This is a genomic window from Kosmotoga sp. DU53 (assembly GCF_001639905.1).
GTDB classification, from domain to species: Bacteria; Thermotogota; Thermotogae; order Petrotogales; family Kosmotogaceae; genus Kosmotoga; species Kosmotoga olearia.
This window is the reverse complement of the sequence record NZ_JGCK01000040.1, coordinates 1-48,169: the sequence shown is the minus strand read 5'-3', so window position 1 is coordinate 48,169 and position 48,169 is coordinate 1. Positions and strand designations below refer to the sequence as shown.

General features: G+C 40.7%; 49 protein-coding genes and 2 pseudogenes. 28 read left to right on the top strand and 23 right to left on the bottom strand.

Annotation, left to right across the window (positions count from 1 at the left end; translation table 11 throughout):
* From DU53_RS05810 to DU53_RS05780, 7 genes and pseudogenes are all read right to left on the bottom strand, one after another.
* Window positions 1-340, bottom strand: a pseudogene (locus DU53_RS05810) (transposase); the annotation flags it as partial.
* Between the two features lie 518 nt (window positions 341-858).
* A pseudogene (gene proC, locus DU53_RS05805) lies at window positions 859-1,683 on the bottom strand (pyrroline-5-carboxylate reductase); the annotation flags it as partial.
* 25 nt (window positions 1,684-1,708) lie between these two features.
* Window positions 1,709-2,431 carry an ABC transporter ATP-binding protein gene (locus tag DU53_RS05800; protein WP_015868466.1) on the bottom strand — a complete coding sequence of 241 codons (723 nt, stop codon included), beginning with the start codon at window positions 2,429-2,431 and terminating at the stop codon, window positions 1,709-1,711.
* Complete coding sequence (locus DU53_RS05795) at window positions 2,418-3,257, bottom strand: ABC transporter ATP-binding protein (protein WP_063727964.1); 840 nt, start codon at window positions 3,255-3,257, stop codon at window positions 2,418-2,420. Before DU53_RS05795 ends, DU53_RS05800 begins: the two co-directional genes overlap by 14 nt.
* Window positions 3,250-4,317, bottom strand: a complete 1,068-nt coding sequence (locus DU53_RS05790; protein ID WP_063727962.1) for a branched-chain amino acid ABC transporter permease — start codon at window positions 4,315-4,317, stop codon at window positions 3,250-3,252. Before DU53_RS05790 ends, DU53_RS05795 begins: the two co-directional genes overlap by 8 nt.
* Window positions 4,317-5,258, bottom strand: coding sequence for a branched-chain amino acid ABC transporter permease (locus DU53_RS05785; protein ID WP_041288675.1), 942 nt, complete (start codon window positions 5,256-5,258; stop codon window positions 4,317-4,319). The genes DU53_RS05790 and DU53_RS05785 overlap by 1 nt, the downstream gene beginning before the upstream one ends.
* A 104-nt stretch (window positions 5,259-5,362) precedes the next feature.
* A complete protein-coding gene (locus DU53_RS05780) occupies window positions 5,363-6,466 on the bottom strand; it encodes an ABC transporter substrate-binding protein (RefSeq protein WP_015868462.1) in 1,104 nt (367 codons plus the stop codon).
* 458 nt (window positions 6,467-6,924) lie between these two features.
* On the opposite strand from DU53_RS05780, the gene DU53_RS05775 reads away from it, so the two are divergent.
* Entirely contained in the window at window positions 6,925-8,010 is a 1,086-nt protein-coding gene (locus tag DU53_RS05775; protein WP_063727960.1) for a lysylphosphatidylglycerol synthase transmembrane domain-containing protein, read from the top strand.
* A 74-nt stretch (window positions 8,011-8,084) separates the two neighbouring features.
* On the opposite strand, the gene DU53_RS05770 is transcribed toward DU53_RS05775, so the two are convergent.
* The 4 genes from DU53_RS05770 to DU53_RS05755 all read right to left on the bottom strand — a co-directional run bounded on the left by DU53_RS05770 (window position 8,085) and on the right by DU53_RS05755 (window position 12,355).
* Window positions 8,085-9,545 carry a C1 family peptidase gene (locus DU53_RS05770; RefSeq protein WP_063727958.1) on the bottom strand — a complete coding sequence of 487 codons (1,461 nt, stop codon included), beginning with the start codon at window positions 9,543-9,545 and terminating at the stop codon, window positions 8,085-8,087.
* Between the two features lie 13 nt (window positions 9,546-9,558).
* A complete protein-coding gene (locus DU53_RS05765) occupies window positions 9,559-11,154 on the bottom strand; it encodes a hypothetical protein (protein WP_063727956.1) in 1,596 nt (531 codons plus the stop codon).
* Window positions 11,155-11,245: 91 nt separating this feature from the next.
* On the bottom strand, window positions 11,246-11,995 hold the full coding sequence (locus DU53_RS05760) for a DUF4350 domain-containing protein (RefSeq protein WP_063727954.1): 750 nt from the start codon (window positions 11,993-11,995) through the stop codon (window positions 11,246-11,248).
* Window positions 11,996-12,034: 39 nt separating this feature from the next.
* Window positions 12,035-12,355 (bottom strand): DUF4258 domain-containing protein, encoded by a 321-nt coding sequence (locus DU53_RS05755; protein WP_063727952.1) that lies wholly within the window; start codon window positions 12,353-12,355, stop codon window positions 12,035-12,037.
* 27 nt (window positions 12,356-12,382) lie between these two features.
* Here DU53_RS05755 and DU53_RS05750 point away from each other — a divergent pair, with 27 nt between their 5' ends.
* The 7 genes from DU53_RS05750 (at window position 12,383) to DU53_RS05720 (ending at window position 18,792) form a co-directional block, all read left to right on the top strand.
* The gene (locus DU53_RS05750; protein WP_063727951.1) at window positions 12,383-14,014 is read left to right on the top strand and encodes a hypothetical protein; all 1,632 of its coding nucleotides are present in this window, start codon (window positions 12,383-12,385) and stop codon (window positions 14,012-14,014) included.
* A gap of 67 nt (window positions 14,015-14,081) precedes the next feature.
* On the top strand, window positions 14,082-15,170 hold the full coding sequence (locus tag DU53_RS05745; protein ID WP_015868454.1) for an AAA family ATPase: 1,089 nt from the start codon (window positions 14,082-14,084) through the stop codon (window positions 15,168-15,170).
* Between the two features lies 1 nt (window position 15,171).
* Complete coding sequence (locus DU53_RS05740) at window positions 15,172-16,365, top strand: VWA-like domain-containing protein (RefSeq protein WP_015868453.1); 1,194 nt, start codon at window positions 15,172-15,174, stop codon at window positions 16,363-16,365.
* Window positions 16,362-17,225, top strand: coding sequence for a DUF4895 domain-containing protein (locus DU53_RS05735; RefSeq protein ID WP_015868452.1), 864 nt, complete (start codon window positions 16,362-16,364; stop codon window positions 17,223-17,225). The genes DU53_RS05740 and DU53_RS05735 overlap by 4 nt, the downstream gene beginning before the upstream one ends.
* A 13-nt stretch (window positions 17,226-17,238) precedes the next feature.
* Window positions 17,239-17,715 carry a hypothetical protein gene (locus DU53_RS05730; protein ID WP_015868451.1) on the top strand — a complete coding sequence of 159 codons (477 nt, stop codon included), beginning with the start codon at window positions 17,239-17,241 and terminating at the stop codon, window positions 17,713-17,715.
* A 40-nt stretch (window positions 17,716-17,755) separates the two neighbouring features.
* Window positions 17,756-17,986 carry a hypothetical protein gene (locus DU53_RS05725; RefSeq protein ID WP_015868450.1) on the top strand — a complete coding sequence of 77 codons (231 nt, stop codon included), beginning with the start codon at window positions 17,756-17,758 and terminating at the stop codon, window positions 17,984-17,986.
* A 113-nt stretch (window positions 17,987-18,099) separates the two neighbouring features.
* Window positions 18,100-18,792, top strand: coding sequence for a hypothetical protein (locus DU53_RS05720; RefSeq protein ID WP_015868449.1), 693 nt, complete (start codon window positions 18,100-18,102; stop codon window positions 18,790-18,792).
* 65 nt (window positions 18,793-18,857) lie between these two features.
* On the opposite strand, the gene DU53_RS05715 is transcribed toward DU53_RS05720, so the two are convergent.
* From DU53_RS05715 to DU53_RS05690, 6 genes are all read right to left on the bottom strand, one after another.
* Complete coding sequence (locus DU53_RS05715) at window positions 18,858-20,618, bottom strand: aldehyde ferredoxin oxidoreductase N-terminal domain-containing protein (protein ID WP_015868448.1); 1,761 nt, start codon at window positions 20,616-20,618, stop codon at window positions 18,858-18,860.
* Complete coding sequence (locus DU53_RS05710; RefSeq protein WP_015868447.1) at window positions 20,615-21,025, bottom strand: 4Fe-4S dicluster domain-containing protein; 411 nt, start codon at window positions 21,023-21,025, stop codon at window positions 20,615-20,617. The genes DU53_RS05715 and DU53_RS05710 overlap by 4 nt, the downstream gene beginning before the upstream one ends.
* Window positions 21,026-21,075: 50 nt before the next feature.
* Window positions 21,076-21,579, bottom strand: coding sequence for a GNAT family N-acetyltransferase (locus tag DU53_RS05705; protein ID WP_015868446.1), 504 nt, complete (start codon window positions 21,577-21,579; stop codon window positions 21,076-21,078).
* 147 nt (window positions 21,580-21,726) lie between these two features.
* Complete coding sequence (locus DU53_RS05700) at window positions 21,727-22,014, bottom strand: metal-sensing transcriptional repressor (RefSeq protein WP_015868445.1); 288 nt, start codon at window positions 22,012-22,014, stop codon at window positions 21,727-21,729.
* A gap of 32 nt (window positions 22,015-22,046) precedes the next feature.
* Complete coding sequence (locus tag DU53_RS05695) at window positions 22,047-22,253, bottom strand: heavy-metal-associated domain-containing protein (protein WP_015868444.1); 207 nt, start codon at window positions 22,251-22,253, stop codon at window positions 22,047-22,049.
* A gap of 35 nt (window positions 22,254-22,288) precedes the next feature.
* Window positions 22,289-24,724, bottom strand: coding sequence for a heavy metal translocating P-type ATPase (locus tag DU53_RS05690; RefSeq protein ID WP_015868443.1), 2,436 nt, complete (start codon window positions 24,722-24,724; stop codon window positions 22,289-22,291).
* Between the two features lie 237 nt (window positions 24,725-24,961).
* Here DU53_RS05690 and DU53_RS05685 point away from each other — a divergent pair, with 237 nt between their 5' ends.
* The 3 genes from DU53_RS05685 (at window position 24,962) to DU53_RS05675 (ending at window position 27,866) form a co-directional block, all read left to right on the top strand.
* Window positions 24,962-25,414 (top strand): flavin reductase family protein, encoded by a 453-nt coding sequence (locus DU53_RS05685; RefSeq protein ID WP_063727949.1) that lies wholly within the window; start codon window positions 24,962-24,964, stop codon window positions 25,412-25,414.
* A 12-nt stretch (window positions 25,415-25,426) separates the two neighbouring features.
* Window positions 25,427-26,491, top strand: a complete 1,065-nt coding sequence (locus tag DU53_RS05680; protein WP_063727947.1) for a DUF362 domain-containing protein — start codon at window positions 25,427-25,429, stop codon at window positions 26,489-26,491.
* 79 nt (window positions 26,492-26,570) lie between these two features.
* A complete protein-coding gene (locus DU53_RS05675; protein ID WP_063727945.1) occupies window positions 26,571-27,866 on the top strand; it encodes a PhoPQ-activated protein PqaA family protein in 1,296 nt (431 codons plus the stop codon).
* A 391-nt stretch (window positions 27,867-28,257) separates the two neighbouring features.
* Here DU53_RS05675 and DU53_RS05670 read toward each other — a convergent pair whose 3' ends face one another.
* Both DU53_RS05670 and DU53_RS05665 read right to left on the bottom strand, forming a co-directional pair.
* Window positions 28,258-28,995, bottom strand: coding sequence for a radical SAM protein (locus DU53_RS05670; protein WP_063727943.1), 738 nt, complete (start codon window positions 28,993-28,995; stop codon window positions 28,258-28,260).
* Between the two features lie 108 nt (window positions 28,996-29,103).
* On the bottom strand, window positions 29,104-30,783 hold the full coding sequence (locus tag DU53_RS05665; protein WP_063727942.1) for an SWIM zinc finger domain-containing protein: 1,680 nt from the start codon (window positions 30,781-30,783) through the stop codon (window positions 29,104-29,106).
* A 307-nt stretch (window positions 30,784-31,090) separates the two neighbouring features.
* On the opposite strand from DU53_RS05665, the gene DU53_RS05660 reads away from it, so the two are divergent.
* From DU53_RS05660 to DU53_RS05620, 10 genes are all read left to right on the top strand, one after another.
* Complete coding sequence (locus DU53_RS05660; protein ID WP_063727940.1) at window positions 31,091-31,849, top strand: carbon-nitrogen hydrolase family protein; 759 nt, start codon at window positions 31,091-31,093, stop codon at window positions 31,847-31,849.
* A gap of 3 nt (window positions 31,850-31,852) precedes the next feature.
* Window positions 31,853-32,275, top strand: a complete 423-nt coding sequence (locus tag DU53_RS05655; protein WP_063727938.1) for a hypothetical protein — start codon at window positions 31,853-31,855, stop codon at window positions 32,273-32,275.
* A 35-nt stretch (window positions 32,276-32,310) separates the two neighbouring features.
* Window positions 32,311-32,757, top strand: a complete 447-nt coding sequence (locus DU53_RS05650) for a PD-(D/E)XK nuclease family protein (protein ID WP_161484757.1) — start codon at window positions 32,311-32,313, stop codon at window positions 32,755-32,757.
* A 417-nt stretch (window positions 32,758-33,174) separates the two neighbouring features.
* On the top strand, window positions 33,175-33,984 hold the full coding sequence (locus DU53_RS05645; RefSeq protein ID WP_015868435.1) for a DeoR/GlpR family DNA-binding transcription regulator: 810 nt from the start codon (window positions 33,175-33,177) through the stop codon (window positions 33,982-33,984).
* Window positions 33,985-34,023: 39 nt separating this feature from the next.
* A complete protein-coding gene (locus DU53_RS05640) occupies window positions 34,024-35,286 on the top strand; it encodes a sugar ABC transporter substrate-binding protein (protein ID WP_015868434.1) in 1,263 nt (420 codons plus the stop codon).
* Window positions 35,287-35,370: 84 nt separating this feature from the next.
* Entirely contained in the window at window positions 35,371-36,270 is a 900-nt protein-coding gene (locus DU53_RS05635) for a carbohydrate ABC transporter permease (RefSeq protein ID WP_063727935.1), read from the top strand.
* Window position 36,271: 1 nt separating this feature from the next.
* Window positions 36,272-36,841 carry a carbohydrate ABC transporter permease gene (locus tag DU53_RS05630; protein ID WP_201030008.1) on the top strand — a complete coding sequence of 190 codons (570 nt, stop codon included), beginning with the start codon at window positions 36,272-36,274 and terminating at the stop codon, window positions 36,839-36,841.
* Window positions 36,747-37,127, top strand: a complete 381-nt coding sequence (locus DU53_RS12490; RefSeq protein WP_201030009.1) for a carbohydrate ABC transporter permease — start codon at window positions 36,747-36,749, stop codon at window positions 37,125-37,127. Before DU53_RS05630 ends, DU53_RS12490 begins: the two co-directional genes overlap by 95 nt.
* A 17-nt stretch (window positions 37,128-37,144) precedes the next feature.
* Window positions 37,145-38,077, top strand: coding sequence for a carbohydrate kinase family protein (locus DU53_RS05625; RefSeq protein WP_063727933.1), 933 nt, complete (start codon window positions 37,145-37,147; stop codon window positions 38,075-38,077).
* Window positions 38,074-39,516 (top strand): glycosyltransferase, encoded by a 1,443-nt coding sequence (locus DU53_RS05620; protein ID WP_063727931.1) that lies wholly within the window; start codon window positions 38,074-38,076, stop codon window positions 39,514-39,516. Before DU53_RS05625 ends, DU53_RS05620 begins: the two co-directional genes overlap by 4 nt.
* A 145-nt stretch (window positions 39,517-39,661) precedes the next feature.
* Here DU53_RS05620 and cutA read toward each other — a convergent pair whose 3' ends face one another.
* The 3 genes from cutA to DU53_RS05610 are packed head-to-tail and all read right to left on the bottom strand — an operon-like array spanning window position 39,662 to window position 41,509.
* A complete protein-coding gene (gene cutA, locus DU53_RS05615) occupies window positions 39,662-39,985 on the bottom strand; it encodes a divalent cation tolerance protein CutA (protein WP_015868429.1) in 324 nt (107 codons plus the stop codon).
* A 53-nt stretch (window positions 39,986-40,038) separates the two neighbouring features.
* Complete coding sequence (locus DU53_RS13340) at window positions 40,039-40,254, bottom strand: zinc ribbon domain-containing protein (RefSeq protein WP_082853841.1); 216 nt, start codon at window positions 40,252-40,254, stop codon at window positions 40,039-40,041.
* Between the two features lie 52 nt (window positions 40,255-40,306).
* A complete protein-coding gene (locus DU53_RS05610) occupies window positions 40,307-41,509 on the bottom strand; it encodes an MFS transporter (protein WP_063727929.1) in 1,203 nt (400 codons plus the stop codon).
* A 191-nt stretch (window positions 41,510-41,700) separates the two neighbouring features.
* On the opposite strand from DU53_RS05610, the gene DU53_RS05605 reads away from it, so the two are divergent.
* The gene (locus tag DU53_RS05605) at window positions 41,701-42,471 is read left to right on the top strand and encodes an SDR family oxidoreductase (RefSeq protein ID WP_063727927.1); all 771 of its coding nucleotides are present in this window, start codon (window positions 41,701-41,703) and stop codon (window positions 42,469-42,471) included.
* A 407-nt stretch (window positions 42,472-42,878) separates the two neighbouring features.
* On the opposite strand, the gene DU53_RS05600 is transcribed toward DU53_RS05605, so the two are convergent.
* Window positions 42,879-44,459, bottom strand: a complete 1,581-nt coding sequence (locus DU53_RS05600; RefSeq protein WP_015868426.1) for a hypothetical protein — start codon at window positions 44,457-44,459, stop codon at window positions 42,879-42,881.
* A gap of 158 nt (window positions 44,460-44,617) precedes the next feature.
* On the opposite strand from DU53_RS05600, the gene DU53_RS05595 reads away from it, so the two are divergent.
* From DU53_RS05595 to DU53_RS05575, 6 genes are all read left to right on the top strand, one after another.
* On the top strand, window positions 44,618-44,839 hold the full coding sequence (locus tag DU53_RS05595) for a hypothetical protein (protein ID WP_015868425.1): 222 nt from the start codon (window positions 44,618-44,620) through the stop codon (window positions 44,837-44,839).
* A gap of 20 nt (window positions 44,840-44,859) precedes the next feature.
* A complete protein-coding gene (locus DU53_RS05590) occupies window positions 44,860-45,603 on the top strand; it encodes a hypothetical protein (RefSeq protein ID WP_015868424.1) in 744 nt (247 codons plus the stop codon).
* 11 nt (window positions 45,604-45,614) lie between these two features.
* Window positions 45,615-45,896 (top strand): hypothetical protein, encoded by a 282-nt coding sequence (locus DU53_RS12280; RefSeq protein ID WP_161484756.1) that lies wholly within the window; start codon window positions 45,615-45,617, stop codon window positions 45,894-45,896.
* A 1-nt stretch (window position 45,897) separates the two neighbouring features.
* Window positions 45,898-46,827 carry a hypothetical protein gene (locus DU53_RS05585; RefSeq protein ID WP_235599727.1) on the top strand — a complete coding sequence of 310 codons (930 nt, stop codon included), beginning with the start codon at window positions 45,898-45,900 and terminating at the stop codon, window positions 46,825-46,827.
* 46 nt (window positions 46,828-46,873) lie between these two features.
* Window positions 46,874-47,962: a PQQ-binding-like beta-propeller repeat protein gene (locus DU53_RS05580; RefSeq protein WP_063727924.1), complete on the top strand. Its 1,089-nt coding sequence runs from the start codon at window positions 46,874-46,876 to the stop codon at window positions 47,960-47,962.
* A 32-nt stretch (window positions 47,963-47,994) separates the two neighbouring features.
* The coding region (locus DU53_RS05575; RefSeq protein WP_153020825.1) for a transposase at window positions 47,995-48,169 on the top strand (175 nt) is incomplete at its 3' end.

The window sequence follows — 48,169 nt, the reverse complement described above, 5'->3', positions numbered from 1 at the left end:
CTTTATCCTGCGAGTAGAAACACCCTGAAGATATGATTCGACAATAGCGTTCTTTAATGCTTTCTCTACTCTTGAGTATTTATCAAAGACCCTGGTTTCGAAGGGGAATTCTCTGAATTGGGGTTTCTTCAACTCCAATTTTCCTAATCTGGTGTTCAAACTTCTTTTTCTTATAACCGTTGCGGTGTGCTCTTCTGTTTTTTGTTCTCTCGTAGTAGTCTGCTCCAGCCTGTATCCGGGCTTCATATTCCATAACCGTATTCAAAAACCAGGTTAGAAGATTTCTCATTCCTTCTTCATTTTCTGTGAGAAATTGGAGTATAATATCTTTGATTTCCATGGGCCCTGTATCCCTCCTTTGTATGGTTTATGTGTTCTTCCTATTCTAGGATACAGGGCTTTTTTTATTTTTACAGCATTTATTTTATACTGCCAAATAAAAAGTTGTATGCTTCAAGCATACATAATGTTTTTTAGACAAATAAACCTTAATACTTCCCAGTTAAAATAAGAAAAGAAGTAGTTCATCGTTTTTATATGTTAAAAAATACGAAATAGACTCCTAAATTGAGAACAAACCATGGATGACACGACTTAATGTCACACCAAAATTTTACCATACTATTGAACTAAGAATATCTACTCAAGTATGCTTTTATTACAAGAGCGAGTTTTACCGTTCATTCCTAAGAATCTTTTCCTATTAACCTAAATTTTGTAGTTACGGAAGTATATTCGAAACACTTGCCTGAAATCTTGGTGCCCTTATCTTCTTATTAAACAGAAGACAAGGGCACCATGAAAATAGCGAAAGGATATTAGAAATTATACAGGAAATAGTCCGAAGAATGAAAAAAATTATGTATTATCTACACCTGAAGCCTTCTTACTTATATCGATAGCTCGAGAGTAGGTGTCAAAAAGGACTTTCATAATCGTACCTCTGAGCCCTTCACGTTCCAGAGAATAAATCCCTTCAATCGTTGTTCCTCCGGGAGAAGTCACTATGTGCCTGAACTCACCAGGATGGTTCCCTTTCACTTTTAACAGCTCTACCGAGCCGAGAATCATATCAAGAATCAGTGCTCTAGAAGTATCATACGAAAGCCCCATTTTCAGCCCAACGTCAATCAATGCCTCTATAATAACAAAAATGAACGCCGGGCCGCTACCACTCAACGCCGTAACAGCCGGAAAATCTTTCTCGTTTACGGTAATAACTGTACCAAGAGGGTCCAAAAGTTTAAGAATGAGTTCCCTTCTGGCTTTCTCAAAGGAATCAGAAAAATAAAGCGCGATTACACCTTTTCCTATATCTATTGGGATATTTGGCATAATTCTGGCGACGTTTTTTGCATCCAACGCTTTCTGAATCGTCGACACGGAAATTCCCGTCATCGTGCTCACAACCGCTTTTTCCGAAAAGTCTATGCTTGCTATCTGTGATAGCAAGTTATCTGCGTCTTGAGGTTTGACGGCAAGAAATATCACATCCGACTGTTCACAAACTTTCTCTGGGTCGTCAGAGATTTTAACTTTATCATTATCGGCAAAATCCCTGAGTTTTTCGGGGAAACGGTCGCACAGAAAAAGCATTCCCACGTCCATTGAAAATCTATTATGAATCTTTCTGGCAAGGATACTTCCAATGTTTCCTACACCAATGATGCCTATACGCATATCTTCAACCCTCTCAAGTGTTTTAAGCTCAAATTCCTAAATAAGCGTTTTTAACCTCTTCGTTAGCTAAAAGCTCTTTTGAAGGGCCTTCAAGCGTTATCCTTCCTGTTTCGAGAACGTAGCCATAATGAGAAACCTTGAGTGCTCCAGCTGCGTTCTGTTCAATTAGGAGAATTGTTCCGCCATCTTCGTTTATCTTTTTTATGACTTCAAAAACCTCCATTACCAGCATGGGAGCAAGGCCAAGAGATGGTTCATCCATCATGAGGAGCTTTGGTTTTGACATCAAAGCCCTGCTTATGGCCAACATTTGCTGTTCACCGCCTGAAAGCGTTCCACCAAGCTGGTTTATACGTTCTTTCAAACGGGGAAATAAGTCGAATACCCATTGCATACTTTTCTGGACTTCATCTTTGTCTTTTCTGTTGTAGGCTCCCATGAGGAGATTTTCCCGTACCGTCAGGTTTGGGAATATTCTCCTGCCTTCAGGAACTAACGAAATTCCTCTGTGGTTAATTTCGTGAGGTGGAAGATTGGTTATATCTTCGCCGTTAAAAGTAATTTTTCCAGATGCAGCTTTCACTAAGCCACTAATAGCCGAAAGCGTGGTTGTTTTTCCCGCACCATTTGCACCGATCAATGTAACTATTTTCCCTTGGGGAACGTTGAGGCTTATACCTTTCAAAGCTTTTATTGCTCCATAGTTTACCCTGAGATCTTCTATTGTCAATAAGAAATCACGTTCCGACATTCTGCCATTCCTCCCCGAGATAAGCCTCTATTACTTTCGGATTCTTCTGAACCTCTTCGGGTGTTCCGTTTGCGATGAGTTTTCCGTAATCCATGACTAAAATACGTTCACACAATCCCATGACGACTTTCATATCATGTTCTATAAGGAAAATAGTAACACCAAATTCGTCCCGGATTTTCCGGATCATATTCATCAAATCATGACTTTCGGATGGATTCATTCCGGCGGCAGGCTCGTCCAGCAAGAGAAGTTTTGCATCAGTTGCTAAAGCCCTTGCAATTTCCAAAAGCCGTTGTGCACCGTATGGAAGAGAACTCGCTTTTTCGTTTGCAAATTCCGCCAATCCCATCCGTTCTAAGAGCTCCATTGATTTTTTCATTATGCTTTTTTCTTTGTCTAGATAACCCAATCTCAAAACAGCTTTCCAGAACCACATCCCACCAGCACCGTAAGGTTCCCTACCTGCTTGCCGCAACAATTTTTCAGCATCTGTCGTAGCAAGCTCGTGATGCTGGGCCACCATAACATTTTCCAGAACGGTCATTTCTTCAAACAACCTTATGTTCTGGAACGTTCTTGCAATACCAAGATGTGTGATCTGGTGAGGCTTAAAAGGTGTGATATCCACACCATTAAAGATTATTCGCCCTTCTGTTGGAATATAAACACCTGTTATCACATTGAACACAGTTGTTTTTCCTGCACCATTGGGGCCAATCAAGCCAAGAATTTCTCCTTCTTCAATGTAATTATCGAAATCATTTACGGCAACAAGCCCACCAAACTTCATGGTTACGTGATCAAGTTCTAAAAGTTTACTCATTGGCTTCACCCTTTTTTCTAAAGATCCAGTTGTACAGATTGTTCCATGTCAACTCATTTTTTCCCATTATGCCACGTGGCCAGAAGATCATCACGATTACGAAGAGAGCCGAAAGTACCAGCATTCTCATGCCAGGAATACCGGAGAATTCGAATGAGAAAATCCTTATAGATTCCTCTAGGAATCTCAGCCACTCGGTCAGGAAAGCGAAAAGAGCTGCGCCAATGATGGCACCACTTATACTGCCAAGACCGCCTATAACTATCATTATCAAAGCGTTGAAAGTCAGTAGGACTCCTATCGTGGTTGTTCTGGGATCAATTGTGGATAGCCAGTGGGCATAAAGAGAACCCGCAATACCGGCAAAAAATCCTCCTACAACAAAGGCCATTAACTGATGCCTGAAAACGTTTATCCCCATCGATTCAGCCGCGACACGGTCTTCACGTATGGCCTTCAATGCCCTACCATAACTGCTGTTAACCAAACTGGCTATGAATAACACCGTTGCAAACAACCAACCCCAGGCCCACCATACATTGGTGTAGGTGGGAATACCTTTAAGCCCGAGAGCTCCGTTCGTCACGGATCTCAGATTGAGTGCCAGAATCCTTATTATTTCGCTGAATCCTAAAGTTGTGATTGCAAGATAATCTCCTGACAACCTAAGAGACGGCCATCCAATTAAGAAAGCAAAACCAGCAGCTACAAGTCCGCCGATCAACGTTGCCGGAAGAAATGGGATTTGTATCGAATTGAATGGCCAGATGAGCTTATCTAGAATGAAAGTCATTTCTTTTTGTTGTACGGACATGGTCAACAGCGCAGAAGTGTAGGCACCGATGGCCATAAATCCGGCATGTCCCAGTGAAAAAATACCTGTGATTCCATTGATTAAAGTCAGGCTAACCGCCATTATTCCGTATATACCAATGAGAGAGATAATCCTTACATAATAGGTGTTAAGATTCCCGTCGGCCAGGTAAAGCAAAAGAGCGATGAAAAGCAAAAATGTTATCGTCAGTATTAAGTTAACTCTCTTAGATAATCTCACTGACATCACACCTTTACGATAATTTTCTTACCCAGTAAACCATTGGGTTTCAAAGAAAGAATAATGATGAGTATGAAAAAAGCGAACGCATCTCTATAACCAGCCAGGCTCGGGAAGATCCCCACCAACATTATCTCTGTTAACCCCAATAGCAATCCACCAATTACAGCTCCCTGAATGGAGCCAATACCACCGAAAACGGCTGCAATGAAAGCTTTCAATCCTGGCATAAAGCCCATATACGGCCAGATCTGCGGGTATCGGCTAGCCCAGAGCAGTCCTCCTATTGCCGCTAATGCTGAGCCAAAAGCAAAAGTAAATCCAATAACATTATCTACATTTATTCCCATGAGAGCTGTTGTAGGAATATCAACTGAAACTGCTCTCATTGCCATTCCTATTTTTGTCCTGTAAATTATCCACCACAGAATTACCAGTATTATTCCTGTTATGATCAATGTGACCAGAGAAACCAGAGGAAAACGCAATCCTCCCATTATGACCTTTCTTCCGTACTTGATTTCTTCATGGCCACCTATAATTATCATTTTGTTCAGAAAATTCGGATAGATATTGCGGAAAGATTTAGGAATACCGGAAAATACAACTACCGCCAGACTTTCAAGAAAAAACGATACACCAATTGCTGTTATAAGTGCTGAAACACGAGGTGCATTTCTTATAGGTTTATATGCAACTCTGTCAATAGCAAATCCCAACAGAGCCGCTCCAAGAATCGCCAAAGCAAATGAAAGCCACCATGGAAGCTTTCCGATAGTAACGAAATAGAAAGCGAAATAAACAGACATCATGAAAACATCGCCATGGGCGAAGTTTATCAACCTTAAAATACCATAAACCATAGTATAGCCGATCGCTATAAGTGCATACAGTGAACCCAGACTCAAACCGTTAACAAAATTCTGCAATAATGTCCTCCAATCCAAAAAGTCCACCTCCGAACATCACAGAAGAAAGATGAAGTGAAAAGAAAAGAAAAGAAAAACGGGAAAAGAGAGGGAAGAATGTGCATTCCCTCTCTTAAATCATGTTATGGATTTATAGTGGTCTCGTACTTGAATTTGCCGTCTTCTATTTTTACTATTGCCACAGATTTTACCGCATCCCCGTTGGAATCGATGTTGATGATTCCGGTAGCTCCCGGGAAGTTCTTCGTTTTTCTTATTTCTTCCGCGATAGCATCTTTATCGAGAGATCCAGCCCTGATTATGGCATCCCTTATAACCATGTACGCATCAAAACCAAGAGCACTGAGAGCTGCCGGTTCTTTTCCATACTTTTCTCTGAACTTTTCTAAGAAGAGCTTGGCATTTTCTGTAACAGCTGGACTATCTGGATGGTAATGGGTCGTGAAGTAAAGACCATTGACAGCATCTCCACCGATGGAGATGGTTTCGGGAGCATCTGCACCGTCACCGGTTACGAGCGGACCGTAGAAACCCAGTTGCCTTGCCTGAATAGCTATAAGTGCAATCTCCTGATAGTACCCGGGAATGAAGAAAGCATCGGCACCTCTCATAAGAGCGTCATACACCTGCGCAGAGAAATCCTGGTCTCCAGTTTTGTAGTATTCAAAGAAAACAGTGCCTCCCAGTTCAAGGAAGGTCTTTTTGAAGAAGTTTGCCAGACCAACAGCATAGTCCTGCTCAACATCCATGAAGATCGCGACATTTCTCGCATCAAGGTTTTCAAAGGCGAGTTTAGCCGCAGCCCAACCCTGGAATGGATCGATAAAACACACACGAGAAACATACTTTTTCCCTGAGGTCACAAGAGGATTGGTCGAAGAAGGTGAAACCATCGGAGTACGTTTTTCTTCAGCAACAGCCCCTCCAGCCAGAGTGTGAGAACTCGCAATTTCCCCAAGAATTGCCAGCACTTTTTCGTGTTCAATTGCACGCCTTACGGCGTTGGCAGCTTCAACCTTGTCACTACGATTGTCAAGCAACACAAGTTCTATTTCCTGTCCAAGAGCGGTAGGAAACAATTCACGAGCAATCTCTACTCCTTCCCAGACCATTCTTCCAAAAGCGGCAATCCCGCCTGTCATCGGCAAGACAACCCCTATCTTGATCGCCCCAAGCGATATAATCCCCATGGATAAAATCAACAATACTACAACTAGTCTTCTCACAACAACACCTCCCCAATAGATAGTGGCTAATCTTTGCCGTATTTTAGCTGAAAGTATACCATAGGGAGGCTTTAAATTAAAATAATCAGAGCATTTCAAAATTTACCTAACGCCCATTAATAAAACTAAAAAGAAATGCTCTATTATCTAATTTCTTTTATAGTAACTAACCAATTACTAAAACTAATTACTTTAGCGTGCATCTCACCCACTTTGTACAATTTCTATCAACAGAATCGAGAGCGTGTCAAACGTTTACAAAACCAATATTCACTCAATGACGTTGATTATCCCATATTATCCAAAAATCCCTTGCCATTATTTAAAATCGGGTATTGAATGAAAAATCGTTTTCAAAATATTCGGTGGTAATGACTTCACGTACTGGAAACACTAAAAAGCGAAAAATAGTTGGCATGTTATAATTTCAAAGCAAAAAAATGCCAAAAGGAGCCTGTATGAAAGAAAAGGGAGTTAAACGGCAAGCCTCATCAAAGAATATAGTCTACGCGATTCTTATAAGTGTTATCGTTATTTTAGCTATATTGGCTCTTACAGGAGAAGAACTGGATCTTTCTCTTTTCCTGAAGCTTCCGTTTCAGTGGATCCTTGGCGCACTTCTGTTGTATTTGATAGCATTGTCTATAAACGCCCTCAGAACCCTTCTGCTTCTCAGAGCCTTTGGAATAAAATTCAAATATTCATATGCTTTCACTAACAATCTCCTCATGCAGTACTTCAACAACATAACTCCCTTCGCTGCTGGTGGGCAGCCATTCCAGATATACGATTTAACCAAAAAAGGCATAGACGTTACAACAGCCGCGGCTGTAATCGTCTCACGTTATGTTATGACAAATATAGCCATACTTACACTGGCGATCTTCTTTCTTCCTAAATACTGGAGAAGTTTTTTGAATATACCAGGAATTGGAATTCTTGCTTTTCTGGGTGCTTTTTTTACCTTTGCCCTTTTGGTGTTGTTGACTACTCTCTCTTATTCCCGGAAACTTCTCACAAGACTCGTAGATCTTCTTGTAAAACCAAAGTTTTTACGTAAGTTATTTGCGAAGTGGCTGAACTGCGAACCCGACGAAGTTCGCGAGAGACTGCTAAAAAACTTTGAGGAATTTAACTATTACATGCATTTCATCTGGCGCAAAGGACCTCATTACATGTTCGTGGATGTTGGGCTTGCTATTCTTTTCAGCATGGTTTTCAAATTCATCCTTTATTTTCTCATCATCGGGCTTTCAAAAACCTCCGGAAAACCCGTAACGGCTTCTTTCCTTGATGTTTGGGGTGTTCAGGAATTGCTGTTCCTTGTTGCCTTCTACGTACCGACTCCCGGGGCAAGCGGCGCCCTCGAAGCAGGCCTCTTCTTTATGTTGAAAGATGCTATTCCCAAAGATCTTATAGCTATAAGCGTTACCCTCTGGAGGTTGTTAACTTATCATTTTATGATCGTGTTAGGATCTCTAACATTTTTCATTCAGCAAGTCAGGAGGAAAAAAAGTCGTTCAACCTCTAATAACACAGAATAACCGATTGGTTTAAATTAGTATAGATAAAAACCCGGGACAAAAATCCCGGGTTTTTGTTTTGATTGAGATTGTTATCAGTGAATGTCATTCCAGATCATAAGGAACCTTGTAACATCTTCCTGATCAACATAACCATCCTTTGGAACTGATATGTCATATGTAGAACTATATGTATACAGATTTTCTATAAGAAGCTGGTAATCTGCCTCATCAACTACTCCGTCACCGTTGAAATCGATGTCTTCGTTAAGAGCATATGCCTCTTCGAAAAGAGGGACCCTCATAGAACGATATTCAATCATCCACGGAGTTATGATGGTGTAATCTTTGTACTCTGCAGCCAGATTATAAAGCTCCTCGGAAACCATTGGAACCACGTAGTAACCGTTCCAGCCCCAGTTAGCTGCCCAACTGTTTTTTATCACCCAGAACTCGGTTGCTTGCCAGGTTATCCCACTGTAAGGATCGTTCACCTCAACGCATGTCGCGTCAGGCGATACCCAGCCAAGTTCTTTCACACCCTCCATATCAAGCCATCCAACAAGCGTAACAGCATGGCCGCCGGTAAAACCGATTATTTCATCAAAACCTGGAACAGGCATATATATTCCTTCAGAATAGTAAGAGAAGCTATATGGTACCAGATAGGAAACACTCAACGCACCAAACTTAACGAGAGCCTCTTTAATAGCATTGATATAAGTGGTGTATGGGGTGCCCATCCAGGCCAGTTCGTCTCCGGGCCAGATTTCAATGCTCTTGGTGCTCCTGATCAGGTTGCCCTTCCATTCAGAATTGCTTGGGTTCCACTGAATCCAGGGTTTCAGATCATAAGCGCTGTACGGCAGATCGGTTTCAAGAGGAATTCCATATCGAATATTGTTATAGAACGAGAAAAAGGTATTACCACCTGCATCATAATTGGAGTCCTGAATTATCGGATCTGATTCATTGTAAAGGGATTCAATGAAAACATCCCAGTCTAAGTCATGATAGGCAACGAATTGTTCGGAAAGATCGTAGTCATCAAGAGCGAAATCCCGGGGATCTACCGCAACCCCGCCTGAAAGACCATCCTTTTGAACCATGAGGGCACTTTCGAAAGAAGCCACGGTTGAAAAGGCCCAGCAGGTTCCGTGATACCCCTGGTCTCTAATGGGGGTGTGTATCTGTATGAAAGATGTTGCAGGAATGGTAACGTCACCAACAGGAAAATAAAGGAATCCGGTTGACAACAACTGGGAATACTTTGTTGTGAGTGCGTTGTTGAAATAGTAATTGCGCAGATCGGTTTTTAATTTATCTGGTAGTTCACGATATCCATTCCATTTCTCAAACAAAGCGTTCAGATCGGTTATCCCCAGTTCTTCGTACTTTTCAAGATTTCCAGGAAGTCCTGCATACCAGGAAAAACCAAGGTTTTCAATTCGATCTTTGATTTCAACAAGCTTTTCATTTGCCGCATCCAGAAGTGGGCCTGCAGCCAGGAGTGATACCATCAACAATACGGCGATCACAATCAAAATTTTCTTCATTCAAATCACCCCCTCACATTTCCCCGGCAGCCGGTATAAGCTCACCGTAGAATCGGGTATCAAATACAACACCATCTATGGTGCGGTTCATTGTATCACGGATATACCAGGTGTTATCGAACCCAATTGGAATAACGCTACCGGCAAGATCAGGTGGAATCTCGAAGGTTATCGTTGCGAGCACATCTCCAGCGGCGCCAACTTCATCGGGACCATCAACGAATCCTCTGTAGATTGTCACACTTCCACCATTATCCTTCCAGCCTGAAAGATCCTTTTTGCCCTCCATAAAATTCGGAAGATCCACGTTGGTAACAGCAATTCCCATTCCATACATATCGTAAACCAGAGAAACTTGTAGATACATTAGATCATTGTTGAAGGTTGTATCAGGACCGTATCCGTCGTGCTCATACTGTGCAGCGTATTTTTTAACGTTTGGCGCAACGATTGATACGGTCATTGTTCCGGAAGAATCTGTCGATGGAGCTGTAACGGACTCAACGTGATAATAGATTTCAGGCTTGTTATCGCTGTCGTATCTCTCATCGAGTTTGAAGGTTATATAACCCCAGCCTTGATTTCCAAACTTGTCGAAAACCAGGAAGTACATGGCATATACTTCACCAAGTTTGAACAGGTTCTCGCCGTAGACAGGACCATCAGCAAAGTCAAAGGTCATCCATTCGTCGTTAATCCATATATCGGTATCTTCTGGATTCCAGGGATACCAGTACTGATCATCAGAAGAAAGAACTTCTTCCCAGCTGTCATATACGCCATCTTCATCTCCATCCCTCAAATTTAACCTCACGCGTGTGTTTGTCGCATTCCCGCTTTCATCAGTAGAAATCTCCATCCTATAGAACCTTACATACACCGCTGAAAGTGGTTCGTTCGGATACCAGGAAATGTGAGCGTATCTTCCATATGGTTTGGCATCACCGACATTACCAAACGTTAGATACTGCAGGTTCCTATCTGAACCAACTATTGCCAGAGACGGTCCGGTAAGGTCTACGCTGAAGGTAAATTCCGATGGGTATCCGGTTGCTTCTGCTGGTTTTACGGAAAGGGTGTAGGTACCATCAGGTAAGTCTTCAAAAGTAACAGACGTGGCTGTTGTTTCTACAACTTCACCACCATTTAGTGAGTACTGGTACGTGTGTGTTAAGCCATCGGTTGGTCTCCATTCGATGGTTACTGCACCGGGACCGTATTCGGTAGTCTCTGTGAGAAAAACTACAGAGTTGGATACCACGGTAATTGGTTGATGATTGGATTCAACTATTGCGGGTTTCTTAGTAAGCCCGAGCTTTGATTTCGTGACATAGGTAGCCTCAACATAAACATCGTATTCTCCTGAAACAAGCACCGTGGCATAACTTGTTTCTGTAAGTTCTATTGACACGTCTCCAATGTGTAAAACATAATCGACAGAAACAAGTTCTTCAGGTGTGTTGAAGTTCCATGAAAGTTCAACCTCTGCGCCCGCCGTGAGCGTGGTGTTGTTTGCTACAAGATTCAGTACCGCAAATGCTGGTTTCATACAGGAAGCGAGAAACAAGACCAGAACAATCAGTGTTGCAAACAAAAGTACCTTTCTCATGAAATCCCCCCTTACATATAAAAATATGGGTATCATAATATAATTATACACTCTCGTTGACCTGATTTTTTTACAATAAACTATTTATCATTTACTGACTTAACCATCTGACAATGTTTACAGCCAGAACGCTGTGATCATAGTCTTCCCAATTATCGTGGAGATTGTCTCCAGGATCGCCAACTCCGTCATCAAAGGGTGAGCTGTCTCCAATTGCCACAAATTTGCCGCTTCCGTAATATCCATAAACCACGTAAGGTTTCCCGGCAGCCCTAATAGCAACATAAACCTTTGAACCGGTAATGGTTATCGTACTACCAGCCCACATTCCTACCTGTCTTACACCGTAAGTAATCGGTGTTTCTTTAATATCTTCGATAGGGTCTTCGCTGATGGTGTTTCCATCAAATCGAAATCCAAAGTCACCAACGAACTCATTGAAAATCTCAACTGGATCCCAACCGTCATTATTTCTGTCGGCTCCGCCATGGTTACCTATGAAAAAAACACTTCCACCGTTTTCAACGTATCTTTTCAGCGCACTTATTTCATCATAGCCAAATCGAATATTGGGCTCAGGAATAACAATAACATCATAACGTGCAAGCATGGTGTAATCAAGAGGATCATTTGTACTTTCGACCGAATATCCCTTTTCCCTGAGCGCATCGGCAAATTCAGAATATCCACCGTCGATAACCCAATCTGCATTCCCGGCAGTTTGGGCATGACCTTCGTCAAAGAGAACCCTATTCCCGTTGATAAAGAGAAAGTTAATCACATTACAGGATGTAAGAAGCAAAACCAAAACCAGTAACACAGGCAAAAGAACTTTCTTCATAAACAACCTCCTATCATAGGTTTAATGATCTAACGCTTTTTATTTCTTCTCTTCCCAAAAAACCGTAAGTACATAAAGTGATGTCCCGCTTTTGGTAATTATAACGGTCAAATTCCCGTTTGTCACTTTTATCCTTCCACCCGTTTCAATCTCAGCATGGGCGTTTTTATCCTTCAGAAGTTTTATTACCTCCTCAGGATCGATTTCTCTTTCTTTTATTCGTTTCAACGCGTGGGGAGAGAACGTTATATCGAACGTATTCAAATCGACAAGGTTAGTTTCTTCATCCGGCTCTTGAACGTTTTTTATTAAAAGAGCCACCATTAAAGTGATTCCAAAGAGCAAAATTATAATCCACATATGCTGTCCCTCAGGTAAAATTAATACATGAAAACTTTTCTTTCTCTTATAAAGTGGAGATCAAAGGAAAATTTCCATATGCTGTCCCGCTACGGAATAAAAGGACTCGCAGTAATTATAACAACTTTTGTCCTTTTAATTTTCCTTGCGATTCCCTTTGTCTTTTACTTGACAGAGATATTTGTGCCAAGCTTTCAGAAAATTGCCGGTCTGTCTGGGCAACTCGAGGAGCTCGTCGGAATTGATTTTGAGCGCATGATCATTTCATTTTTATCATCGATTATATTCATCATCATGCTGGGAAGCGAGCTCCCCGTTACTATATCGAATCTGTTTTTTTCGGAACGTCTTCAGTTTCTCATGATGACGCCCGTAAAAGCAACAACGATTTTCAAGGTGCAGTTGCTGGAAGTTCTTATAACTGGCGGTCTACCAATCTTACTATTTGTTCCGGTGTTCTTGAGCGCTCTTTATGGGCTTGGGTTTGTTGGAACTCATTTCTGGATCTCCATCCTGCTTCTCCTGATATTTATCTTCTTCATCCTCGTAATAACCACGATGATATCATTCGGGATCGTTTTCTTAGCCAGGGGACGTTTCATGAAGGTGATATCAACCCTCATGACGGGAATCACCCTCCTTGCCTTCGTTTTCACTTTGAGATTGATGGACTTTTCGGCAATAGATATTGCTAAACCCCTGGAGGTTGCAGAAAAATTGAAGAAATTCCAGACACTCGTCACGCAAAAGCACCTACCATGGTCTCCCTTTGTGAACGCATTAACCGGGGGATTAAAAGAACGGATACTGTTCCTCGTATACACCGGATTTGTATTTGGAGCTTTAGAACTTTTGAACATCGTACTATACAGAAGGACGTTGAATCGTTTATGGTCAAACTCTCAAGGGAAAAATATCGCCAGAGGATTCAGAGGATTGTACATGCCTTTGACTTTCTTGGCATTTCTCAGAAAGGATCTACTTTTAATCCTTAGGGAGCCAAAGCTAGCTTTTGCCTTTTTGTATCCAACCTTTTTCATTCCAGCGATAGTTCTGACAAATCCTTCTTTGTTGAAGGGCGGAGGAATACTCCAACTTTTGAGCCTGCTGATCTTTCTCATATGCAACTACACAACGATCTCCTCAACGGCCATTTTTGCCTTCGAAAGGCAAGTTGGCGATTACAATGCAGCACTACCGCGGAAGGGCGTAAAACCTGTTCTGGCAAAAGCATTGATTATAACCTTTATTTATTCGCTGATAATGTTCGGTATCAATCAGTACCTTATGATCAAAATCCCAAACATAAGCAACTTTCTAAGACTATTCACACCTTTCATGATTCCAACAATCTTCGTTCTCACCCTCGTTGGAGGAACACTTGAGAAACACCACGGTACAGGTGAAAGCAAAAATGTATTCAAAGCTCTTACCATAACAGGAGCCATTGTTTCTTTTCTGTTCAGCAGTGTCATACCTCTTTTTACATCCCTTCCTTTAACTTTATATGTTACGGATGGTCTGGGAACCTTTCTCAAATTCTTGAGGATTCCAGAAACACCTCAAATGAAGATCTTCTTTGGGGTGCTTATTCCCGTTACCCTGTGGGTAACAAGCGCATGGTGGTCGTTAAAAATCTTGTGCTATAATGAGGATTAGAGCACTGTTTTGCAGTAAAATTAAGCTAGTTTTTAGAAGTACATTGGCAATTCCTGGAGGGATAGATTTGAGAGTCGAAGAGGTAAAATATCTGAGCAAAAAGATAATGGAGGCCGGAGAAATACCTCTCGTATGGGGGCACTTCGGTGTCGGAAAAACAGATCTTGCAAGGGAGATAGCGGAGGAAACTGGTAGAGAGCTCATAATACTTGTTATCTCACAAATGGAGCCTGGAGACCTGATAGGTCTTCCTGCACGAGATGAAAATAAAACTGTTTTCCTCAAACCTGATTGGTGGCCGGAAAATGGAAATGTCATTCTTATGATAGATGAAATAAACAGGGCACATAGATCTATAAGAAACGCTATCATGCAGCTTCTTATAGATAGAAGGATACACAATCATCTCCTTCCGGAGGGTTGCTGGATAATGGCAGCGGCAAACCCGCCAGATGAAGAATACGACCAGGTCGAATTGATAACCGACCCTGCCTTCATGTCTCGCTTTTTCCATCTTGAAATCACACCTACACCGACGGAATGGATAGAATGGGCAAAAAAGGTTGGAGTTCCGAATGAAATCAATGAGTTCATAAAGGAATATCCTGAATTTTTATCAAGGGATACAATAGTCTCCATGAGGCTGGAGCTTCGTCCCAGTCCAAGAAGCTGGTATAAACTCGGCAGGGTTTTAAAAACCTTTAGCTCTGAAGATCTCAAGAAATACGGTTACGTACTTGCAGCCGGAATTCTCGGCCCAGAAGCAGCGAGAACGTTCATCGATCAGATAAGTGGAAAACAGCTGCTACCCAAAGCAGAAGAGATTCTTCTTGAGTTAGACGAACCATTGCTAAATCGATTGTCTTCTCTGGATATTTCAGGTGTAAGCGCGATGGTATCGAGACTGACGAAGTTCCTATCTGAACTCGATGATAAAGCGGTTCAGGAATACTTTGAACGTGTACCAAGGATAGCTTCTAACCTCCTCAAGTTGAGCAAGGTTATTCCGAGAGATTCTTTCTTCGCCATAATAAGGCACATCGCTTATCAACTCGAAAACGAAAAGGGTTTAAAAAGAGTCTTTTTTGAGAATTTACTGGAAGAACTGGCAACAGATTCCGATGTCCTCAACTATCTTGAAAAGAGGGAGAATTGATTTGTTTAGAAGGGATATCGTCGAAGAAGCGGTCATAGAGCTGGGAAGAAGAAGTCCCTTTTACAACTATTTGTTTTTATTTATAGAAAGAGTTCGGAGTTCCACCGTCAGGACATTCAAGCTCAGGGTTTCATCGAGAGGTAATCTACAACTTCTGTACAATCCGGAAGTACTAAGAGACAAACCGTTAGAACTTGTTGTTGCCTTGCTTGAACATGAGGCCCTTCATATAGTCAACGGCCACATTTTGATACCGGTAAAGGAAAAAAGAGACAGACTACTCTGGGACTTATGCATGGACGCAGCTATAAATCAATTCATACCCGTTCTCGACGCTTTCAGCCTTCCCCTTGATGAACTTTTGATGGAAGGGTGCGGAACAGATAATGAGAGAATGTTCATTGCTCCACCGGCATTTCTACCAAACCAAACCGCTGAATATTACCACGATTGGGCAGTAGAATTCATGAAAAAGAATAAAACGATAGACCTCGAGCTCATAGAGACCAACCTTGAAAAAACCGATTCTCACGAGGACTTCGGAAACTTCGAGCTCCCAAAAGAATTCGTTCAGGAATTGTTGAATAACGTTGTTGCGGAAACCTACAGAAAGGCAAAAGACGGTCTTCCTGAAGGCCTGGAGCATGTTGTAACTTTATTCCTCGATAGGCCAATACTCGATTGGCGAACGATGATCAGACGATTCTTTGGTTCATCGGTACACGTTGGAAGATATCGAACCCCTTTGAGACCAAATAGAAGATACGACGATCAACCGGGGTGGCGAAACGATTACGCGGCAAAAATTGTTGTCGTTCTCGATACCAGCGGAAGCATAATTGAAGACGAATTCAATGCCTTTTTCAGTGAAATAGATATTGTCACAAGATTGACGGATTCGCGGATCTGGCTTGTTCAGGTAGATGAAACCGTGCAATCTGTAATGAAATACGGTAAAGGAATGTGGAAAGATTTGAAACTCATAGGGCGCGGTGAAACTGACCTACAACCAGCCATCGATTACGCCCAGGAAAACCTGAGACCTGAAGGTATCATAGTTTTCACCGATGGTTACACTGATTTGCCTCTGGTAAAGCGCAAGGTTCTTTTCGTTTTATCCAGGCAGTGTAATAAAGAATTTGTGGAAGAAGCAAAAGAAGTTTATGGTCGTTCATCGGTGGTGGTATTAAGATGATATTGTTCGAAGGACCAGAGTCAATCAAAGGTATTTTAGAAAAGTACTACGTAGAACTTGAACTCGAGTTCAAAGAAGAAGCCAAGTTGTTAAAAAACAAGGAAGATGTGCTCGAAACGAGTTTTGGGCATTTCCTCACCACGATAGTACAGGACGAACTTGAAATGTTCCCGGTACTTTCACTTTTTGTGGATTCAGAAGGAAGGGGATTTTTTGCGATTTCTTCAACATCGCCTTATGAAACCACAAGTTCCATTTATCGAGTAGAAGAATCAAAGGTATCAGAACCCCTCATGGAACTCTATCGTAACCTTTTTCCAGAATCCACGGAGCTAAAGATTGTCAGAACAATCCTTCAGGCACCTCTAAGGTTGTATTTCATCTCATATTTAGGAAATGAGCGGTTGCTGAAAAGAGAGATTCTAAAGGATTCGATTTCCGGTAAAGGATACCTGCGCCTGGCAAAAGAAATAGATGATGAACTCTACGACATATACGTCAAAACCTTTCGCAGATGGATACAGTTCAAATGGGGCGATAGTTTTATCTTTCCGTATCAGGATAGGGTAAAGATAATTTTTGGTATTCCACGACTAAGAAAAGAGATTGATATCTCAACGATCATAGAACTATCAAGGTTTGTGAGAACGAAATTAATTGAAAAATACGATACACTGAAACCATCAAGTATCACACCGGATATGAAGCTTGCAAAACCCGCAGCAACGGTGTTTGAAATCCCGCTGATCGCTTCAACCTACTGGTTGAAGAATCTTGAACATTTCTACCATTATTATTTTAAAGCTATCCAGACGATGATAGATTCTTTAGAGAACTTTGTAGCGAATAATGATCTCTGAGGGAGCGAGAATATTGACAAAACCTACCGTCAGAATAAAATACCCTGTATCCCGAAAAATTCTAAGGCTCCTGAAGCCTTCGGATCTTATATCTTACGCTGGAAAAGCTTTTTGTTTTACCTGCACCTCTCTTGAATTGTTTGCAAAATATGAAAAACTGGAGGGAGCGCCTCTGGTTGACCTGTCACAGGAGATAGTTGTCCTGGGAACCGTAGAAAATGAGGTTTTGTTTCTGGATAAAAGATTCCCAACCCCCGAGGAACTCGAGTACCTTTTTCTTCGCGGCGTTTCTGCCACCATTGGAAGACCCGTAACAGGATCACATATCACCGAACTTTACATGCGTTTTGGTAGAGTCCACTTTGTACCTACCGAAGAGTTCTCATTCATTCACGATGATGTTACCATCATGGCGAAATCTGTTGAATTAGATGATTTAATCTTATACGTCAATGTAGCGTCAAATGGAAGTATCTACTTAGAGGGATAAGATAGCAGAGATTGTAAACGGAAATGGTAGGTGATTGACAGTGAAAAATCTGAGAAAGCTGTTCGACCTCATATATTTTCCCTTCGTTTTCATCCTTACCCTATCGCTCGTTGGCTCATTTTTCACCGGGCGCTGGTTGCTTGTTCTTTTGAGCATCATAATCATTGGTTTTGCTATGTATGTAAGATATCTTATTTACCGATCAGTGTTGAAAGAACAAGATCAAGAAGATGAAGATAAAAAAAACGAAGAAGACCCCCAACAATCCTGAAGCGTTATCTCCTTTATAGTTATTCCAAAAAATTAGAAAATTATTAGAATCTAAACCTCCTTTTTTCTCAACGAATCATAACAGTGTGATTCCAAAAAAGGAGGGGTTGAATTATGAAGAAGACACTTGCGTTTTTGTTGTTTGCGGTTCTTCTTGTAGGTATGTCCTTTGCGGTTCCACCGGCTAATGGTGACATTGCTCAAAGAGTGGAGCTCATCAAGCTACAAGCAAGCATCAGAATTATCGAAGTGTTCAAACAAATGGAATTAACAAAAGAACAAGCGACGAAGATCTTTGAAGGTCTCACGGAAGTGAGAGAGAAATTGGATTCTCTTTTGAAGCAAAAAGAAGAGCTTCTTCTCGAACTGAAAAAGGCTATGCTCGAAGATGATACCGCTGCTATCGAAAAACTGAGAGAAAAACTCATTGCAAACAACCGTGAAACCTTCGAAACACTTAAAGGCGCTCAAAAGGTCATCAAAGACAACCTAACGGTGACTCAAATGGAAAAACTTATGCGAATGGCAAGAGATAGAGTATTTGACAGACTGAGAAATTCCCCACAATTTCGCGAAATGTTCATAAACGGGCTAAGAGAAAAGCCATTGAAAGATGCACCATACATTCAAGAAAGGCTCAAAAATTTCAGGGACTTGCCACCCCAAGAAAAAATGGAATTACTTAAAAGAGCAACGAATGACCCAAGAATGAAAAATCTCAGAATGGAAGCAGAGAAGGTTCTTACGAGAATTGTTCTTTCACCCGTATTCCTGGACACCTTAAAAGAATACGCGGGAATTGAGTAAAATAATAAGCATAATAAGAAATAAGGACCCTTACCGGGTCCTTATTGTTTTTTAGAGTTTCATATTCAGCTTACCATTTCTATATCTTTCTCAACAAAAGAGTGATACATTGCTATCCCTTTATTAAATGCCTCTTCGCTTAACTTGCCTGTCGTTGTATAAACACCGGCCAGCTTCCTCGGCAACCTTAGACTTTCAAAATCGAAGCCGTTATCCAATTTGAATTTATATTTCAATCCGTGAATCTTATGAGACAGTATATCCATCCTTTCTTTATCCCAACCTTCGATCCCGACACTCTCGAGAGCTTCAAGAATAGTTTCTCTGTCATAAATCTTTCTTGCAAAAAGACAACCGACAAGGGAGTTAAAGATGGTTCTCCAGAGTGCTTCTTTATAAAGAGCTTCAATCTGCTCTTCGAAGGTAACCGGTGAATTAATCATTTTCTGGTCGATGGAATATCCGGCGCTATCAAGATGAGAGTGTCTGACACCTGTTGCGTATCCCAGGAAAGCATTCACGCCGGTTATGTATCCCGGAGCTTCGTTTTTTCCAAATACTATGGCGTTCTCAGCGGAACCGTATTTCTGTGAGCAAAAGGCGGCTCCCTTTTCTAGATCTGAATAAAACTCATTTTCTGACCGTGCAATTCTGGTTAACACTCTTAGATAGGTTTCACCATCACCGAAATTCAAAATTTCACCAAGTGTATGTGTTCCATTTATCACGCCGTGTTGAAAAGCATCAGTTGCCCATGCGAGGGTTACACCCATGCTTATAGCGTCCCATCCCTGTTTTTCAACAAATTGTAGAAGCTTCAGGATCATCTCCGTAGAATTTATTGAAAGATTGGAACCCCAGGAAAAAACCAATTCGTGGTCATATGATACTTTCAAGGTTTTATACATATGGTGCCTCTCGTCAAAGGCTTCTCTGAATGTTGCTATGTGGATACAACCTATCTGACAGCCCGCACAGGCTATTTGCTGTGCCAGATGCTTTTCTGCAAAAGCTTCGCCCGAGATCTTATCGGCACCCTCGAAAAAACCTTGAGAGAAGTTTCGTGTTGGTAGTCCGTTTATTTTGCTGAGTGGGACAACGTTCATTGCGGTACCCAGATCATGATATTTGGCCATCGCCTCTGATTCCACAACTTGCTTGTATATCCTGTGATAAAGTGCGTTGTACCGCTTCCTGTCAGTTAGCTTCCAGTATTTATTTCCGGATATAACGAGTGCCTTTATATTTTTAGATCCGAGAACAGCTCCAAGCCCGAGTCTTCCAAAATGCCTCGAAGAATCGACTGTAACACAGGCAATGGGGGAAAGCCTTTCACCCGCCGGGCCGATCCTGATAATGGAGCGTTTCCCTATACCATGCTCCCTATCTCTGAGAACTCTTTCCGTTGCCAGCGCAGACATTCCCTTTAAAGAATAGGCCTGTTTAAGCTTTACCCGATCGTTCTCTATGACTATGTAAGAGGGTTCTTTTGCTTTACCCCGAATGCGTAAAACATGATAACCGGCTTCGTAGAGAGACAATCCGAGCCTCCCACCGGCGTGAGATTCACCAAGATTACCTGTGAGGGGTGATTTGAAGAGGCACACGGTTTTTGTGATGACAGGAAACATGTTGTTTAAAGGGCCTATTGCAAATATTACAGGGGCTTCAGGAGAAAGGGGATCCACATTTGGAGGACAGGAATCGACGAGCAGTTTCGTTGCAACGCCTGTTCCACCAAGCCATTCTTCGAACAATTCGGTAACATCAACAGTTTCCCATTTATTATCTGTCAGGTCAATATCGAGCATGTAGAAGCGTCTCATTCTCCCACCTCCACAAGGGCGAGAACATCGTTCGGGCAGTAAGAAGCGCAAACGCCACAATGACGGCACACTATTGGAATTTCAAACTCTGTATCCCATTGCAGCGCTCCCGGAACACATGCTTCGATACATTTCCCGCAGTGGATACATTTTTCGCTGTCCAGAACGACTCCTCCGCCTTTTCTCGGGGTGAGAGCTTTAGTGGGGCAAGCCGTTGCACAATCGGGATTTTCACACCCGTAGCATATCCTCACCGAAAACGCCCCTTCCACACCGGGGTAATTTTTAACCCTCAAAGCAGCTTTTTCAACGGTTATAACTTGCTGCCATGTTCTCGAACAGGCGTACATGCAGCTATAACAACCAATGCATTGATCTCTGTTTATTACTCTCATCAGTTTCGCCATAAAAACACCCCCGTTCATTCCCCAACAGAGGTTTATACCCCTACCGGTGTTTAGTCACAATCTTTCTTTATCCTTGACATTATGTAAGCGTCTATATATTCACCATTTCGGAAAGAGAAGTCTCTTAACCTTCCCTCTATTTCAAACCCGAATTTCTTGTAAAGTTTTATCGCAGGCTCGTTGTCCACATAAACCTCGAGCTGGATTCGGCGTATATTGTACCAATTATCTGCAAGATCGATCAGTGCCTCCATTAATTTGGTACCTATACCTTTTCCGTGAAAGTCGTCATGGACCATCATACCGATTCCGGCAATATGGCGCCGTCTTCCTTTCATAAAATGAATGCTGGCAAAACCGACAACTTTGCCGTCTACTTCAGCTACCAGGGTTCTTGTTTCCCTGTTTTCGAGATCGAGTTCGACATACTTTTTTGCGTTTTCCATAGATATGTAAGGAATGGACATAGTGTTGGCGCAAACTTTCGGAAGGTTCCTGATTTCATACCAAGCAGGGTAATCCTCCCTTTCCATCGCTCTGATCTTCACATCCACTTCTACCACTCCCTTTGAATTTTTCTGCAATTACTTGAATTTTTTCAATCTTACTCTACCACATCTCACACTAAACTAATAAACCTTATAAAAAACTAACGCTGAATATCTCAGCGTTAGTTTTTACTCCTATGTTGCTCCAATTAATCAGAAAGTTTTTCCTATGTACTTCATGAGCATTTCAAGCTCTTCGAGTTTTTCCTCCACCTCTCCAGATTCAACAGCTTCTCTAACACAGGTTTCAACGTGCTTATTAATTATCTCAATGTTAGCACGTTTTAAAAGCGCAATAACCGCGAGCAACTGGGTGGAAATATCAACACAATACCGCTCTTCTTCAATCATCTTAATGATGCCGTCAATCTGTCCACGCGCAGTTTTTAGAACCTTAAGTGCCTTAAAATGCTTTGGATGTTCGTGCTTTGAATAATCCATAATTTTACCCCCAATATCAGGAAGAACTTTTTTTAATTTTCAATCCTTACAAAAGTATAACCTGTGTTCTCAATTACTTCTTTCAACACTTCCACTGGAATATCTTTTTCTGTTTCGACTACGGCAAAGCCCCCTTCAAGATTTACTACCGCTCTTTTGATTCCTTCTATTTCTGCAAGGGCTTTTTCAACTCTAATTTTACAATGATTACAGGTCATTCCATCAATAAAAACTTTCATTTTAACACCTCCGTGTTTTCGAGTTGAGAATCATTCTAGTCAAGCTTCACTCTTTTTAACCTCAAGGCATTCATAACTACGCTCACACTTGAAAAGGCCATAGCCGCTCCAGCGATCATCGGGTTCAGTTTTAGACCGAAGATCATGTAAAAAACGCCTGCAGCTATGGGGATCCCTATTATGTTGTAAAAAAATGCCCAAAAAAGATTCTGTTTGATGTTCTTAATCGTGGCATCTGAGAGTTTTATCGCGTTTACAACGTCGTTCAGGTCGTCCTTCATCAGAACAACATCCGCAGATTCTATTGCAACATCGGTACCAGAACCTATTGCAATTCCAACATCTGCTTCTACAAGAGCCGGCGAATCGTTTATTCCATCACCAACCATTCCGACTATGTAGCCCTCGCTCTTCAGCTTCTTAATCACGGAAGCTTTGTTTTCAGGCAGTACCTCAGCCATCACATCATCTAATCCTACCTCACGTGCAATAGCGAGTGCTGTCCTTTTGTTGTCACCCGTAACCATAAAGGTTTTGGTTCCTCTTTCTTTGAGCTTTCTTATAGCTTCTCTGGAAGTAGGTTTGATTACATCTGCTATTCCAAGTACCCCGATTACTCTACCGTCATAAGTGACAACTACAGGCGTTTTCCCATCATCAGATAACTTTTTGATGATGTCAGCGAGTTCTCTGGTATTTGATTTATTAAATTTTACGCTGCCAATCTTTACCTCTTTCCCATTAACCCTGGCAACTATCCCTTTTCCTGGAATAGCCTCAAAATCTTCTACTTTGTGCAGATTACCTTTATAAGCCTCGACAACAGCTTTATCCAGCGGATGTGAACTTTTAACACCCATACTTGCAGCGAGTTTTAGTACTTTAGCCTTATCGAAGCCATTCAAAGGTACAATATCAAGTAATTTAGGTTTACCCTCGGTTATCGTCCCGGTTTTATCGAACACGATAGCATTCACTTTGTGGGTCATTTCAAGAGCCTCACCGCTCTTAAACAGAATTCCCATTTCCGCTCCTCGACCTGTTCCAACCATTATAGCCGTTGGTGTTGCCAGACCGAGAGCACAGGGGCAGGCGATAACGAGAACAGAGATCATCATTGTCAGGGAAAAGGTGAAGCCGTACCCCAGCAAAAACCAAACCAGAAAAGTTATACCTGCAATCAATAGAACAAAGGGAACGAAATATCCGCTGATAATATCAGCTAATCTGGCTATAGGAGCTTTTGAAGCTTGTGCATCTTCTACAAGTTTGATTATTTTTGCTAGCGTAGTGTCGCTTCCAACTTCTGTGGCTTTGATTTCAATAACACCACTGAGATTGACTGTTCCGCCAATAACCTTAGAACCTTCCTTAACATCAACGGGAATAGATTCACCGGTAAGCATGGATTGGTCAACGGTACTGTTACCGCTAATTACTACACCATCTACAGGGATCGACATACCAGCTTTGACCATCAGAATATCTCCGACTTCAACTTCTTCAACAGGGATCTCTTCGTAGCCGTTGCTTTTTCTAACAAATGCAGTTTTAGGAGCTAAATTCATGAGTTTTTTTATAGATTCAGAAGTTCTTCCTTTGGAGAGATTTTCAAGATACTTTCCTAAAGAGATGAGAGAAATTATTACACCTGCTGTTTCGAAATACAGGTCTCCTACAAAGTAATAGTTACCCAATGCTATTTGAATCGTTGCAAAGACACCGTAAATTACAGCAGCACCTGTACCAAGCCCAACAAGCGTATCCATGTTCGGATGTCCCCGTAAAAGGTTAGGGATACCTTTTAGATAAAAATCCTTTCCGGCTATAATGATAGGAATTGTTAATAGGAGCTGGATCAAGGCGAAATTAAGCGGATTGGCTTCAGGTGAAATAAAGGAAGGAAGTTTAACACCTAACATATGTCCCATAGCGATTATAAGAAGGGGAACGGTAAAGATCGAAGAAAATAAAAATCTGTTCCAGTAAGAACGAATCAAGGTTTCTTTTCTCTCGCGATCTTTATCATAGCTTTGAGTTGTCATGATATTCGCCGTATAACCGGCTTTCTCGACAGCATGTTTTATACTGGAAATTCTGACACGGGAAGGGTCATATTCTATTATTGCTTTTTCCGTGGTTAGATTGACTGATACCGAAAGCACTCCTTCGAGTTTTCCAATGGAGCGTTCTACTGCTGTTGCACAGGAAGCACACGTCATGCCATCGATCCCGAGGGTGATTTTTCTGGTGTCTTGCGGTTTCTCTAATTCGTATCCGGCACTTTTAATCAACTGAAAAAGCTTTTCTTCGTTTATTTCTGTATCTGTTTCAAAAATCAGCCTTTCCGACGCGAGACTCACGACAGGATTTTTGACACCTTCAACTTTTGCAGCCAGTTTTTCAACAGTTCTAACACAAGCCGCACAGGTCATTCCCTTAACTATGTATTCTTTTCTGATTTTAGACATCCTTACCCTCCTCTTCAGGACAATCCCCATACCACGGGGTGGGGTACATACCCATTCTATTCTTTCTACTCCACATATAAGATTGCGCGCGAGTTAAGAATAAGTTACTAAAAGACTATCGAAAGCTATAATAATGGAGTAAAGATTTAATCGTTAACGTGATATATTAGCTATACACATGTTCTATAATAATCTTAGAAACATTATTATAAATCTTCTTAGGAGGATGATAGTCATATGGATGCTCTGGGAAAACTTTACAACAGCACCACCATAGTCACGATGAATGCCGGCGGGAAAATGAATGGTATCGCCGTTGCCTGGATAACAAGGGTATCGATTAATCCACCGATGATCGCCATTTCTATTGGAAAAGCCCGATACTCTCATAAATTACTAAATGAAACAGATAAATTTGGTGTCTGCATCATGGAAAAAAGTGCAAAGGAAATAGTCGTACTTTTTGGCACAAAAAGTGGGAGGAATTACGATAAATTTGCCGGGATAGACTACAGCCTCAGTAAAAATGATGTTCCAATCCTTCCTGGAACACTTGCTTATATTGAATGTCAGATAAAGAGTAAAGCAGATGCCGGTGATCACACCATTTTTATTGGCGAGGTAATAGACCAGAAGGTTTTCAAGGATGAAGCCCCTATGCTTTATGGGGAACATAGAATACTTTTATAAGAGGTGAAATGTATGGCCAAGGTCTTCTTTACGAATATGATGACTACACCTGAAATGGGGCTTTTAAAAAAACTTCAGCTTCTCCTCAAAAAAGTTGGAATGGAAAAGATAATAAAGAAAGATGAACTCGTTGCAGTGAAGATACATTTCGGTGAGTACGGCAACCTTGCCTTTATCAGGCCAAATTACGTTCGAATAGTAGTTGATCAGATAAAGAAGTTTGGAGCAAAACCTTTTGTAACCGATGCCAACACCCTTTACAAGGGCAGCAGGTCCAATGCTGTAGATCATATACAGACTGCTTACCTTAACGGCTTTGCGCCGGAAACCATCGGTGCCCCTGTTATCATTGCTGATGGGCTTCGAGGTTCCGATGAAATAAAAGTACCGATAAATGGAGAATACGTTAAAGAAGCTAAAATCAGTTCTGCAATAGCTTTAGCGGATGCCATGGTTGTCTTGACCCATTTTAAAGGTCACGAACAAACGGGGTTTGGTGGAACGATAAAGAATGTTGGTATGGGAAGTGCTTCAAGATCAGGAAAACTTGAGCAACATTCAAACTCCAAACCAATAGTGAAAGAAGTTAATTGTGTTGCTTGTGGGATGTGTGAAAGACATTGTCCTGTTGGAGCAATAACGATAGAAGGAGTGGCAAGAATTGATTACGATATATGTATTGGCTGCGGCCAATGTATAGCCATGTGTAATTATGGAGCCATGGTACCAAAATGGGATAGCTCCACGGAGTTGTTGAGTAAAAAAATTGTAGAGTATGCTAAAGCAACTCTCATGAATAAAAAAGCCATCTTTGTTTCGTTCATAACGAATGTTTCTCCTGACTGTGACTGTTGGAGTATAAATAAGCCTCCTGTAGCTCCGGATATCGGCATAGCTGCCAGCGCCGATCCTGTGGCACTTGATCAGGCCTGTATGGACCTTGTCCTTGAGACAGTGGGACATGATCCGTTTCTTGAGGTTCATCCGGATGTTAGCTGGAAAACACAACTGGAATACGCTGAAAAAGTTGGGCTAGGCAGCAGGAAATATGAACTTGTGAAAATCGCTGTTCTGTGAGTATTTTTGGACGAAATTTTCTAAGTTCAAATATATAAAAAATAAATAGGATTAAACGATCACAATCAGGGGGGATGCCGTGAAAAAGCTCGTCTGCTTTTTCCTGCTTTTTCTTAGCTTCTCGATACTCAGTGGAGCGAATCTCATGGATTACGTAACACCCGAAGAACTTCCAAAAACAATGGAAGAAGCACGTTTTGAAATCGTAGTTCCACCCAAACCGGGACCTTCAAATTTTGGTGTTTTCCTTTTCAGGTCTTTTAACTGGAAGGGAGTGGATTGGAAAAACCATCTCCTCATAATAAAACCAGCGAATCTTCGTTCGAAGAATGCTCTCATATTCATAACGGGAAGCTACAAACTTGATACCAAACTGCTTCCACTTTTTACGATGATAGCTGTACAAAACGGAGCATACGTTGCTGTCTTATTTGACATACCAAATCAGCCGCTCTTTGACGGTTATTATAAGGAGGATTGGCTCATTGCCTACACCTTCAACAAATTTTTAGAAACAGGAGACTATGAATGGCCAATACTTCTACCAATGGTCAGGAGTACAATAACCGCTATGAATGTGATCTCTGATTATGCGAGAAAAAACGGGCATGAAATAGAAGGGTTCATACTATCAGGTGCTTCAAAGCGAGGGTGGACTACGTGGTTAACAGCGGCTTGCGACAAGCGTGTTAAAGCCATTGCCCCGATAGCGTTCGACAATCTCAATATGAAAAAACAAATGGAACACCAAATAGAATTTTGGGGAGATTACAGCAAATCGATAAGTGAGTATGTTGAGACAGGTGTATTAAATGACCTAAATGACGAAAAAAGGGTAGATCTTCTAAGATATGTTGATCCTTACAGTTATCGGGAAAATTTAAACATACCGAAACTCATAATAGTCGGCACAAACGATTCTTATTGGCCAGTTGATGCTGCCACGCTGTATTTCAACGGCCTTCCCGGTGAGAAAGGAATGGTTTATGCCCCTAATGCAGGGCACAGCGCTGAAATACCAAGAACTGTCCAGGCAATAGGCGCTCTCTTTATGAACCTCGATGAAAGAATACCGTTGCCAAAAGTTAGGGCAGAATACGCGACTGCTGAATCAGAAACAGGTTTTCAGGTTAAAGTTTCGATTGAAGCCAATGATTGGGAAATATCTGAAATAAGGCTCTTTTCAGCATATTCACCCTTGAGGGATTTCAGAAAAGCTCGATTTGATTATCAGATTCTCGAAAAGGCAAATGAGACAACAGGAAAACTGATAATCAGAGATTATACTGCTTCCTATGTGGAAGTGGTATTCGAACAAAAGGGAAGGATGCTTTCGATTTCAACGCCAGTCAAGGTGTTTTCGCAGCGTGACTGAAGTGCTGGACTTCGTCCAGGGGGCTTGTAGACGCAGTAAAACCCCGATGCCGATTGTGGTTGTAGGTTGTTTTTAACGATCGAGAACCGAGAGCCAGAGAATCCGAGAGGGTAAGACGACCAATAGCAAATTAAATTAACCACGAAGGGCAGAACATGTTCTGCCCCTACGATAAAAAAACAATGATTTATTGCAGCCTCACAAGTCTGCTCGTCATCCTGAACTTGATTCAGGATCTCGTACTTAAGAAACCCAGATTCTGGATTAAACATTTCCAGAATGACAGCTTTTTTTGAATCACGCACCGACTTTCTCGGGCTCTCGGTTCTCGGATCTCGGTTATTATTTGCAACCGACAACGTTTTTTGTTGCAGCGTAGCTGCTCCCAGCTTTACCCCACATTCTCACTGCCAAAGATTTTTTCAAAGACTTTCCTGACTTCATAAAAGGAGTCCTTATGTAGCCATTTATTCCAGCCGTTTTTGATATAGATATTCTTCACCTGACCGGGATAATTGAGCGGATCTAGATGCACCCTTTCAACCAGCTTTGAAAGTTTTAGCGCTAGTTTTTCTGGATTCATGGGAAGCACAGGCCCAACAAAGGCACCTACTTTGATACCTTTTTCTTTGAGAAATTCTATGGTTTCAAGTCTTTCCTGAATCGAAGGGGCACCTGGTTCCAGAAGTTTTCTCACATCTTCTCTGTCGGTAGTGATGGTAATATTAACCTCTAAATCTACCCCCAACATTAGAAGATCTATATCCCTTAGTATGAGTGAGGACTTTGTCATGATAAAAATAGGCATCCAGTGGGATAAAAGTATCCTGATCACGGTTCTCGTGATCTCGTATTTCTTTTCAATATGCTGATATGGATCACAGGAAGTTGAGAGAAAAAATTTTCCTGGGGAGAGCTTGTTAATTTCTTTTCGAAGAAGTTCCGGAATGTTCTTTCTTACTAATATGTCTTTTCCCCAAGTCCCAGAGGTGTACTTGAAAGCACCTATAAACCTGGCGAAACAATACCTACAGCCAAAAGTACAGCCAATATACGGATTTACCGTGTATCTCGCAACCGGAATCTTCGTCCTGGTAACAGCTTTTTTGGCGCAAATTTCTTTTATCATGTTCTAATTCTACATCCTGGAACACATTATGTGGTGACGCTATCTTCGGTTTCCGGGTTTTTTATCTGTATCCATGTTCAGAAACCGTTTTTTTACTGTTAATTGCCTTCATTTCTCACCACTCTGTATAGAACGGTGAAACATCCTCATAAATGTGGTTTTTCTGCGGTGCTTAGCTATTATCTCCTCTTTTAGATTGTCCCATAAGTCAGCCCTCTCGGCTTTTAAAAGGTTACTTTTAGCTTTTTTTAGATACCGGATGGCGTGATGGTAATATCTGGTTTGTGCCCTTTGTAAAACCTCAAGGGCAAGATTATAATAAATATCAGCTGTTTCAATGGGAGCTATGTTTTCAAATAAAGCAGCTATGGATTCTAAGGTCTTATAAGACAACTCTCTAAATGCTTCTGGATATTTATTATATAACTCAAGGAGCGTTTCAGTCTTTTTTTCCACGAGAAGGATGTCCACGACATTAGGAATTTTGCGATTTTCAATTAACCACTCAATTGTTTCCTGCTTCGCTTTTTCTTTATCTTCGTCTGGAATTGTGCTAATATATATCTCGTAAACATTAAGAAGAGGCGCTCTTTTAAAAAGCTCCAGAGCATATTTACTTGTATCCGGATGACCCAGTTCTTTCATAAGCTTTATTTTTAAAAGACTTAACTCTAGAGTTTTGCAACTCTCTTCACCCTGACACACTATCCGGTAAGCTTCTTCAATTCTCCCGGCTCTTTTTAACTCCTTTACCGCATCAAAATAGTCATTGGGTAATGGGAAGTCCATACACAATCTCACGTATTCGTCCAGATTTTTCATTAACAAACTTAGCTTCTTGAGCTGATATTTATATTTATGAAAATCCAGGCTAACACTTTTCTGATTGCTTTTCAAAGCTTTAAGCTCCTTTTCATAACATTCCCGGAGCCAATTCTGCAATTTCCCAGCGCCTTTTTTCCCGAGAGCCGGATAAATATCTTTAAGAAGCTCTTCAGATAGACCGTATTTGTCATCTAAAATGAACTTCAAAATCTTTCCAGCAATTTTCTCTCCATCCAGATTTTCTATTTTCTCAAGTACCCTCCCCCATTCGTACCCAATGGTATCCACAAAAAGTGCATACGTACCATCTGAATCGTCTATTTGATCATAACGCCGTATAGATCTTTTATAAATTTCTTCAAAGAACCATGCGGAAAGCTCTGGAGAAACCCGAGATAGATATCTACCGTAAACAATAAGTCCTTCCAGTTCTCGTACATATTCGTACACCCTTCTATATTCTACAAACCCCCTAGAAAAAGTTTTTGAAAGCAAATTTCTCAAAAATTTCTTTGCTTCCGCTTCGTCGTTCTTTGCTAAAATCATCATCTCAAGAGCTTCAGCTTCCTCTGGATACCTTTTCAAAAAATCCATCAACATTTCTTTTAAGCTTGAAATATCCAGGTTGTTGATATACGATTCAAGTTTTTCAGAAAATGCACCATGCGAAGAGGGTTTAATCTCCTGCTGCTTTGTTGCATACAGCAAAGTAGTAATAACATGCTTACATACACCATCATAAGGGCAGGTACAGGTAGCCAAAATACGCCCGTTGCTTTCCTTTATTTGTACCGAATATACTTCATCTCCAGAACCTTTGACTCTAGCTCTTAAAGTATCACCAGATTCTCTAATATCTAAGACCATTCCCTGACGAAAGTAACTTTCCCCTCTTTCAAAAACCTGAGAGCTTACAAGCTCCTTGATATCTTCGATTGTCAATTCATTTAACCAACCCAGCATATTTCACTTTCCTTCCTTTTCACAACTGGAAACCCCAAATTTCAACCAAGAAAACTAAACCACCGCAAATCTATGAATTACAAGATAAGAACATCTAGGTTTTAGCAGTACACCTTACTCCTCTACTTGATTCATTTATTATTTTCTCACATCTGTTAGGAATAAGGTATGCTTATCTTGATACACCTCTGGATGCGAAACTCAAAAGCACTCAGTAAATTGCTTTTCGATAAAGCTTATAATATAATCAAGCGAGCTATCCGAAAAATTTCCTTTCCCATTTTCAGCAGATGAAGGAGGAAATCTCGTGAAACTAGCAATAGCTGTCAACAAAATCAGAGAGCACAAAGAAGAGAATTTTTCCATTATTTGTGACCTTGTTGCGGAAGCTTCAAAAAATGACGCGGAATTAATCCTTTTTCCAGAAACCGCTCTTACCGGTCTCGTGAACACAGATTCTCCTGAAAAGGATCTCGATCTCGGTGAAACGATTTCCGGTGAATTCATAGAAAAACTTTCGATGATTTCGAAGGATTTGAATATATGGATTGCCCTGGGAATTTTTGAAAGAGAAAACAAAACGCTGTATGATACAGCTATACTAATTTCTCCTGAAAAAGACATCGTCCTGAAACATCGCAGAACCGATCCAGGATGGCATTCACCTAATGCGCCAGCCGATATCTACAAAGAAGGGAGCGGATTCGAAGCGGTCGAAACCCCATTTGGTAGAGCAACTTTTTTGATATGCGGTGAGCTCTTTCACGACGACGCACTTGAAGCAGTCAAAAAATTGAACCCGGATCTTTTGCTTATCCCTATGGCGAGAAGCGCTTATAAAATCGATGATGTGCAGCAATGGTGGGATACTGAAGAAAAGTGGTTCTATGTAGAACGCGCTGCTAAAACCGGAGCAAACTGCTTATTCGCCAACTGTTTGGGGGATGGTGTGCTTGAAGACTCATTTGGTGGTGCTATGGCAGTAGATAAAAACGGAAAAATAATCGCTGAACTGCCGCTTCATCAGCAGGGCATTCTGTACGTAGACATGAATCATGGAGGGTGAATTATGTTTAATATGGACTATCCGGAAAAATCGTGGTCCCTTTCCAAACAGAAACTTTTTGAAGAGTGCAAGAGAAAATATTACTATAAAACCTTCATGACATGGAGAGGCTGGAAATCGGATGCTACGGAATTGGAAAGAAAGGCTTATTTACTGGGAAAACTGCAAAATATATATTCACTCTCCGGCCAAGCAATTCACGAAGAGATACAAAGAGCAATAAAAACCAAATCCTTTTCCGTCGAAGATTCCTTTCAGAATATCAGAAAGCAGCTCAGACAATCTTGGGTTGATTCGGTTAATAACAGGGAAGATTGGGAAAAATGGCCTAAAGAGTATATCATGCTCTCGGAGATTTATTATGGTAGGAAGGAATTTTTGAGAAGCAAGAGCAAAGACATTCTCAACAGGATAAAACCTCCCTGAAAAACTTCGAGAGATCAAGATCGTACCGAATGGTTATGGAAGGGCGTGTTGATGTTTTGGAAGTTGACGAAGACTTTCCGAGTTTTGAGTATGAGGGAGTAAAAGTCTTTTCTATAATCGATTTCCTTTACAGGGACAAAGAAACAAACACACTTGTCATTGTTGACTGGAAAACAGGTAAACCCAATCCAGACAGAGATCCGCTTCAACTGAAGTTGTACACTATTTACGTGCTTGAAAAATACGAGAACGTAGAACAGATCAAGTGCATCAACGAATACCTCCTCCACGGGAAATCAGAGGTTTACACCTTTGACGAAGAACAGCTCTTGGAAATGAAGGATTACATATCACGTTGCATAAAACAGATGGACGATTACCTTGAGGACCCTAAGATAAACAAACCTAAAGATATCTCACACTTCCCCGCTGAACGAAGTCAAAGGTGCGATTTCTGCGAATTCAAAGAGATATGCAAGTGAGCTTCAAGAAAGTCACGGCAACTTAGCAACCTGAGAGCTAAAGTCTAATCCTTCGCTTGTTCCTACAACGAAAGCACATATTTTGTAATAAATGGAGTTTGATTCCATTTGTTCTAACCTGCGGTCTTTCAAAAAACCTTCTTCTGGAAGACTGTCAAAAATATCTTGGGGGGTACAACGTAACAAAATTCCATATTTATCAGTTAAACACTAATTGTAACCAAATGCTTTTTCATTTTCTTTCGAGTATTTAAATGGATATGCTTCAGTATTAATGGTGTTCTATTCCTATAATCTTATTTGCATAAAAATAAATCGAAACTAATCGTAAAACAACGAAAGCAAACGAAAATACAACCTTCTATCGAGAATAATCTTTCGTAATGCTCTATAAAGCCATATAATTGAGTTTTGAAAATGTGTTTTGGAAATGATACCTTTCTTTTGGGAGGGATTACTATTCTTTTTGAGGAGAGAAAAAACTACATTATAGAAAAATTGAACAAGTATGGAAAGATTTATTCTTCGAGCCTTGCTGAAGAGTTGGGCGTTTCCGAGGTCACCATAAGAACAGACCTAAAAAAACTCGAGCAACAAGGACTTCTGAAAAGAGTACATGGTGGTGCAATCAGTTTACGTCCACAGAGATATGATCCCCAATTTCAAGAACAGATAGCTGTTGATGTAGATGAAAAAAAGTTGATAGCAAAAAAAACAGTTGCTCTTGTTGAGAAAAATGACGTTATTTTCGTTGATTCCGGAAGTACAACGCTTTTCTTTATTGAAGAACTTCTTAAGACTCCACCGATAAATCTAACGATCGTAACGAATTCTCTTTATGTAATAAACACCGTTGTTCAGCATCCTGAAGTTAAGCTCGTGGTTTTAGGGGGATACTTTCAGTACAGTACGATGAACTTTTTGGATCTCGAGATTAACCCCTTCTTTGACAGATATCACGTAAATAAAGCTTTTATGGGTGTCAATGGAATAGATGAAATAGGCTATTATTCTTCTACACTTTTGGAGGCAGAAACAAAGAAGACGATTATGCAGACAAGCCCCATGATTTACATCCTGGCAAGTTCATCAAAGATCTTCAAAAAATCGCTGGTTCTTATAAACCAATGGCAAGGAAAAGAATTTGTCATTACTGGTACAAAAGACGAAAGTCACATAAAAAAACTCAAGAAATGTGAAGAAGAAGGAAAATTCCATGTTCTATAATTCCTGATCCCTTTGAGGGGATCAATAGGAGGGATTTGTGTGAAAAAAGTTTCCGTGGTTCTTTTAATGTTGTTGATTTTCACTCTTTCAATTACGGTTTTTGGAAAAGTGCAGATTAAGATGTGGTTCCATTCCGGTCGCGGAGAAGAAAGAGCTGTTATCGAAGAACAGGTTAAGAGATTCAATGCTATCCAAGATGAAATTGAAGTTATAGCTGTTCAACTTCCTGAAGGAAGCTACAACGATCAGGTAAATGCAGCTGCTTTCGCAGGGGGGCTTCCAGACATTCTCGACCTTGACGGCCCTTACGTTTCTAACTATGCCTGGGCAGGATATCTTTATCCTCTTGACGAATTTCTTACTCCAGAAATGAAAGCCGATTTCCTTCCTTCGATCATCTCTCAAGGGCTTTATAATGGCCACATTTATGCCCTTGGCACCTTTGATTCCGGGCTCGCGATATGGGGAAACAAAGAATATCTAGAGAAAATCGGTGCAAGAATTCCCACCAGTGTGGAAGACGCCTGGACTTTTGAGGAATTCATGGATATTCTCAGAAAATTAAAGGCTCTTCCTGAAGTGAAATATCCGCTTGACATGAAGATCAACTATGGTGTTGGCGAATGGTACACTTACGGTTTTTCTCCGATATTCCAGGCTTTTGGTGCAGATTTGATCGACCGCAGCAATTATATGTCTGCAGAAGGCGTACTCAACGGTCCTGAAGCTCTCGCAGCTGCGGCGTGGTTCCAGGCACTTTTCGCCCAGGGCTTTGTTAATCCAAATCCCCCAGGAGACAATGAATTTATTGAAGGCAAAGCGGCCCTTTCATGGGTTGGTCACTGGGTGTACAACCAGTACAGGCAGGCCCTTGGAGACAAGCTTGTGCTTATTCCAATGCCAAAATTCTTCAAACAAGCCACAGGTATGGGTTCTTGGGCCTGGAGTATAACCACTAATTGTAAACATCCTGAAGCTGCCTGGAAATTCCTCCAGTTCCTCTTAAGACCTGAGGAAATTATAAAGATGACCAATGCCAACGGTGCTGTTCCATCGAGAAAAAGCGCGATAGCTTTGTCACCTTTATATGGTGAAGGTGGTCCCCTCAACATATTCGTTCAGCAACTTGAAACTATCGCTGTTCCAAGGCCAGTCACACCAGCGTATCCGACTATCACAGCCGCTTTTGCAAAAGCTATTGATAACATAATAAATGGTTCAGATATCAGAAAGGAACTTGATAGAGCAACCAAAGAGATTAACGAAGACATCGAGTATAACGAAGGTTATCCTATTTACTGATTTACCACAAAGAAAGTTAGAGTAAAATCATGGAGGTGGGGTGGTTTCACCCCATCTCTTTTTCGGAAAGAAGGGTGAAAAAGAATGTCGAGGATATACTATGAGAAAAAAAGAGGTTTCAAATATGCTTTTATATTCCTTCTACCTGGTTTGATTTTACTGATTACTTTTATAATTATCCCTTTTCTTTCGGCTTTTTATCTTTCTTTTACCAACCAAAGGTTAATCTCAAGATTGCCGACAAAGTTCATTGGACTGGCAAATTATAAAAAAATATTGAATGATGATCTCTTTTGGAAGGGATTACTGAACATTTTCAAGTTCGTTCTAATTGTTGTTCCAATTCAAACAGTCTTTGCACTTGGGTTGGCCTTGCTGGTAAACAAAAAAATTAATTTTACTAAATTCTTCCGAACTGTTTATTTTATGCCTACAGTCACCACAATGGTTGTTGTCTCGGTCATCTGGACTTTTCTATATAATCCGGAGGGGTTGATAAATCTTTTTCTTCACAAAATAAGTTTTGGAAGCTGGCAACCTGTTGATTTTATAAAGAGTGAAAACTGGGCGTTTCCGGCGATTATGTTCATGTCAATTTGGCAAGGTGTTGGTTTTCAGATGCTGATATTCCTAGCCGGGCTTCAAGAAATTCCGGCATCTCTTTATGAGGCTGCAACTATTGATGGAGCAAATGCTTGGCAGAAATTTTTGAAGATAACTCTTCCTCAGTTGAAAAATACGACGGCATTTGTAATTATTTCAACAACAATTCTGGCTTTCAGGCTCTTTGACCAGGTAAAAATCATGACTGATGGAGGTCCTAATGGTGCTACTTATACTGTTGTGCTTCATATTTTCAACATGGGATTCAAAAGGCAATACATTGGTTATGCTTCCGCACTGACTGTCGTTTTCTTCTTGCTTGTCCTGGCAATTTCTGTAACCCAGCGTTTTGTTTTGAGAGAAGAAAGAGAGGTGTCATGAAATGATCAAAAAAAGAAGCAAGAAAAGAATAGAACTTGTGGATAAGATTATCAGTTACACCCTCATGACACTGCTCGCTATATTTTTCCTTTTTCCTCTGATATATATGATCTCGACATCGTTCAATCCAGACGAGCTGAATATTCTCAGAAGAATGGGATCGATTAAAGCTTTCATTCCATCGCCTGTGTCGCTTAAAAACTATCTGGATGTCTTTACCAGAATGCCTTTTGGCAGGTTCATATTCAACTCAGTCTTCATAGTTACTGCAACAGTTATAGCTGGACTTTTTGTAAACAGCATGATGGCTTTTGGATTAGCAAGATTCACTTTTCGAGGAAGAGGCTTTTTAGTATCGCTCATAGTGGCTTTGATGATAATCCCTTTTGAAACCATTGCGATTCCTTTGCTCCTAATGACAAATAGATTTGGCTGGCTCGATAGCTATCATGTTCAGATAATTCCCTTTATAGCCAATCCGTTTTACATTCTTCCTTTTTTACCAATTTTTCATTGGTTTTCCAAAAGCGCTCGAAGAAGCCGCTCTGATAGACGGAGCGAACTGGCTTAAAATATACTGGAAGATTGCTCTACCTTTATCAAAACCCATACTTTCAAGTGTTGCGATATTGCAATTCCTTACACAATGGGGTTTCTTCCTCTGGCCACTCATGGTTACAAGAGGACCAGAATACAGACCTCTTCCTGTTGCTATGCAGGTTTTCTTCGGTCAATATCCGAGGGATTGGGGCGACATAATGGCTTTTGCCACAATGATGACAGCCCCGGTGTTAATGCTCTTCGTTGCGCTTCAAGGGCAGTATGTAAAGAGCATTTCTCAGACAGGAATAAAATAAGTTTGTGTGGTGGTGCTATGAAAAAGATTTTAATAATTGGCGAACTGCTCATCGACTTGATTTCCGAAGAGTATGTGGATGATCTTGCTGATGCAAAAAGTTTTAAGAAATATTATGCTGGCTCTCCAGGAAACTTGGCGATAAATCTTAAGAATCTCGGCATTGAACCATTGTTACTTGCTTCAGTAGGAGATGACCCTTTTGGAAGAGGCTACAAAAAGTGGTTAGAAGAAAAAGGGATTAAAACTACCTTTATAAACCGAAGCAAGCTTCCCACAAGTTTTGTCATAGTTTCAAAATCCCAAGATACTCCACTATTTATGCCAATTAGGGGCGCAGATTACAAAATAGATTTTCCTCAAGAGCCTGAGAAACTCTTTGAAGGAGTTGAGTTTATTCACCTGACGAGTTGGCCGCTTTCTCGTAATCCAGCCCGGAAAACTGTTATGAAAGTGCTTGAAATAGCAAAAAAAAGAGGTATAAAAGTATGTTTTGACCCAAATTATCGAGAAATCCTGTGGGAAAACGGTTCTGACGGTAAAATTTTTATAAGAAAATTCATGAAAGACATTTATTTGGTAAAACCTTCCTTAGATGATTCCTTTCATATCTTTGGAAAAATGTCGCCTCGAAGATACATAAATGAATATCACAAATGTGGTGTCGAAAAGGTCGTTCTCACCTTGGGCAAAGACGGTGTCTTGGTTTCTGATGGAGAAAAAGTAAAAAAAATCCACACATACGCTAAAAATGTTGTTGATACCACTGGAGCTGGGGATGCTTTTTGGAGTGGTTTGTATCACGGATTATTGGAGGGCTTCGACGTTTTCGGGGCCGCTAAAATAGGGAATGCCGCCGCTGCCTTTAGGTTAGAAACGGAAGATAAATCAGTCCCTATCCCTTCTATTGAAGTACTAAAAAAAATCATGGAAACGAGGTCGATCTCATGAAAATTGCCTTTTTAAATCCACAGGGGAACTTTGATTCCCTCGATAGTCATTGGACAGACCACCCCGATTTCGGCGGACAGCTCGTATATGTAAAAGAGTTGGCCATAGCGATGGCATCTCTCGGGATAGATGTGGATATAATCACAAGAAGGATCGAAGACAAGGAATGGCCAGAATTTTCAGAGCCTTTTGATTTCTATCCGGGTGTTGAAGGTGTCAGGATTGTCAGGATCGATTTTGGAGGTAAGAAATTTTTATCTAAGGAGAAACTTTGGCCCTACCTTAAAGACTATGTTGACGGAATTGAAAGGCTCTACAACAGGGAAAAAAGGTTTCCGGAGTTTGTCACTTCGCACTATGGAGATGGCGGTATGTCTGCTGCTATCCTGTCTCTAAAAAGAAAAATTCCTTTTTCTTTTACTGCTCACTCCCTCGGCGCTCAGAAAATGGATAAACTCGGTGTGACTCCTGAAAATTTTCCGCAGTTTGACAGAGTTTACAACTTTTCATACAGAATCCAGGCTGAAAGGGTATCCATGAGATATTCCGCTGTTAATTTTGTGAGCACCACAATTGAACGGTTCGAGCAGTATTCCCACGAACTTTATAAAGGATGGATTGACGTAAATGATGACACAAAGTTCGTTGTTGCACCTCCCGGGGTTAATACTAAAATATTTAACCCTTATCCGAACGATATAGATATTGCAATTGAAAATCGTCTTTCAAATGTTATTAAAATCTATGCACCAGAAAGGTTTGATAAACCATTTATCGTTTCTTCGAGCAGAATGGATCAAAAAAAGAATATAACAGGTTTACTGAGGGCTTACCTGTCCAGTAAGAAGTTAATGGATGCTACTAATCTTCTTATAGTCACAAGAGGTATTTATGATGTGTACAAAGAATACCCGAGACTCAGCGGTGAATCGGGCGAAACGCTCCGCGAACTCGTGGAATTGGTGCGCCAGCACAATGCTCAAAATCGCGTTTTCTTTATCAACATTACCAGCCAAAAGGAACTTGCCGCTCTTTATAGATTGGTTTCGAGGAAAGAAGGTATTTTTGCTCTGACCTCCCTTTATGAACCCTTTGGTCTTGCTCCTCTTGAAGCAATGGCCTGTGGTTTACCTGTTGTAGCGACGAAAAATGGTGGTCCATCAGAGTTTCTTAAAAGAGGCCGTGAAGAACTTGGTGTACTCGTTGATCCAGAGGATATCTTTTCTATAATAAAAGGATTGGAAAGATTGATGCTTAATCCAGAGTATAGAAGAGAACTCTCATCTAAAGTAAGCGACTACGTCGAAAATTATTATACTTGGCTTGCTACAGCAAAGAAATATCTCAAAACTATCGAAGAACGGCTTAAAATTGAACCATTGATCCCGGCAATACCCGAATTCTTTCTAAAAGGCGGAAAGCCTGAACCTTTGTTTTGATAGTTATTGTTTTTTGAAATAAGAAATATGGGATATCTCTGCATGGGGGAGAAAAGAATTTTAATAATATTAGTTTTTTCTCTTATCTTGATTAACGATAACCCTTTCTTAGGGCAGCGTGTTTCATTTTGAGATCAGTCACAGTCTATTCATTTAAGAGAGGAATTATGAAAAACATGGGTTCTTCGTATGGATGAACCTCTCTGATAGCCTTTACCACTTCATCCACATATTCCCTTGCGCACAGAAACTCGGCCTTTACTTCCTCTCCCTCTTCTATTTTCCCCACTTCTCCAAGGTAAGGATTGGCTCCTTCCAACGGCCTCCAGAATCCTTTAACCGGGTGGTACGAAAGGCAATTATCGTAATTGCCAAGGCGGCAGGCACCCGCGGCATTTACTTTTTCCCTGAGTGCTTCTACGTATTCTTCAGGTATTAAAACCTCAAACTTGACAAACTTATACTCCATAACTTCCCACCATCCTTTTGGAGAGTTGATCAGCTTTTTGCATAAGGATGTTTTTAGCCACAACTCGAGCAGCTTCCGCCAGAACAACCCGAGCAGCTTGAACCTGAACCTCCAGACAAGCTTGAAGAGCCTGAAACAAACCTAACTCTGGATATCTGTTTTACAAGTTTACCGCCACAATGTGGACAATTCGGCACTTCCTGGTTCATCTTTAAAAGCAATGTTTCTTCTTTACCACAGCTTTCGCATTTGAAACGATATATAGGCATAATATACCTCCTCACTCAAATATTATTATCAGTATCCGGTTTCAAGTTAACGTTATGCCTTAATTGCCTTCAAAAACAAAGTTCCTGAAAGTATAAATAAGCTTGAGAACGTAAATATTATCGTAAAGCCCACAAAATTTACCAGAGACCCCATTAGCAAAGGCAAGAGCGCGGTAACGAGATTCAAAGCACCCGCAGTACCGGTGTACAGGGCCCGGTTTTTTTCGTTGGTTATTTCAATCAACAACCCTTCAAAACTCATTTTCCTGGCACTTAGTGTTATGCCAGAGAACAAAAAAACCAAGGCATACAATGATGCTGTTGTTTTTGAAAGAAACAAAGCCAAAATTGGTATCAGCGCACCAATAAAAATACACCATTTCAGGATCTTTTTGTATCCAGATTTGTTTAAATAATATCCCCAGAAAAATCCCGCTGCGGTCATTCCGATCATTTGCAACAGAAGAAAATTCCCTATGTTTTCCCCGGTTAATCCAAAGGATTTTTTAGCGAGGAGCACATAAAAGGGAATGATTATAAGTCCGAAGCCTGTTGCGTTGGTAAAGAGCACATAGTTTTTAAGATTAGCATCCGTTTTTATAGTCTTCGGAATGCTTTTCAAAATCTCCCAGAACCCGGGTAATTCCGTTGTATCTACGCTTTCTTCGCGGATAGCCCAAAAACCTATTGATGCAATTCCAAGAGAAGTTGCGGCGATTAAAAACATCACCGAGTAATTTGTCGGATATTCAAATCGTTGAACGATATATCTTGCAAAAAGTCCGCCGACAAGGGCTAATCCACTGCTGATAATCTGCCTGAACGCCATGAATTCTCGCCTAACGTCTCTCGCAATGGATTTTCCCAAAAGGTCAGTATAGCAAATTCCAGCAAAAACACCACTAAAAGAAAAAATGCCAAGAACGATAAAGATTAAAGCCAGAAGAACCATGCCGCTTAATGAACTGGACAACAAAAAGCTTATTGTTGCAAGAGAAAGCGTTCTCAGATATATTCCAAGAAGCAGGTAAGGTTTTTTCTTTGGTTTAGAAACGAGGATGCTGGCAAAAAACAGTTGCCCCAACAAAGGAATTCCGGTAGTCAACGCTGTAATAAAACCAATCGAAAAACTTCCACCACCAGCTTTTAACACCAGAGATGGCAAGACAGTATTTACCTCGACAAATGCCATAGTAAAAGCCAGAAACGAAGCGTGCCAGAGAAAAGCTATGAAATGTTTTCTGGATTGGTTCAAGTATTGTCACCTCTTGTATTTTCATCTGGAATTCATTATAGCAGATTCAGCATTGAAGAGTCGGTAATCGGTATTGCATTACCAGTATATTGAGTGCCATTTTCCTAAATGAGATGAATTCGTTTATAATAATATCCCAACAGAAAAAATGGAAATTTAAGCATCAGCGTTCTAAAGGGGTGTCAGGAAAGATGGTCAATAATGATCGACAGGTAGTCATCATTACCGGTGCAAATAACGGAATAGGATTTCATATGGCCTCAGCTTTATTGGATGAGGGGTATCGGGTTGCTGCATTCGATCTCGCGGGAGATAATCTCGAAGAATTACAGAAATCCTTCCCGGATAATCTACTTTTTTGCAAGACTGACGTTACTCAGGACCTGGAAGTCAGAGAATCGGTTGAGAAAGTTATCCAAAAATGGGGGCAGATTGATATTCTTGTCAACAATGCCTGTTTGGCTATCTTTGCGCCTTTTGAAATGAAAGATATTGAAGACACCAGGCGAGAATTTGAAGTGAATTATTTCGGTTACGTTCGAATGATCAATGCCGTTTTGCCTTACATGAAAGCAAGAAGAAAAGGAATCATCCATAATGTTAGTTCAGGGGTTGGGATAACAGGCTTTCCGGGAATCTACGGATATTCTTCCACAAAAGGAGCCATTGAAGCATTAACACTAACCCTATCGTATGAATTTGCCCAATACGGTATCAGCATTACGGTCATGCATCCACCTTTAACAAACACCAAATCAGCATCACCACTCGGAATTCCTTCACAAGTAATGGCTGACCCGTCAGATGTCGGACGTGCGCTTGCTAAGAAAATTCTATCTACCAAATGGGTGATAACACCAAATCTTCAAACACGCATCTATCTGTTCTTTGCGCGCAGATTTCCTCATGCGATTGGTAAGCTAATGGGAAAAATGACCGAAAGAGAAAAGAGGAAAAGTTAAGCGTGTGACAAAGATATTCTGCGTTTTCAAACTTTTATTTTTGTGTTTCGGAAATTATTCCAAGTTTCCTGATTTCTGAATCCCGGATATCGAGTCTCTAATATCAGAGTTTATGAAGGGAGCGGGTTTCTCCACCACCTATGTAATTACAATCTCGATATAACGGTTCTACTGTTTGCAAAGTGGGAAGACCATTTGGGCAAGCGCGAGCAAACCACAAACTGTATGTTAGGTAACGTCTAATTCGTTCCGTCATTTGTATTGTTGGATAATTTCCTTTATGGGTACTTGATTGATGAGGTTTGGGGTTTTCTTTAGTCTGTATTTCTGGGTGAAGGGATAAAGGTCTGCGGGACGATTTCTCACATTTCTGATCGATGTTGATCAAAGAAAATTTCCGGTTGGTACTATATGATCTCCAAAATCCTTTCCAGTTTTCTTCGTGTCCTTCCATCTTCTTCACACCAATAAGCAATAAAACATGGTTGTATCTTCAATCTGTACCTCTTTGCAAATGCTCTCACTCTCTCAGGTCCATCTATCCTCACCCCGAACCTTATACCATCATACCTGCCGTAGTTTCGAAGAAATTTGTCCAGCAGTTTCCTGTTGTGCTCGTTGAATTTCGCATAGTGTTTTATAAACTCATCTATCCTCATTCTATCGACAGCCTTGCGTATCGCAGCTTTCCTTCCTTCTATGTATGGATGAGCTTTTACCATATCGACCACAAAATTCATTGTTTCGTACCTTTTGCTCATAAGATTTGCGAATGTATCTATACCACGGAGGGATTTATACGTTTCAAGTAATTTATCTTTCCTTGAGAGGTAAAACTTCTCCCTGTCAATAAGTGCGATGAATGTGGAAAAGAAAAGGCGTTTCCTCTCTGAAAACGGAAGTTTTTCCAAATATTTAACTGCTTCATCAAAGCTTTTTTCAATCCTATGTTTTACCAATTCGTTGTATACAGGATAAGGCATTCTGGTAATATCCACATTTCTACTTTCTGTTATCCTTTCTATTATTTTCCTCAGCGTATTTCCTCTTATCACCTTTGTCTTACCCGTGAAAATCGCCGAAAGGCCCGCTATACTTACGTTTTCTTTTCTGTATGGACCTATCAGCGTTTTGAGGTATTTCCTCAATTCTTCCGTATTTTCGTACATAGAGATATAGTAATTGGGAATGAATTTTTCTGCTTCCCTTGAAAGTTTTTCATAGTTCTTTGGTACTGGCAGAGATGCAATTACTCGCGCTGTTTGCGCTATGGAACATGAATTAATCGCTTTTTCAATCACAAATAACGTGTCAAGACATCCAAAAAGATTGCCTGGAATCTCTCGGTAATAACCAAGATAATACACCGCTCTTCTCGCTATCGACTGAGCCCAAAATGGATGTTTTTCCCTTATTCTCCATGCAAGGCCGTTAAGAGAACTGGTAATTCCTGAAGGATGAGGAATATTCTTTGAAAGCCTGTATGCCTGAATGTAATGATGAACCCCCTGAGGAAGTTTTCCTTCTTCAGCAAGTCTCCGCGCACGACCAAGATGAAGAAAAGCAAGGGCAGGTAATATCTTTTTACTCCCCCAAATTCTTGTTTTTCTCTTCAATTTTGCTATTCCCCATCTTGCTTCTACGTTTGAAATAACTGCTTCTATTTCTTCTCGTGTTCTTCCGCTTATTTTATTCAAATTACTTTTTAGAAATTGGTAAAGCTTTTCATCTTTATTTCCGAGACTTGCCTTGCACGACAGCTCCCTTGCAAGAAGCATATAGCGCATGCCGCTATTTCCACAAAGATCAAGCGCCTTATGGGTGTAATAAAGCGCTTTGTCATAGTCACCTTTCCACGTATGTACAAAAGAAAGCGCAGTGTACCTTATATTATCTGACAAATTGGAATTGATGATTTTAATTATTAAAGGTTTTGCAAATGCACCATATCTGAATACAGGCATGAGCAGTTCGGGCAGTTTCTTCACTTTTCCAACCCCTTGTTTCAGTTATGACGGAAAAATGCGAATGTAACGATTTCAAGCAATTTTAGGTTCTGAAACTTACTACAAAAGCGAATTACAGAACCTGAAAATTTGAAAAATCACATGGGATGTATTATCCTGCAAATAAGAGGGGGAAGATAGTGAAAAAATTCATAAAGATTTTGCTGATATTAATAATGTTGTTTTTGACAGTAACAATAACGTTTGCTGATGAAACAGATGCAAACGCTAACACAGAAAACACAAATCCTGTGATAATCCAGCAGTTGACGGCTAACTTACTTCTCATTCTACCACAATCGGCTCTGGTTAAATTCCGCGGAAGAAAACTGGGAGAAGTTAGGGGAGTACGAGATACATGAGAAGAATAGGGGGGAGCAATATGAGAAAAACATGGTGCCTTGTTTCGATTGCGATGATATTTTTACTTATCACAGCATGTATGAATATGGCTCCAACTGAAGCAACTGTGAAGCGTGATGCAAAGACTGAGGCAGTGAAATCTCCCGGAATGCCAACCGCGTATTCTACCTCAGAATTTGTGAGAACGAGGATAGTCGTATGGCATTACGATGTGTTCGTTCAAACGAGCTATGATGACCACACAATAAGTAGGAAATTTTTCTCCGTTGAGATGGAACCACACATAAAGCGAGTATATTTTCAACCGGAAAATTTTTCAGATGGTGAGCGAAGGATGCTGGAAATAACGAAACAAAGCGTTAAACTCATCAATCTTGATAAGCACAAAATGGAGGATCTGCCAGAATCGTTGAAAGATATTGAGAAAAATCTTCCGGATAGGTGGTTGCTTGAAATGAGGGAGTTCCTTAAACAGAATAATTATCAGCTTGTGAAAAGCAAAGAAGGTATCAGTGTGTACGAATGTTTTAACAAAGAAAACAATATATATGAAAAAGTGGTTATAGACGATAAACTGAATTTACCAAAAAGTATGGAGATACGCAGGGGTAAGGACATATTTACGAATGTCACTTTTTTGTTTGAAGATCGATCGGGAGTCTATATCCCAAAACAGATAAATATAAACTGGCACTCGCATGGAGTTGTGCTCAGAAATACAATGAAAATTGTGACGAAGAGATTGAAGGTGATGAAAAAATGAAGCGGTTAATAATGATACTAACGATAATTTTATATGCAGTAGTGGTATTGTCAAATGAAGAAATATCATATATACCATATCCAATGGTATTTGTTCATGGATTTAACTCAGAAGGTGAGACATGGAATGAACTTGCAGAATATCTGAGCAGCAAGTACGAATTAGCCGCTGGATGTTCTACACCAACATTTGAAACTATCACAGACAATGCCAAGCATAGAAGGTATAGCTGTTCAGTTGAAGCAACATATAGAACAACAACAAATGGAAACGCCTATCCTAATAGCTCATAGTATGGGAGGACTGATATCGAGAGAGTATATAAGGCAAGACATAAGCGAAGCGAACGTTAAAGCGGTGATAACAATAGGTACACCACACACAGGAGCGAGTATAGCGGATAAATTAACATGGACAATTTTCCTGGGAATAACAGATGCAGCGATAGTAACACCACCAGCGGTGGACCCATACGAACTTGGACCGGCAATGAGATCCGCTGCTCTTGGAGTCATAATAGCGATGGCACTTGCTTGGTTGCTGCTATTTTTACGTATCAACGCAGGAATCAGTCTATTAGTTTCGGGAGTGAGCCCAGCAATGTTAGTAGCAGCAGGATTGGGAGTGTTTATATTGGTTTTGGGGGCAATTTTGTCGATGAACACACCCACCACAATGAAGGAAATGATACCAGGAAGTACATTTTTAGAACGCTTAGCGGATACCAATTTGCCTGCAAATGGGGAAGAAGGAACCATTTACTATGCCTCCATATACGGGGAACAGAAAAAGATAACGGAGTTGCTGGAAACAATGAGTCAAGATAGTACGGAAGTTGGAGAAAACTTGAAATTCACAGAGAATATGTGTGAAACATTGAGTGTATCGTATTTGGTAACGGGGGCGTGGTACATGGCAACGAGTTTTTGGAATATTCACAGATTTTGTATAGGAGCGCTATATGTGGCAGGAGGAGGGTATTTGAATCCCGATTATGGGATACAATTTGCATGGGACAATGTGGTAGTGGGTTCAAATGAAAGTGACGGGGTAGTACCAGTGTCGTCACAGATATTTCCAGAGGATGTTGTATCACCCGGAGCGAGATATATAGAACCCAAACCAGCACCAGATGCGAATCATCTGACAGAGACTGATCCTGATACGGAGGTTGGACAAAGACTTATGGATATAATAGACGAAATTTTAAGAAATCAACAATGATAAAAAAGGTGGAGTGTTCCCATCTTTGGTTGGGAGGGAGAAAAAAATGAAAAAAGTAGTAATAATAAGTGTGGTGATTATTTTATGCTTTCTGGCCTCTTCATGTTCTTCGCTTCTGCCGCATGAAAACAATTACGTGCAGTTGTATATGAAGTTGAAATTTGAGCCTGAAATATCATTTTGTACGCATCCGTCAGAATGTATATACGATGAAGAAACTGGAGTTGTTTATACAAGAGGAAGAGAAGAACTAGTAGCAGCTATTGATATAAATCGAAAAAAATTATTATGGGATAGAAGAATAAGATCGGATAATAAAAGGGTTTTTGACATAGAGCTTGGAGGAGACAATATATATATTATTCGAGTAGCATCGAAAGAAGCAAGCTCAGCAATATTAGCTTTGAACAAAAGAACAGGTGAAATAACCTGGGAATATTTACTTGAAGACGGCTCACCGGATAATGGAATGGCTTTGCACAATGGATTTTTGTATGCAGTCGAATATATGAGGGATGGGTATAGTACAGTAATAAAGCTTGATAGCGAAAATGGAAGAGAAATATGGAAAAGCGAAAGGATAATAGCGCCCAAAGCAACTGATCCAGTAATAGACCAAGAAAGAGGTTTGTTGTATATAGGCAGCATGGATTACCAAGACATTTATGATTACAATCCGACATTTTATGCGATAGAGATAGAGACAGGAAAGATAGTATGGAAGTATGAGGTAAAAAGTAAATATAGAGATGACTTTTATACAGTTCCGTCTATATATGGAGATAGTGTATATGCAGCGACATGGTTTGGACTTGTTCTGAGATTGAAAAGAGATACCGGTGAAGTAGTGTGGAAGAGACGTTATTTCTTTGATGACAACAGCGTTTACGCTGTGAACTGGGGATTTGGGAATAGATTGCAAATATATGATGACAAGTTGATATTGATGATGCCAGGGGGATATATTTATGCGTTAGACACAGAGAATGGGGATGTGGTATGGAGGGCATGGACAAGGTACTCAGCCGATGATGTTTATCTGGACAAAGAAAGCGGAAGAATATACGTACATAATTGGGGTCCTGAGATAAGGTGTTATACTGCTCCCCTGAAGAATTGGACAGGAAAAAAGTAGAGAGATAAAATAAAGGCAAGGGGGTGCAGATAATGGCAAAGAAACTCTCGACAGAAGAAAAGATGGCAATAATTCTGGAAGGGCTTCGTCGAGAAAAGAGCGTTTCTCAAATCTGCAGAGAACATGGAATTTCACAAGCTCAGTATTACAAATGGCGTGACAGGTTTCTCGAAGGAGCCAAAGAAGGCTTGGAAAACGGGAAGAAAT

Coding starts and splice junctions, on each gene's coding strand:
- DU53_RS12280 (WP_161484756.1), top strand. CDS start 45,615: ATGATACTAACGATAATTTTATATGCAGTAGTGGTATTGTCAAATGAA.
- DU53_RS05750 (WP_063727951.1), top strand. CDS start 12,383: ATGAAAACTTTTCTTTCTCTTATAAAGTGGAGATCAAAGGAAAATTTC.
- DU53_RS05715 (WP_015868448.1), bottom strand. CDS start 20,618: ATGAGACGCTTCTACATGCTCGATATTGACCTGACAGATAATAAATGG.
- DU53_RS05620 (WP_063727931.1), top strand. CDS start 38,074: ATGAAAATTGCCTTTTTAAATCCACAGGGGAACTTTGATTCCCTCGAT.
- DU53_RS05580 (WP_063727924.1), top strand. CDS start 46,874: ATGAAAAAAGTAGTAATAATAAGTGTGGTGATTATTTTATGCTTTCTG.
- DU53_RS05625 (WP_063727933.1), top strand. CDS start 37,145: ATGAAAAAGATTTTAATAATTGGCGAACTGCTCATCGACTTGATTTCC.
- DU53_RS05590 (WP_015868424.1), top strand. CDS start 44,860: ATGAGAAAAACATGGTGCCTTGTTTCGATTGCGATGATATTTTTACTT.
- DU53_RS05800 (WP_015868466.1), bottom strand. CDS start 2,431: ATGTCGGAACGTGATTTCTTATTGACAATAGAAGATCTCAGGGTAAAC.
- DU53_RS05790 (WP_063727962.1), bottom strand. CDS start 4,317: ATGTCAGTGAGATTATCTAAGAGAGTTAACTTAATACTGACGATAACA.
- DU53_RS05630 (WP_201030008.1), top strand. CDS start 36,272: ATGATCAAAAAAAGAAGCAAGAAAAGAATAGAACTTGTGGATAAGATT.
- DU53_RS05710 (WP_015868447.1), bottom strand. CDS start 21,025: ATGGCGAAACTGATGAGAGTAATAAACAGAGATCAATGCATTGGTTGT.
- DU53_RS05755 (WP_063727952.1), bottom strand. CDS start 12,355: ATGTGGATTATAATTTTGCTCTTTGGAATCACTTTAATGGTGGCTCTT.
- DU53_RS05765 (WP_063727956.1), bottom strand. CDS start 11,154: ATGAGAAAGGTACTTTTGTTTGCAACACTGATTGTTCTGGTCTTGTTT.
- DU53_RS05585 (WP_235599727.1), top strand. CDS start 45,898: ATGGGAGGACTGATATCGAGAGAGTATATAAGGCAAGACATAAGCGAA.
- DU53_RS05670 (WP_063727943.1), bottom strand. CDS start 28,995: ATGATAAAAGAAATTTGCGCCAAAAAAGCTGTTACCAGGACGAAGATT.
- DU53_RS05735 (WP_015868452.1), top strand. CDS start 16,362: ATGATATTGTTCGAAGGACCAGAGTCAATCAAAGGTATTTTAGAAAAG.
- DU53_RS05700 (WP_015868445.1), bottom strand. CDS start 22,014: ATGGATTATTCAAAGCACGAACATCCAAAGCATTTTAAGGCACTTAAG.
- DU53_RS05720 (WP_015868449.1), top strand. CDS start 18,100: ATGAAGAAGACACTTGCGTTTTTGTTGTTTGCGGTTCTTCTTGTAGGT.
- DU53_RS05775 (WP_063727960.1), top strand. CDS start 6,925: ATGAAAGAAAAGGGAGTTAAACGGCAAGCCTCATCAAAGAATATAGTC.
- DU53_RS05795 (WP_063727964.1), bottom strand. CDS start 3,257: ATGAGTAAACTTTTAGAACTTGATCACGTAACCATGAAGTTTGGTGGG.
- DU53_RS13340 (WP_082853841.1), bottom strand. CDS start 40,254: ATGCCTATATATCGTTTCAAATGCGAAAGCTGTGGTAAAGAAGAAACA.
- DU53_RS05665 (WP_063727942.1), bottom strand. CDS start 30,783: ATGCTGGGTTGGTTAAATGAATTGACAATCGAAGATATCAAGGAGCTT.
- DU53_RS05695 (WP_015868444.1), bottom strand. CDS start 22,253: ATGAAAGTTTTTATTGATGGAATGACCTGTAATCATTGTAAAATTAGA.
- DU53_RS05655 (WP_063727938.1), top strand. CDS start 31,853: ATGTTTAATATGGACTATCCGGAAAAATCGTGGTCCCTTTCCAAACAG.
- DU53_RS05680 (WP_063727947.1), top strand. CDS start 25,427: ATGGCCAAGGTCTTCTTTACGAATATGATGACTACACCTGAAATGGGG.
- DU53_RS05605 (WP_063727927.1), top strand. CDS start 41,701: ATGGTCAATAATGATCGACAGGTAGTCATCATTACCGGTGCAAATAAC.
- DU53_RS05770 (WP_063727958.1), bottom strand. CDS start 9,545: ATGAAGAAAATTTTGATTGTGATCGCCGTATTGTTGATGGTATCACTC.
- cutA (WP_015868429.1), bottom strand. CDS start 39,985: ATGGAGTATAAGTTTGTCAAGTTTGAGGTTTTAATACCTGAAGAATAC.
- DU53_RS05650 (WP_161484757.1), top strand. CDS start 32,311: ATGGAAGGGCGTGTTGATGTTTTGGAAGTTGACGAAGACTTTCCGAGT.
- DU53_RS05690 (WP_015868443.1), bottom strand. CDS start 24,724: ATGTCTAAAATCAGAAAAGAATACATAGTTAAGGGAATGACCTGTGCG.
- DU53_RS05685 (WP_063727949.1), top strand. CDS start 24,962: ATGGATGCTCTGGGAAAACTTTACAACAGCACCACCATAGTCACGATG.
- DU53_RS05760 (WP_063727954.1), bottom strand. CDS start 11,995: ATGAAGAAAGTTCTTTTGCCTGTGTTACTGGTTTTGGTTTTGCTTCTT.
- DU53_RS05645 (WP_015868435.1), top strand. CDS start 33,175: ATGTGTTTTGGAAATGATACCTTTCTTTTGGGAGGGATTACTATTCTT.
- DU53_RS05635 (WP_063727935.1), top strand. CDS start 35,371: ATGTCGAGGATATACTATGAGAAAAAAAGAGGTTTCAAATATGCTTTT.